60 protein-coding genes (2 of these 60 cut by a window edge) are annotated in these 57,671 nt (G+C 43.0%); 20 read left to right on the top strand and 40 right to left on the bottom strand.

The window, feature by feature from the left end; genetic code table 11:
* From FM019_RS13415 to serB, 16 genes are all read right to left on the bottom strand, one after another.
* On the bottom strand, positions 1 to 1,180 hold the 5' portion of the coding sequence (locus FM019_RS13415; protein WP_185969286.1) for an aspartyl protease family protein. 53 nt of this gene lie to the left of the window's left edge; the window shows 1,180 of its 1,233 coding nt (coding positions 1-1,180); its start codon is at positions 1,178 to 1,180; its stop codon lies off the left edge, out of view.
* Between the two features lie 133 nt (positions 1,181 to 1,313).
* Positions 1,314 to 2,597, bottom strand: coding sequence for a sensor histidine kinase (locus FM019_RS13410; RefSeq protein ID WP_143836446.1), 1,284 nt, complete (start codon positions 2,595 to 2,597; stop codon positions 1,314 to 1,316).
* A complete protein-coding gene (locus FM019_RS13405; protein WP_143836445.1) occupies positions 2,587 to 3,288 on the bottom strand; it encodes a response regulator transcription factor in 702 nt (233 codons plus the stop codon). The genes FM019_RS13410 and FM019_RS13405 overlap by 11 nt, the downstream gene beginning before the upstream one ends.
* A 67-nt stretch (positions 3,289 to 3,355) precedes the next feature.
* Positions 3,356 to 4,483, bottom strand: a complete 1,128-nt coding sequence (locus FM019_RS13400) for a type 1 glutamine amidotransferase domain-containing protein (RefSeq protein WP_143836444.1) — start codon at positions 4,481 to 4,483, stop codon at positions 3,356 to 3,358.
* 142 nt (positions 4,484 to 4,625) lie between these two features.
* A complete protein-coding gene (locus FM019_RS21135; RefSeq protein WP_409553375.1) occupies positions 4,626 to 4,982 on the bottom strand; it encodes an FtsX-like permease family protein in 357 nt (118 codons plus the stop codon).
* A 2,135-nt stretch (positions 4,983 to 7,117) separates the two neighbouring features.
* Entirely contained in the window at positions 7,118 to 7,804 is a 687-nt protein-coding gene (locus FM019_RS13390) for an ABC transporter ATP-binding protein (RefSeq protein ID WP_143836442.1), read from the bottom strand.
* Positions 7,805 to 7,938: 134 nt separating this feature from the next.
* A complete protein-coding gene (gene fdx / locus FM019_RS13385) occupies positions 7,939 to 8,277 on the bottom strand; it encodes an ISC system 2Fe-2S type ferredoxin (protein ID WP_143836441.1) in 339 nt (112 codons plus the stop codon).
* A gap of 19 nt (positions 8,278 to 8,296) precedes the next feature.
* Entirely contained in the window at positions 8,297 to 10,162 is a 1,866-nt protein-coding gene (hscA, locus tag FM019_RS13380) for a Fe-S protein assembly chaperone HscA (protein WP_143836440.1), read from the bottom strand.
* Between the two features lie 82 nt (positions 10,163 to 10,244).
* The gene (hscB, locus tag FM019_RS13375; protein ID WP_143836439.1) at positions 10,245 to 10,775 is read right to left on the bottom strand and encodes a co-chaperone HscB; all 531 of its coding nucleotides are present in this window, start codon (positions 10,773 to 10,775) and stop codon (positions 10,245 to 10,247) included.
* A gap of 53 nt (positions 10,776 to 10,828) precedes the next feature.
* Positions 10,829 to 11,152, bottom strand: coding sequence for an iron-sulfur cluster assembly protein IscA (gene iscA / locus FM019_RS13370; RefSeq protein WP_143836684.1), 324 nt, complete (start codon positions 11,150 to 11,152; stop codon positions 10,829 to 10,831).
* Between the two features lie 18 nt (positions 11,153 to 11,170).
* Positions 11,171 to 11,551, bottom strand: coding sequence for a Fe-S cluster assembly scaffold IscU (iscU, locus tag FM019_RS13365; protein ID WP_143836438.1), 381 nt, complete (start codon positions 11,549 to 11,551; stop codon positions 11,171 to 11,173).
* A gap of 93 nt (positions 11,552 to 11,644) precedes the next feature.
* The gene (locus tag FM019_RS13360; RefSeq protein ID WP_143836437.1) at positions 11,645 to 12,868 is read right to left on the bottom strand and encodes an IscS subfamily cysteine desulfurase; all 1,224 of its coding nucleotides are present in this window, start codon (positions 12,866 to 12,868) and stop codon (positions 11,645 to 11,647) included.
* 12 nt (positions 12,869 to 12,880) lie between these two features.
* The gene (gene iscR / locus FM019_RS13355) at positions 12,881 to 13,369 is read right to left on the bottom strand and encodes a Fe-S cluster assembly transcriptional regulator IscR (RefSeq protein ID WP_143836436.1); all 489 of its coding nucleotides are present in this window, start codon (positions 13,367 to 13,369) and stop codon (positions 12,881 to 12,883) included.
* Between the two features lie 101 nt (positions 13,370 to 13,470).
* Complete coding sequence (gene cysE, locus FM019_RS13350) at positions 13,471 to 14,280, bottom strand: serine O-acetyltransferase (RefSeq protein WP_143836435.1); 810 nt, start codon at positions 14,278 to 14,280, stop codon at positions 13,471 to 13,473.
* A gap of 2 nt (positions 14,281 to 14,282) precedes the next feature.
* On the bottom strand, positions 14,283 to 15,032 hold the full coding sequence (gene trmJ / locus FM019_RS13345; RefSeq protein WP_143836434.1) for a tRNA (cytosine(32)/uridine(32)-2'-O)-methyltransferase TrmJ: 750 nt from the start codon (positions 15,030 to 15,032) through the stop codon (positions 14,283 to 14,285).
* A 107-nt stretch (positions 15,033 to 15,139) separates the two neighbouring features.
* Positions 15,140 to 16,066, bottom strand: a complete 927-nt coding sequence (serB, locus tag FM019_RS13340; protein WP_260681626.1) for a phosphoserine phosphatase SerB — start codon at positions 16,064 to 16,066, stop codon at positions 15,140 to 15,142.
* 235 nt (positions 16,067 to 16,301) lie between these two features.
* Between serB and FM019_RS13335 the strand changes: the two genes are divergently transcribed.
* Positions 16,302 to 16,910, top strand: coding sequence for an AhpA/YtjB family protein (locus FM019_RS13335; RefSeq protein ID WP_143836433.1), 609 nt, complete (start codon positions 16,302 to 16,304; stop codon positions 16,908 to 16,910).
* Here the strand turns inward: FM019_RS13335 and FM019_RS13330 are convergent.
* The 10 genes from FM019_RS13330 to rpoE form a co-directional block, all read right to left on the bottom strand.
* Complete coding sequence (locus FM019_RS13330) at positions 16,889 to 17,656, bottom strand: TatD family hydrolase (RefSeq protein WP_143836432.1); 768 nt, start codon at positions 17,654 to 17,656, stop codon at positions 16,889 to 16,891. The genes FM019_RS13335 and FM019_RS13330 overlap by 22 nt on opposite strands.
* Positions 17,657 to 17,686: 30 nt before the next feature.
* Positions 17,687 to 18,349: a pyridoxamine 5'-phosphate oxidase gene (gene pdxH, locus FM019_RS13325; protein ID WP_143836431.1), complete on the bottom strand. Its 663-nt coding sequence runs from the start codon at positions 18,347 to 18,349 to the stop codon at positions 17,687 to 17,689.
* Between the two features lie 35 nt (positions 18,350 to 18,384).
* Positions 18,385 to 19,290 (bottom strand): GTPase Era, encoded by a 906-nt coding sequence (gene era, locus FM019_RS13320; protein WP_143836430.1) that lies wholly within the window; start codon positions 19,288 to 19,290, stop codon positions 18,385 to 18,387.
* Positions 19,283 to 19,963: a ribonuclease III gene (gene rnc, locus FM019_RS13315; protein ID WP_143836429.1), complete on the bottom strand. Its 681-nt coding sequence runs from the start codon at positions 19,961 to 19,963 to the stop codon at positions 19,283 to 19,285. Before rnc ends, era begins: the two co-directional genes overlap by 8 nt.
* Complete coding sequence (gene lepB, locus FM019_RS13310) at positions 19,964 to 20,866, bottom strand: signal peptidase I (protein WP_143836428.1); 903 nt, start codon at positions 20,864 to 20,866, stop codon at positions 19,964 to 19,966.
* Positions 20,867 to 22,663: a translation elongation factor 4 gene (gene lepA, locus FM019_RS13305; protein ID WP_143836427.1), complete on the bottom strand. Its 1,797-nt coding sequence runs from the start codon at positions 22,661 to 22,663 to the stop codon at positions 20,867 to 20,869. It abuts the gene before it with no gap.
* Between the two features lie 141 nt (positions 22,664 to 22,804).
* Entirely contained in the window at positions 22,805 to 23,284 is a 480-nt protein-coding gene (locus FM019_RS13300) for a SoxR reducing system RseC family protein (protein WP_143836426.1), read from the bottom strand.
* A gap of 12 nt (positions 23,285 to 23,296) precedes the next feature.
* Complete coding sequence (locus tag FM019_RS13295) at positions 23,297 to 24,298, bottom strand: MucB/RseB C-terminal domain-containing protein (RefSeq protein ID WP_260681625.1); 1,002 nt, start codon at positions 24,296 to 24,298, stop codon at positions 23,297 to 23,299.
* A complete protein-coding gene (locus FM019_RS13290) occupies positions 24,279 to 24,902 on the bottom strand; it encodes a sigma-E factor negative regulatory protein (protein ID WP_143836425.1) in 624 nt (207 codons plus the stop codon). Before FM019_RS13290 ends, FM019_RS13295 begins: the two co-directional genes overlap by 20 nt.
* 52 nt (positions 24,903 to 24,954) lie before the next feature.
* Positions 24,955 to 25,533, bottom strand: a complete 579-nt coding sequence (rpoE, locus tag FM019_RS13285; protein ID WP_143836424.1) for an RNA polymerase sigma factor RpoE — start codon at positions 25,531 to 25,533, stop codon at positions 24,955 to 24,957.
* A gap of 184 nt (positions 25,534 to 25,717) precedes the next feature.
* On the opposite strand from rpoE, the gene nadB reads away from it, so the two are divergent.
* Positions 25,718 to 27,313, top strand: a complete 1,596-nt coding sequence (gene nadB, locus FM019_RS13280; RefSeq protein WP_143836423.1) for an L-aspartate oxidase — start codon at positions 25,718 to 25,720, stop codon at positions 27,311 to 27,313.
* Here the strand turns inward: nadB and FM019_RS13275 are convergent.
* Genes FM019_RS13275 through FM019_RS13265 form a run of 3 tightly spaced genes read right to left on the bottom strand, consistent with a single transcriptional unit; the run spans position 27,310 to position 28,907 of the window.
* Positions 27,310 to 28,188, bottom strand: a complete 879-nt coding sequence (locus FM019_RS13275) for a MaoC/PaaZ C-terminal domain-containing protein (protein ID WP_143836422.1) — start codon at positions 28,186 to 28,188, stop codon at positions 27,310 to 27,312. The two genes, nadB and FM019_RS13275, sit on opposite strands and share 4 nt — an antisense overlap.
* 25 nt (positions 28,189 to 28,213) lie before the next feature.
* The gene (locus tag FM019_RS13270; RefSeq protein ID WP_313901697.1) at positions 28,214 to 28,651 is read right to left on the bottom strand and encodes a protein YgfX; all 438 of its coding nucleotides are present in this window, start codon (positions 28,649 to 28,651) and stop codon (positions 28,214 to 28,216) included.
* 4 nt (positions 28,652 to 28,655) lie between these two features.
* Entirely contained in the window at positions 28,656 to 28,907 is a 252-nt protein-coding gene (locus FM019_RS13265; RefSeq protein WP_143836420.1) for a succinate dehydrogenase assembly factor 2, read from the bottom strand.
* A 197-nt stretch (positions 28,908 to 29,104) separates the two neighbouring features.
* Between FM019_RS13265 and ygfZ the strand changes: the two genes are divergently transcribed.
* A complete protein-coding gene (ygfZ, locus tag FM019_RS13260; RefSeq protein ID WP_143836419.1) occupies positions 29,105 to 30,061 on the top strand; it encodes a tRNA-modifying protein YgfZ in 957 nt (318 codons plus the stop codon).
* A 16-nt stretch (positions 30,062 to 30,077) separates the two neighbouring features.
* Positions 30,078 to 30,566, top strand: coding sequence for a peptidylprolyl isomerase (locus FM019_RS13255; protein ID WP_143836418.1), 489 nt, complete (start codon positions 30,078 to 30,080; stop codon positions 30,564 to 30,566).
* A 65-nt stretch (positions 30,567 to 30,631) separates the two neighbouring features.
* Here FM019_RS13255 and FM019_RS13250 read toward each other — a convergent pair whose 3' ends face one another.
* Both FM019_RS13250 and nadE read right to left on the bottom strand, forming a co-directional pair.
* Entirely contained in the window at positions 30,632 to 30,970 is a 339-nt protein-coding gene (locus FM019_RS13250; protein WP_143836417.1) for a P-II family nitrogen regulator, read from the bottom strand.
* A 49-nt stretch (positions 30,971 to 31,019) separates the two neighbouring features.
* Positions 31,020 to 31,850 carry an ammonia-dependent NAD(+) synthetase gene (gene nadE, locus FM019_RS13245; RefSeq protein WP_143836416.1) on the bottom strand — a complete coding sequence of 277 codons (831 nt, stop codon included), beginning with the start codon at positions 31,848 to 31,850 and terminating at the stop codon, positions 31,020 to 31,022.
* Between the two features lie 211 nt (positions 31,851 to 32,061).
* On the opposite strand from nadE, the gene FM019_RS13240 reads away from it, so the two are divergent.
* Entirely contained in the window at positions 32,062 to 32,622 is a 561-nt protein-coding gene (locus FM019_RS13240) for a GspH/FimT family pseudopilin (RefSeq protein ID WP_143836415.1), read from the top strand.
* Between the two features lie 23 nt (positions 32,623 to 32,645).
* Here FM019_RS13240 and FM019_RS13235 read toward each other — a convergent pair whose 3' ends face one another.
* Positions 32,646 to 32,906, bottom strand: a complete 261-nt coding sequence (locus FM019_RS13235) for a DUF3081 domain-containing protein (RefSeq protein WP_143836414.1) — start codon at positions 32,904 to 32,906, stop codon at positions 32,646 to 32,648.
* A 75-nt stretch (positions 32,907 to 32,981) separates the two neighbouring features.
* Positions 32,982 to 33,596, bottom strand: a complete 615-nt coding sequence (locus tag FM019_RS13230; protein ID WP_143836413.1) for an outer membrane beta-barrel protein — start codon at positions 33,594 to 33,596, stop codon at positions 32,982 to 32,984.
* Positions 33,597 to 33,786: 190 nt separating this feature from the next.
* On the opposite strand from FM019_RS13230, the gene FM019_RS13225 reads away from it, so the two are divergent.
* The 5 genes from FM019_RS13225 to FM019_RS13205 are packed head-to-tail and all read left to right on the top strand — an operon-like array spanning position 33,787 to position 38,879.
* Positions 33,787 to 34,221: a hypothetical protein gene (locus tag FM019_RS13225; RefSeq protein ID WP_143836412.1), complete on the top strand. Its 435-nt coding sequence runs from the start codon at positions 33,787 to 33,789 to the stop codon at positions 34,219 to 34,221.
* Between the two features lie 11 nt (positions 34,222 to 34,232).
* Positions 34,233 to 35,351 (top strand): S-(hydroxymethyl)glutathione dehydrogenase/class III alcohol dehydrogenase, encoded by a 1,119-nt coding sequence (locus tag FM019_RS13220; RefSeq protein ID WP_143836411.1) that lies wholly within the window; start codon positions 34,233 to 34,235, stop codon positions 35,349 to 35,351.
* On the top strand, positions 35,351 to 36,202 hold the full coding sequence (gene fghA, locus FM019_RS13215) for an S-formylglutathione hydrolase (protein ID WP_143836410.1): 852 nt from the start codon (positions 35,351 to 35,353) through the stop codon (positions 36,200 to 36,202). The genes FM019_RS13220 and fghA overlap by 1 nt, the downstream gene beginning before the upstream one ends.
* A 15-nt stretch (positions 36,203 to 36,217) precedes the next feature.
* Positions 36,218 to 37,549 carry a sodium-dependent transporter gene (locus FM019_RS13210; protein ID WP_143836409.1) on the top strand — a complete coding sequence of 444 codons (1,332 nt, stop codon included), beginning with the start codon at positions 36,218 to 36,220 and terminating at the stop codon, positions 37,547 to 37,549.
* 4 nt (positions 37,550 to 37,553) lie between these two features.
* Positions 37,554 to 38,879: a chondroitinase-B domain-containing protein gene (locus FM019_RS13205; protein WP_143836408.1), complete on the top strand. Its 1,326-nt coding sequence runs from the start codon at positions 37,554 to 37,556 to the stop codon at positions 38,877 to 38,879.
* A gap of 24 nt (positions 38,880 to 38,903) precedes the next feature.
* Here the strand turns inward: FM019_RS13205 and FM019_RS13200 are convergent, their stop codons facing one another.
* On the bottom strand, positions 38,904 to 39,737 hold the full coding sequence (locus FM019_RS13200) for a hydrolase 1, exosortase A system-associated (protein WP_143836407.1): 834 nt from the start codon (positions 39,735 to 39,737) through the stop codon (positions 38,904 to 38,906).
* Positions 39,731 to 40,609 carry an alpha/beta fold hydrolase gene (locus FM019_RS13195; RefSeq protein ID WP_143836406.1) on the bottom strand — a complete coding sequence of 293 codons (879 nt, stop codon included), beginning with the start codon at positions 40,607 to 40,609 and terminating at the stop codon, positions 39,731 to 39,733. Before FM019_RS13195 ends, FM019_RS13200 begins: the two co-directional genes overlap by 7 nt.
* Positions 40,610 to 40,808: 199 nt before the next feature.
* On the opposite strand from FM019_RS13195, the gene FM019_RS13190 reads away from it, so the two are divergent.
* From FM019_RS13190 to FM019_RS13150, 9 genes are all read left to right on the top strand, one after another.
* The gene (locus tag FM019_RS13190) at positions 40,809 to 41,984 is read left to right on the top strand and encodes a DegT/DnrJ/EryC1/StrS family aminotransferase (protein ID WP_143836405.1); all 1,176 of its coding nucleotides are present in this window, start codon (positions 40,809 to 40,811) and stop codon (positions 41,982 to 41,984) included.
* Between the two features lie 14 nt (positions 41,985 to 41,998).
* Positions 41,999 to 43,018 carry a GNAT family N-acetyltransferase gene (locus tag FM019_RS13185; RefSeq protein WP_143836404.1) on the top strand — a complete coding sequence of 340 codons (1,020 nt, stop codon included), beginning with the start codon at positions 41,999 to 42,001 and terminating at the stop codon, positions 43,016 to 43,018.
* A 10-nt stretch (positions 43,019 to 43,028) separates the two neighbouring features.
* Positions 43,029 to 43,982, top strand: coding sequence for a glycosyltransferase family 2 protein (locus FM019_RS13180; RefSeq protein WP_143836403.1), 954 nt, complete (start codon positions 43,029 to 43,031; stop codon positions 43,980 to 43,982).
* Positions 43,983 to 44,040: 58 nt separating this feature from the next.
* A complete protein-coding gene (locus tag FM019_RS13175; RefSeq protein ID WP_143836402.1) occupies positions 44,041 to 45,012 on the top strand; it encodes a glycosyltransferase family 2 protein in 972 nt (323 codons plus the stop codon).
* Between the two features lie 92 nt (positions 45,013 to 45,104).
* The gene (locus tag FM019_RS13170; protein WP_260681624.1) at positions 45,105 to 46,307 is read left to right on the top strand and encodes a glycosyltransferase; all 1,203 of its coding nucleotides are present in this window, start codon (positions 45,105 to 45,107) and stop codon (positions 46,305 to 46,307) included.
* Complete coding sequence (locus tag FM019_RS13165; protein WP_143836400.1) at positions 46,297 to 47,259, top strand: glycosyltransferase; 963 nt, start codon at positions 46,297 to 46,299, stop codon at positions 47,257 to 47,259. The genes FM019_RS13170 and FM019_RS13165 overlap by 11 nt, the downstream gene beginning before the upstream one ends.
* Positions 47,260 to 47,274: 15 nt before the next feature.
* Positions 47,275 to 48,378, top strand: coding sequence for a glycosyltransferase (locus FM019_RS13160; protein ID WP_143836399.1), 1,104 nt, complete (start codon positions 47,275 to 47,277; stop codon positions 48,376 to 48,378).
* Positions 48,379 to 49,281, top strand: coding sequence for a sulfotransferase domain-containing protein (locus FM019_RS13155; RefSeq protein WP_143836398.1), 903 nt, complete (start codon positions 48,379 to 48,381; stop codon positions 49,279 to 49,281).
* A complete protein-coding gene (locus FM019_RS13150; RefSeq protein WP_143836397.1) occupies positions 49,272 to 50,465 on the top strand; it encodes a glycosyltransferase in 1,194 nt (397 codons plus the stop codon). Before FM019_RS13155 ends, FM019_RS13150 begins: the two co-directional genes overlap by 10 nt.
* A 5-nt stretch (positions 50,466 to 50,470) precedes the next feature.
* Here FM019_RS13150 and FM019_RS13145 read toward each other — a convergent pair whose 3' ends face one another.
* Positions 50,471 to 51,907 carry an oligosaccharide flippase family protein gene (locus tag FM019_RS13145; protein WP_143836396.1) on the bottom strand — a complete coding sequence of 479 codons (1,437 nt, stop codon included), beginning with the start codon at positions 51,905 to 51,907 and terminating at the stop codon, positions 50,471 to 50,473.
* Positions 51,908 to 52,186: 279 nt separating this feature from the next.
* On the opposite strand from FM019_RS13145, the gene FM019_RS13140 reads away from it, so the two are divergent.
* Positions 52,187 to 53,770 (top strand): ArnT family glycosyltransferase, encoded by a 1,584-nt coding sequence (locus FM019_RS13140; RefSeq protein WP_143836395.1) that lies wholly within the window; start codon positions 52,187 to 52,189, stop codon positions 53,768 to 53,770.
* 22 nt (positions 53,771 to 53,792) lie between these two features.
* Here FM019_RS13140 and FM019_RS13135 read toward each other — a convergent pair whose 3' ends face one another.
* From FM019_RS13135 to FM019_RS13120, 4 genes are all read right to left on the bottom strand, one after another.
* On the bottom strand, positions 53,793 to 54,611 hold the full coding sequence (locus tag FM019_RS13135) for a hypothetical protein (RefSeq protein ID WP_143836394.1): 819 nt from the start codon (positions 54,609 to 54,611) through the stop codon (positions 53,793 to 53,795).
* Between the two features lie 97 nt (positions 54,612 to 54,708).
* Positions 54,709 to 55,641 carry a polysaccharide deacetylase family protein gene (locus tag FM019_RS13130; RefSeq protein ID WP_143836681.1) on the bottom strand — a complete coding sequence of 311 codons (933 nt, stop codon included), beginning with the start codon at positions 55,639 to 55,641 and terminating at the stop codon, positions 54,709 to 54,711.
* Positions 55,631 to 57,367: an asparagine synthetase B family protein gene (locus tag FM019_RS13125; RefSeq protein WP_260681623.1), complete on the bottom strand. Its 1,737-nt coding sequence runs from the start codon at positions 57,365 to 57,367 to the stop codon at positions 55,631 to 55,633. Before FM019_RS13125 ends, FM019_RS13130 begins: the two co-directional genes overlap by 11 nt.
* Before the next feature lie 41 nt (positions 57,368 to 57,408).
* Positions 57,409 to 57,671, bottom strand: the end of a protein-coding gene (locus tag FM019_RS13120) for an oligosaccharide flippase family protein (RefSeq protein WP_185969284.1). 1,198 nt of this gene lie beyond the right edge of the window; 263 of the gene's 1,461 nt are visible here — the last part of the coding sequence; its start codon lies beyond the right edge, outside the window — the gene reads right to left on this strand; the stop codon is at positions 57,409 to 57,411.

The raw sequence follows: 57,671 nt of genomic DNA, 5'->3' as shown, positions 1-57,671 counted from the left end.
AAGCCAAGCAAATTTCATAGCTTGCTGGTGTATTACTCATTGTCAGCCATTGATCCTTGCTAATATTTTTGGCTTCTACACCGTTGACTTGAGCGATGATATCTCCCGCTTTCAGCCCTGCATGCTTGGCAGGTAAATCGGGCATAACGTAGCGCACGATGTAATTTCCAGACAGTAATTTTCTCACCTCTAGCCCCATCAAGTTATAACGAGATTGAAACTCATGTCCTTCATACGGGGTGAGATAGAGTGTTTCAGTTTGGTAGTCCACGGTAGTCACAAATTGATTAAAAATACCGTTTCCTATCACCCACATCTCGTCTTCATCATCATGCTCAATGATATTCGTGCGCACCTTATTTAATTTGATGTCACCAAGGGTAATACTAGGTAGGGTGATTCTCTGATGTTCAGCTTTTCCACTTAAGCCAAAATCGGCTGCAGTCACTTGGGTGGGTAACTCAACATCGTTAGATTCTGGATAGGCGGAGCTAAGCTTAAAGTAGTGTCTGCTGCCATTATCAATAATGACGTCATGATCAATGACATGTCCATTCCCAAAATCAAACTTTGCCTCAACACTGATTTTACTCATGAAGGTATCAAAAGGTAGTGCTTGAGTACTTTTTTTAGGTGCGAATGGCACATTAGCAACGATAACTTGCTTAGCTTGGTAATCGAAAGTCCAAATAAAATGACGCATCAAATCATGGCCAACAACGCCGTCGTAAATCAGTTCATCAGGGCTAGCAAAATATGGGGTTTCACTCATCTGTATAAATGCCCCTTGAAACTGCTCGACTTTTAAATCACCGAATGAAAACGAACGCATGCTGATTTGATGTCCTAAAGATTTGTCCTCATCACCCCACCCGGCTAAACCCAGTTCGTAACCTTTTTGTAGCCCTAACGATTTGACTTTGGGCGTGTCATATAAAATGGTAAAGGATGCGCCAGTGTCGACTAAAAATTTGAACCCTTCTACCCCATTAATGCTGCCATAAATAAAGACTTTTTCGCCTATGTAATCGGTTTTGATCGGAAAATGATCACCGGTTGCGCTCCAGGTCGGCACAACATCATCGTTTGCACTTCTTAGTTTAAGAACATTGATTACATTGCACCCACCGATAACCAGTAAAAAGAAGAAGATGCCAAAAACTCTTAATAACCCTGCCACGTTGAATACTCCATTCGCATAAATTTGGTTAATTGCTTTAGCGAAAAGAATACAAAAATGCATGTGAAATGAATGTGAAATCGTTGAGGGGTAAAGGTATTTGAGGTTAACTAATTTAAATGGCTGTGGTTAATCAACCAAATAACACTTGCACAGTTGTACCTTGATGACTAGATACAGTTAAATGCCAGTTTTGGTGTTCACATAACCGTTTGACGATAGATAATCCAAAGCCATAACCTGTACTTTGGCTACCTTTAACTGCCGGTTCGGTAACATTTGCCGATACTTGGCCTTCAATCCCCGGCCCGGTATCTTCGATGGTAAGTGTGTTACCAGTAAAATTCACTGTAACTACCCCTGAGTTTGTATATTGAAAAGCATTGCTAAGCAGATTATCCAATAGCACTTTCACCATGCCTTTTTGTGAAAAAACCTCGGCATCACAATTGTCACTCACCTCGACATCTACGTCTTTGCCCTCTAATAAATACCCGTGATCCAGAATTGATTGCTCAATTATTGGCAGTAATTTAACAGATGATTTTCCTACCGATGTATGCTCTTCACGGGCTAAAGTCAACAAGGTTGTAACCGTTTGTTCCATCTGTATCGTAGCATCAGTAATTCGATTAATGATCTCACTTGATTCGGCATCGCCAATGTTTTTCTGACGATACACTTCAGCTGCATTTTTAATGACGGCAACAGGTGTGCGTAGCTCATGGCTCACGTCTCGAGTGAAACATTTTTCACGTTCCAGGGCCTGACTGAGTTGCTGCATGGTATTTTCAAGTCTTGTCGCTAAAATGCCAATCTCATTGTTGGGATATTGATCGGCAAACTTTTCAGGTATTTTTTCTGGTGCTACGCCGTCGACCAGGTCAGCCAGTTTTTTCAAAGGTAGTGCGGTTTTTCTGCCCAACATCCATGCGATAAAAAACGCGATAAGGGTCAATATCGAACCGCCAACAATGAGCAATGTTATTACGCCTTCTCTGATTGGCCTGACAAGTAACTTCTGGCTCACCTCAGCTAACAAATAGATAGAATTGTCTTTATCCACCGGGTAGAGATGGTAGTGACGGCCATTTGCGCCATAAAATTCGGTTCGTTGTGGCTCTTCGATTAATTTTTGGCGCACATCATCAGGTAAGGTTTCCAAAGAAAAATGCAACGTCATATTCTCACCTTGGACTTGTGGCCATTGAGAAGTCTGTTGATATTGTTGCAGTAAATAATTAGCCTCCTGACGGATATCCCGGACAATAAATTCATCTTCCAATATGTACATGAGAAGAAAACTGAGTAGCCCGTAAATCGCCGACAAAACCAGAGTAAAAATACAAAATTGCGCAACGATACGCCGGCTTAAACTATGGAATCTAGCAGGTTGTTTAATAGGCTTATTGCTCATCTTTAATATCCAAGGTAAACCCAACGCCATGAACCGTTTTCAAAATTGGATAGTCAAAAGGCTTGTCTAAAACATTACGCAGTTGATAAATGTGAGAACGCATTGCATCCGATTCTGTTGGTTCATCTCCCCACAATTTTTGCGACAGCTGGGATCGACTGACTACCTGCGGATAAGATTCAGCAAGAATAGTGAGAATTTTCAGACCCATGGTGTGCAAATCCAGAAGTTGTCCTTTGCGTTTCACTTGCCTCGTTTTTCTATCAATGCTCAATGGTCCTAGGGTCAATGTTGTGTTGGTTTGCAATAAATGACGGCGGGACAAGGCTAAACACCGCACTTCAAGTTCTTGCAATGAAAACGGTTTGGTCAGGTAATCGTCGGTGCCAACATTAAAACCATCCACCTTATCCTCTATACTATCGCGCGCAGTGAGCATGAGAATAGGTATATGTCGCGCAGACTTTTCTCTTAATTGTCGGCAAATTTCCAACCCGTCCATAGACGGCAGGTTTAAATCGAGAATAATCAAATCGTAATCCTGATTTAACGCCAGTTCCAACCCCAACCTACCGTTGTTAGCAAAATCAAACACATGGCCTTTTTCTTCCATGTAATCAGCAATGTTTTGACAGATGCTTAGTTGATCTTCAACCAAAAGTACGTTGAGTGATATGGTTAGATTAGTCATTGTTTGCTTCCTATCAATTGAGCACCTCGCATTGGAAAGAGACACTCAATGAAGTTTTGTTATCTCATCATAATGACATTGTTTTCAACATGTCCACTGCTGGAGCATAATCAGGTTTTCTCGCCAGTAGTTGTTCGAGTGTTGATCTAGCCTCATGTTCTTGTCCGAGCTTTTGCTGAGTTTTCGCAATCTGCATGTCTAACACTGGGTTTTTGAGTTCATCTTGAGCTACTAACATTAATGTCAGTGCATTTTCATATTCGACATTCGAATCAGCGAGCTTCAAATAATAGAAGCCATACATGCCAACAAGTGCAATATGGTATTGCTGTCGGTTGCTTGCCAGTTCATTTGCCGCCGTTTTGTCACCCGCCAACAATCTGGCAACAACAGCCAAAGTCTTATCGTCAGTATCTGGTTTTGTGGCAACAGGCGTAAGCCCTAATTTTTTCACTAGCTCGGTAGCAACATCGACCGTTGACGTTGGATTTTGCCCGGTAATAAGACGCTCATCCACCGCAACATGACTCAACATAATTTCGCTAGATTGAAATTTTCCTCCACGCTCAATAAGTTTATCTTCAAGCATGAAATCAAATTGATTCAACCACTTTTTGCCAAACAAGGTTTCTTCATCATTGGTGAAACCATTGACCATCTTATTCGCAACGAGATAACTACCATCATTTAACTTCACATCAACCAGAGCTGCAGGACCATGACAGACCGCTGCGACTGTTCCTTGTTGATGATAAATGTCTGCAATAATCGATTTCAACGCTTCATCTTTGGGCAAATCAAACATGGCGCCTTTGCCACCTACAATGAAAATGCCGTCATAGTCATTTGGATCCAGTGCGCTAGTGGCTAGTGTATCGCTTAATTTTGCCATTATTTCGCTATTGGCCAACACTTTAGCATTGTAGGGTTTGCTGGGATCATATTTATCTGCTTCCGCCATTCCGCCTGCCGGACTAGCAACATCTACCGCTATTCCATTGGCATTGAATACGAGGTAGGCTTTGGCGAACTCGTCAAATTCGTAACCTGGCTTTTCCTCACCTTGCTGTTGTCCATAACTACTTACGATCATTACAACTTTTTTAGTCTGTTCTGTTGCATTCACTAGCGCCGTAAGACATAGCAACAAGGCGACCGTGAGCAACTTGGATAGTTTTACTTTCAACATATTCATTGGGTTTCCTCCTAAATGTTGCACACAGATTAAAATCAAGACTGTGAAAAGAATGTGAAATGAATAAAGACTGTCAAAAATATATTTAACCCCAATTCTAAGCCCATCGACGTATGGGCTTATCATTAATTTTGTATTGGGTTCAGGTACCGGATAGCAATTGCCTGACCGAACTTTTTAAGCTATTTCGACTGGCATAAACACCTAATGTTGTAGTTAAACTTAATATGATCAAAAGCGTTAAAAACAGCCAAACAAAATCAGGTTTATACGTCAACGAAAATTGTGACTGATAGATCAATAGCCCCGCAATGTATGTCCCTAAAATTGCCCCTACAGCAGTTATGCTTGCGGTAACAAACCATTCTATCAGGTTGAGTTTTAAGCAGGTTGAACGAGAAAATCCAAAGCTCATGATCACACTGTTCTTTTTCTTTTCATTAGACTCCAGAGAATTGATGGAGGCTAAAATCACTACCGCAGCCAACAACACTATCATCAATGAGAAACCACTAATCACGTTAGTGATCATGGCCAATAATTTATCAAAGCGCTGAGTGAGTTCTTTCAATGACACCATCAGAAGCGTTGGGAATTTTTGCCATAAGGGTGCCAATACTGACCATTGCTCATCCATTAACTCCATACTTGCCATACTAAAATGCGGTGATTGAATATGATCAAGCGCACTGGGCGGCATCTGCACCCAAAAGGTAATTGAACCAGCACCTGGTTTATAGTTATGGCTTGCGACAATTTCAAAATCATAGCTTTGTTGATTGATGTAAAAAGTCAGCCAATCACCAAGCTCTAAGCCAAGGTCTGTCATCACTTCCTGTTCAATAGAAATTTGTTGCCAGTTTTGCTCATCAGACTGCCACCATTGTCCACTGGCCACAACGTTGTTTTGCGGTACTGTTTGACTCCAGTGCAACCGTATCGCTTGACTGAAAGTGGCCATACTGTCACTGGGTTTTTGACTAAATCGTGCAAGTGATTGTTCATTAACTGCTGTCAGCTTGGCATACATATAGGGTTTTATTTGACGCAAGGATATGTCCTGTTCACTGGCCCAATCCTCGATAAATTCCATTTGCACTTGTGTGGCTTTAGAAATAAACACATTACCGTCATGTTGACGCTGATAGGACGTCATTGTTTGACCGAGGTCTTTAAGCAGCATAAGTGTAAATAGTAGTAAAAATGCACACAGCCCAATACCCATTATTTGCGTGCTTTTACTTACCAGACGCTGTTTCATCATAAATAACGCAAAAGGAACAAGCCCTGACACTCGCTGAGTCAACATCTCACCTATTGTTAAGCTGCTCCAACTAAGGAAGATCATCAAAGCGATGGTAACTGCGATGACGGTCACCATCATTAAAGTTAACAACCCGTTATCTGAATAGATAAGTGTTACACCGAGCAATACGAGAATGCTGCTAATTTTGCTCACCCAATGACTCAACCCTCTATAATCGCCAACAAAGAGTCTAGCAACCGAGCTTTTGTGAACAGCCAACCAAACCGGCATGTGAAAAACAGCAAAGATGGCGACAACGGCAGCAATGGGCTTTACGACTGAATAAAAATTCCAGTGCCATTGCAAATCGCTAAACGTATTACTTAAAAAGTGCATAATCAGCCAGTGACAGCCTGCTGACACGAATACAACAACCGGCAGCAAAAAAACGATGCTAATACACCATTTTAATAAGGATACACGCAACCCTGCGGCCTTTGACGCCCCCAAACTCATGCACACAGCTGAAAAAAACTGGTCCTTTTTCATATGAACCTGGGTTAGCTGCTCGATTGCAATGGCAGCCATAAAAAATAAAATAATCGAAGCAAGTCCCATGAAATTTTCGGTTCTTTGCCAAAATAGCGCTAACGGATGTTGACCTTGTTTATGACGTATGACAGCCGCTGGCAAATGTTCCTTTTGCCAATCAATCAGCTGATTGGTTTGCTCGGAGTTTGCGGCAATTAAATATCGATAATGAATAAGTTCGGGGGCAAAGCCTAATGCCGCCATATCTTCGGTATGGATCATGGCTCGCATCGCTACCGTATGCCCTTCCATTAATCTGTCTGGTTCATGTTGCAATATTCTCGATACGGCAAAGCGTTGCTCTGCGATAGTCAAATAGTCACCAATGGTTAACGACAAGCTAGCAAGTAATCTGGCATCCAACCAAATATGGCCAGATTGAGGTCCCGAAGAATTTGACTGTCCAACGCCATCTAACGTTGACGACGTTATTAATTCGCCTTGCAGTGGGTATCGACTATCTACAGCTTTAATCTGAGCTTGTTGCCATTTTCCGTCATGAGTCAGCGTCGTTTTGACTTGTTGGGTCACCACAACCTTATCTGCAATGTCCAAAATTTCACTATGTTGTTCCGTGGTGAGTGATTGTTGCTGACTGAGCACCACATCAGCTCCCAGCAGGCCGTTTAAATTCATCTGTAGATAATTTTGAATACTATCGCTGGATTGGCTTAGGGTGATGATAAATAGCAGAAGTATGCCTTGTACCCAACGCAAAAGACGTTGGTGAGATTGCGAATATTCTTGCCTGTAAAAGTGCCAGGCCAGTGCTGTATTGGCGCGTATCGAGGTGCTCTTTAGCATGCTATCACCTCTAAATTGTTTGTACTGGCTAGTTTAAATTGCCCGTCAGACAAGGTAAAAATATGCTTCGCTTTGCTGGCTAACTTGTCGCTATGGGTAACAATAACCAAACCAGCATTGTTTTCCTCGCAACAAGAGAACAATATATCAGTGACTTCCCGTGCACTTTTCTGATCCAAATTTCCTGTAGGTTCATCTGCGAAGATAAACTTTGGGTTAAATACCAAAGCTCTAGCTATTGCGACTCGCTGCTGTTCTCCACCACTTAATTCCGAGGGCTTGTGATGCTGTCTTTGCTGTAAACCAACCTTCTCTAGCCAGATTTTTGCCTTCGGCAAGGCATCCTTGTCCCCTCTTAATTTTAACGGCAATGCAACGTTGTTCAGTGCCGTCAGCTCCGGCAATAAATGGAACTGCTGAAAGATAAAACCAATTTCAGAGCGCAATTCATCAAGTGTTTTCTGTTGATTATTGTTGCGGTATATACCTTGTCCTGTTGCAGCTTGTTCTAACCCAGACATCAACATGAGTAAACTTGATTTACCTGCACCAGAGGGCCCGGTTATCGCATAAGACTCGCCTTGAGAAATCGACACATTGAGGTTTTTAAACAAAGTAATTTTTGAATCGTTTAAAAAAAACGATTGGCTGACGTCATTCAGTATAATTTGACTAGGCATGGGCGTTACTCTTGTTAGTGTATATGCCCAAGGTAACGATTAAACTGTGAAATGGATGTGAAACAAAACGTTTAATGAAAAAAGGGCAAGTCCGTTTACACTGACTCGCCCCTTCTAATCAAAATTTGGTTGGCCTAGTGATTCTCTGACACCATGTTTACTGTGTATTTAGGAATTTCGACAACCAAGTCTTCGTCGTTGATTATGGCCTGGCAGCCTAATCTGGAATCAGGCTCTAAGCCCCAGGCTTTATCCAACATATCTTCTTCCAGATCATCTACCTCACCGAGCGAATCAAGGCCCTCGCGGATCAGTACGTGGCATGTTGTGCAGGCACAGACTTTTTCGCACGCATGCTCAATACCAATGCCATTTTTCAGTGCCACATCAAGGACTGAAGTGCCTTTTTCGCCTTCAAGTACTGCGCCGTCTGGACACAGTTCTTCATGGGGTAAAAAGATTATTTGTGGCATACGAAGCTCCTGTTAACTCTTATAGTTCGTCAACTGAGTGACCAGCCAACGCTTGATTAATTGATTTGTCCATACGTCTCGCGGCAAAGGCTTGACTTATGTTGTCGACTTTTTCGATCGCTTGTTTAATTGCTTCAATGTCATTGCTTTGGCCGATGGTGATCATGCTTTGCATTGCTTCGTTTATGGCGGCAAACTCGACGTCTGAAAGCAATGCTTTGCCGTCTTTATCCAATGCACTTTTGAGAGACTCTGCGACACGAGCAACTTCAACCTGTTGCTCTTTAAGCATGCGTGCTTGCATATCTTCTTTGGCATGTTCCATTGAAGATTTGAGCATGTCAGCCACTTGCGATTCCTCTAATCCGTATGAGGGTTTCACTTGAATTTCTGCTTTCACTCCAGTCGACTTTTCCATAGCAGTAACACTTAACAAACCGTCAGCGTCGACTTGGAAGGTTACCCGAATATGCGCCGCGCCAGCCGTCATAGGCGGAATGCCGGTCAAATTAAATTTGGCCAGCGATCGACAATCAGCAACAAGTTCACGTTCGCCTTGCAGCACATGAACCATCATGGCGGTTTGACCATCTTTGAAAGTCGTGAATTCCTGTGCTTTTGCTACAGGAATGGTGGTATTACGTGGAATGATTTTTTCGGTCAATCCACCCATCGTCTCGATACCCAGGGAGAGTGGCAAAACATCCAACAGCAGCATCTCATTGTCTGGCTTATTGCCAGCTAATATATCGGCTTGAATTGCCGCACCAATGGCGACGACTTTGTCTGGGTCAATTGAAGTTAAAGGTGTTTTACCGAAAAACTGTCCCACTTCATGCCTGACACTGGGCACCCGCGTTGAACCACCGACCATCACTACCTGCAAAATTTCGTCTAATTCCACCTGCGCATCTTTTACGGCGCGTTTGCATGATCGTAAGGTCTTTTTAATCAGTGGCTGTATTAACGCTTCAAATTTCATGCAACTGATGACGACCACATGGCTGTTGCCTTCATCATCGATAAACTGCACATCAACACCAGAATCGTTGGAAAGAGCCTCTTTGGCAGCTTTGGCATCGTCTAAGATTCTGCGCCTCAATTGAGGTGATAATTCTTCGGGCAATTTGGCTTGCTGACAAATGAAATCAAATAGCAGGTGGTCAAAATCATCGCCGCCTAGCGCCGTGTCACCACCTGTTGCCAGTACTTCGAAGACGCCTTTTGAGAGTCTGAGTAACGAAATATCAAATGTCCCCCCACCCAGATCATAAATGGCAATGACGCCTTCTTGTCCTGAATCAAGTCCATAGGCAATTGCCGCTGCCGTAGGTTCGTTTAACAAGCGCAAAACATGTAACCCTGCCAACTGAGCAGCATCTTTAGTACCCTGGCGTTGCGCATCATCAAAATAGGCAGGTACGGTAATGACCGCCCCGGTTAATTCATCACCAAGGGTCTGCTCAGATCGTTGTTTTAAGGCGTTCAGAATTTCCGCAGACACACTTACTGGGTTCACGGTGTTTCCGGCTACTTGAATAGTGACATTGTTCTCGTTGTTGCCAAACTCATAAGGCAAATTAGGGTAAGTCGCTTTAATATCGTTTAGATTGCGGCCTAACAAGCGTTTTACCGACGAAACAGTGTTAGCGGGATCCTTGCTGGCATTGAGTTTTGCCTGCTCACCTATGACTTTTTTCACCGCTGAATAATGTACCACCGAGGGTAATAAATGGTTGCCTTCACTATCAGCCAAGGTTTCAGTTTTACCACTTCGGACTGTGGCAACAAGAGAGTTTGTAGTACCCAGATCAATGCCTACCGCCAATTTTCTTTCGTGTGGGGCGGGTGCTTGACCAGGTTCAGCAATTTGCAAAAGGGCCATAAACGATATCTACTTATACTGTGTTAGACAAAAATGGTGTGTAAGGCTAGCAGTCCTATTCCAATACGTATATGTATTTGTATTAGAAGTCATCAAACCACTCTTCTTCTTTGCGCGCTATTTCAGATAGAAGCTTGTGCATAAATTTTAATTTGCGTATTTCCGCAGCGGCCTTTTGATTAGATTGCTCGTCACTGCTGACCAGCAAATCTTCGAGAATTTTATATTGTTCGGCAGTTTGCGTTTGCAGCTCTTGCTCCAGGTCTTCCAAAACAGCCATAGGCTCTTTGGCATATTGAGCATCTTCAAGTTGCTCTCGCCACTCCATTTGTTGCATTAAGAACGCAGGATCTTGAAGTGTTTTGGTTTCATGTTGCAATGACAAACCACGTAATTCCAGCATATGTTCAGCACGAGAAAGAGGATGCTTTAAAACATTGTATCCATCATTCACTTGGGAGCTTTTTTGCACGGAAAGCAGCTTTTGTTGCTGACTTGCCGTTGAAAACTTGTCTGGATGAGTCACCTGCGCTAACGATTTATAGACGTTAGCGAGATGATTTTTATCGAGTTTAAATTGTTCTGGTAATCCAAACAAAGTGAAAAAATTCATTGAATGTTGGTCTATGTTAGTGAGTTCTGAAAGAAGTGCCAGGCGTGGTTGAGTTAAACGTTAAAACTCTCACCACACCCGCATTCACCATTTGCATTTGGATTATTGAACAAAAAGCCTTCATTCAACCCTTCTTTAGCAAAATCTAATTCGGTACCGTCTAGGTAAACCAAACTTTTGCCGTCGATAATAATCTTGACGCCATTGTCTTCGAAAACTTCGTCGTCAGGGTTCAAGTCATCAACAAACTCCAGCACATAGGCCAAGCCTGAACAACCCGTTGTTTTAACCCCTAAACGCAGTCCGAGGCCTTTGCCTCTATTTTCCAGAAAGCTTCTGGCCCGCTGAGCGGCTGCGTCTGATATTTTAATGCCCAACACTTGTACCTCTTACTACTAAGCGTTTTTAGATTTGTAATCATCAACTGCCGCTTTGATGGCGTCTTCAGCCAAAATAGAGCAGTGGATTTTAACTGGCGGAAGCGCTAGCTCTTCTGCAATGTCAGTGTTTTTGATGGTAACGGCTTCATCTAAAGTTTTGCCTTTTACCCATTCAGTCACGAGTGAGCTAGAGGCAATCGCAGAGCCACAACCATAAGTCTTAAACTTGGCATCTTCAATCACGCCGTTTTCACCTACTTTAAGTTGCAGTTTCATTACGTCACCACATGCAGGAGCTCCAACCATGCCTGTTGCGATAGTCGGATCGTTCTTATCAAAACCACCCACGTTGCGGGGATTTTCATAATGGTCAATTACTTTTTCACTGTAAGCCATGTTACTTACCTCAATATTTGCGATTGCTCGCGTTTAAACCAAATTCTGTTCTTGAATTACTCACAGTCAAACTGCGACTATTTTAGTTCTGTGTTAGTGGTGTACCCACTCGACTTTTTCTAAGTCAACGCCGTCTTTAAACATATCCCACAATGGAGACATCTCGCGCAACTTAGTGATCGCATTTTTTACTACATCAATGACATAATCTATTTCTTCTTCGGTGGTAAAACGGCCGATAGTAAAGCGAATCGAACTGTGGGCTAATTCATCGTTCAGGCCCAGTGCGCGCAAAACATAAGATGGCTCTAGGCTGGCTGACGTACAAGCTGAACCAGAAGATACTGCCATGTCCTTAAGTGCCATGATCAAGGATTCACCTTCAACATAAGCAAAACTAACATTAAGATTTGCCGCAACGCGTTGCTCTAGATCACCGTTTAAATAAACTTCTTCAATGTCTTTTACACCGTTCCACAAACGATCCCGTAGTTTTAAGATACGTGCATTTTCATCTGCCATTTCTTCTTTGGCGATTCTAAACGCTTCACCCATGCCAACGATTTGGTGGGTAGCAAGTGTACCTGAACGCATTCCACGCTCGTGACCTCCACCGTGCATTTGCGCTTCAAGACGTACCCGTGGTTTGCGGCGCACATACAATGCTCCAATACCTTTAGGTCCGTAGGTTTTGTGACCGGAAAATGACATTAAATCAACTTTCAGGTTTTGCAGATCGATATTGACTTTGCCAGTACTTTGGGCAGCATCAACATGGAATAACACTTTGTTTTCTCGACATATTTCACCAATGGCTTCAATGTCTTGGATCACGCCAATTTCATTGTTAACGTGCATAATAGACACTAGCACTGTGTCAGCTCTTAGGGTCTTTTTGAACTCTTCTAAGTCCAATAACCCGTTCGCTTTGGGAGTCATGTAGGTTACTTCAAAACCTTCTCGCTCAAGCTGTCGACATGCGTCCAGTACAGCTTTATGTTCGGTTTTCAAAGTGATTATGTGCTTGCCTTTTTTAGCATAAAAATGCGCAGCGCCCTTTATTGCCAGGTTGTTTGACTCAGTTGCACCTGAAGTAAAAACGATTTCTCTTGGGTCTGCATTCACCAAATCAGCAATTTGATTACGTGCGATATCGACAGCTTCTTCTGCTACCCAGCCAAATTTGTGTGAGCGCGATGCCGGATTACCAAAATTGCCCTCAAGCGACAAGCATTCCATCATCTTTTGTGCAACACGTGGGTCAACCGGCGTTGTCGAAGAGTAATCTAAGTAAATGGGTAAGTTGATATTGCTCATTGCTTGCTCCGCTTAAAGCTGCATACTGATTTCAATTTCGTTTGCAACGATATTGTTAAGTTGTTTGGTTCTATCTTGTCTTCCTGCAACGGCTTTTACGTCTTGCTTAGCCATAAGTTCACCCAAGGTGATACCATTGAGAAATAAACTAATTCGCTCGCTGAGGTCTTGCCACAAACTGTGTGTTAAGCAGCGTTCGCCGCCTTGGCAATCTGAATGTCCTTGACATCGTGTCGCATCGACAGATTCGTCAACAGCACGAATTACCTCGCCAACAGCAATTTCATCAGCTTGTCGGCCCAGTTTATAACCGCCGCCTGGCCCTCGGACACTTTGCACAAGTTCTTCTTTACGCAAACGGGAGAATAGCTGTTCAAGATAGGATAATGAAATTTCTTGACGTTCAGAGATGTCTGCCAATGACACAGGCCCTCTGCGTGAATGAAGCGCCACATCCAACATGGCTGTCACCGCATATCGACCTTTAGATGTTAGTTTCATAGCTCGCACCCTCTTTCAAGATGGGCGAGATTTTCACATACCTGACTAAATTAGTCAAGTATTTAACCAAGTAAAACAGTCAAGTATTAGGAGCTATTGCGCTATATTGAGGGGTCAAAGGCGTCCCGGGCTTTTTGTATATCTTCTGCCATGCCACTATCCTGAAAATTTTCCAGGTTAATTGCGGGTAAAGATTTACCGCACACTTCACCACCCATGGCATTGATCGCCTTGCACATTTCCTCAACTTTCGTATCAATTAAATGCACATGATCAAGCATTACACCAATGGCGTTTGCCACCGGGTCTGGGTTGTCAGGCGCAACGGCGTAGGCATCAAACCCATATTTGCGCGCGATTTTATCACGTTGTTGATGTTTGTCGTGATCTTTTTCTGCTTTTTGCATTACAATTCGGCCAGGTATTCCAATCACAGTCGCATTTTCAGGAACGTCCTTAACCACCACCGAATTAGAGCCAACTTTTGCACCTTTATGCATGGTGATTGGTCCAAGCACTTTAGCACCAGCACCAACAACCACATTGTCTTCCAAAGTGGGGTGACGTTTACCTCCATTCCAACTGGTCCCCCCCAATGTCACGCCGTGATATAGGGTAACATCATCTCCAATCTGTGCGGTTTCACCAATGACCACACCCATACCATGATCGATAAAAAAGCGTCGTCCTAGTGTGGCACCCGGATGAATTTCAATACCTGTCAACCAGCGAGAAAAGGTAGATAGCGTACGTGCCAACCATTTCCAATTGCCCACCCATAATTTGTGCGCTAATCGATGGAACCAGATGGCGTGCAATCCTGGGTAGTTTGTTAACACTTCAAAAGTTGTTCTTGCCGCGGGATCACGATGAAAAACACTTTGAATATCTTCTTTTATTCTTTCAAACACAATTAACCTTTGTTATCTATCGATTTATTTACCGACGCCAATATACCTCTAAGAATATTAAGTTCCTGGGTTTCGGGTCGAGCGCGGTTAAATAAACGACGAAGTTTGGTCATTACCATACCCGGATGCTGAGGGATGATGAAATTCGTTTTTGAAAGGGTTTGTTCCAAATGACTATAAAAACGTTCGAGGTCGTCAGACAATGGATATTCACGAGTTTCTTCAGGGATACGCGTTGAATTTAAATAGGCCATGCGCACTTCATAACAAAGGGTTTGCACTGCAGCGGCCAAATTTAGAGAACTATATTCAGGATTTGCAGGGATACAAACGTGAAAGTGGCATTGTTGCAGTTCTTCATTGCTCAATCCGTTGTTCTCTCTGCCAAAAACGAGGGCTACTGGAAAATTCGCCACTTCAGCTACGAGTTTTTCACCACACTCTCTGGGTTCGAGCATAGGCCAAGGTAAGGTGCGTGAACGCGCACTAGTACCCACAACAAGTCCGCAATCTGCCACCGCTTCTTCAAGAGAAGATACGATTTTTGCATTTGCCAGCACATCGCCAGCCCCGGCAGCCAAAGCACTGGCTTTGCCGTCTGGCTCATCGACAGGATCGACTAACACAAGCTTACTCAAGCCCATTGTTTTCATCGCTCTAGCCGTCGAACCAATATTACCAGTATGAGACGTATTAACTAAAACGATCCTCACGTCACTTAGTAGTGAAGATGGGTCAATTTGTTCTGTCATGATGTTTCACTTCGCAATGGGTTAATGTAAATACGAAAAACAATGCTATTTTGGATTAGCACAACGGATGTTGGGTTTTGCATTATTATAGATGCATTTGTTAAGAATTATTTGCGACGCAAAAAAGCCAATAGCGAATCTGCCCCACTAAACCTTAACGCAGCAGCTGCCTGTTGACGCACTATGGGTTTAGCATGGTAAGCAACACCTAACGCCGCTTGCCCCATCATCACCAAGTCGTTTGCACCATCACCCAATGCGATAGTTTGGCTATCCTTAAGATTAAAATCTTTAGACAATTTTTTTAAGGTGTCGGCCTTTGCTTGCGCGCCAATGATCTCTCCCAATACCTGGCCAGTTAATTTGCCATCTGCTATCTCTAATGTATTGGATATTGCATAATCCAGTGATAAACGCTCTTTTAAATAATTGGCAAAATAGGTAAATCCGCCCGATGCAATGGCGAGTTTCCAATTGGCATGTCTTAGGGTATCAAGTAAAGCACTGATGCCGGGGTTAATTGGCAAACGTTCTAGCACTTCATAAAGTACCTTCTCATCAGCCCCTTTTAAACAAGCCACTCGGCTACGCAGACTTTCAGCAAAATCTAACTTACCCTGCATGGCAAGTTCCGTGACCTCAGAAACCTGTTCGCCAACTCCGGCTATCTTGGCAATTTCATCAATACACTCGATACCAATGACGGTGCTATCCATATCCATTAGAAGCAAGCCTGGTTCCGCTAGTGTGGGACGATTTTCCAACACCGCAATCTCAATTTGCAAAGCTGTGGCCACCTGCTCAAGTTTTTGCTGGAGCTGCTCAGTATTTAAGACATTTACACTCGTCTCTACGGCGAACCCTTTTTGCATTTCCAGACCAGGACGAAATACATCGAATGACATCCATTCCGTCAACACCTGTTGCACCTTGAACAACTTTTCTAAATTTAACCCTTCAGCAAATACAATTAAGTCGTGCTGTGCGTTGCCTTTAGATGTTTCTAACTGCAACTGCATTGAACCAGGTAACACAAAGTTTACGCCCTTGTGGCAAAGGTTAGTCAGATATTGAGCGCTTACCCATTGGCAAGTTTGAACGTCGGTAGTCAACAAAACGAAAAAATACTCTGTGCAAATTTGTGAATGCGCGATTCTACCGAAATCGTCAAAGACTGCAAAACTCTAGAAGGCATAAGTCATAATTTGATAACTGCCATGACATTTTTATACTTGGCAAAAACGTCCTTTTCCCCTATTGTCTTCTCCCATGGAACTGACAAAGCTACACCCTGCTGCTGCCGCAAATAAGCGCCACAGCAATTATTCAATTTTCAAACGAGTTGCCAACCTGACTTTGGTAGTGGTTGCAGCGGCAATATGTGTCAATCTGTGGCTGTTAAATACAGGTCAAGCGAATGATTGGCGCAACAAACAATCAACTCAATTAGGGCGAAGTATCGCCAGTTATGCCGCTACGGTGATTGCCAACGACGTCGAGCAAAGAAATTTTAAAGCAATAAGCGCGCACCTCAAACTCATAGCAAACGACCCACATATTTTTGGTGTTTCTGTATACAGTGAAAAAGGTGTGATAATCGAAAGCAACGAACAAAATAAGTCTGTTCTGGCCAACTTTATATTGAATGATCAAGCTCCCCTAGTATTCGTTGAAGAAATTCAGGGTGAAAACGGCATCATCGGCTATTTGCGGTTGCTGCTCGATACTAGCCAAGTGATGCTTTACCACGATGATTATCAAACTCAGCTTTACAAACAACTTCTTGCACTAATGATGCTAGCTGGACTTGCAGGATTACTGGTCGCACGCGCGTACTACAAAATACGATTTCGCCACTATGTTAAACCAAACAATTGAACACTATTGGCGCGGGTTTGCTTGATCACTTCACCAATTCCTATCTCTTTTAACTCGGCTAGCTGCTGAGCAATTTCCCCAAGGAATTCTGGGCTGTTTCGTTGACCTTGACGACCATTGAGGGGCATATCTGGCGCGTCAGTCTCCAAAACCAACACCTCAAGGGGGATCTGTTTAAAGGTTTCGCGGGTCTTTTGCGCCCGAGAGTAGGTTATGGTACCCCCAACACCGAGCATAAAACCCATATCGATATAGGCTTTGGCCTCTTGCACACTTCCCGAGAAGGCATGCACGACACCACCTTGACTAAAGCGCTTTTGTTTAAGTAAACGTAGTGTTTCATTGTGGGACTTGCGATGATGCAAGATGACAGGAATCTGATATTTATCTGCCAATTCCAATTGCGCTATAAAAAAATCTTGTTGCTTTTGATGTCCCGCTTCTGGTAAGTGGAAATCCAAGCCAATTTCTCCCAGTGCCACGACCTGTTTTTTGTACAGCATTAACATTTCATCTAACTTGGTTAAATCGGAAATGTTAGCGGAATCAACAAAATAGGGATGGATACCTAGCGCAAAAAACAACGAATCATCACTAGCACACAAGTCTACTTGCGCTTGCCAGCGACTGACTTGGGTGCCAGGAATAATAATTTTGTCTATGCCGATTTGTTTGCAGCGCGACAGTACTTGGTCTCGATCCGGATCGAACTGCTCAAAATCCAAATGGCAATGACTATCAATCATCCCAATTCCAACTGCTTTTCGTGCGGATAATTAAGGCATTAGACGTTGAATTTGCCACGTCTGGTCTTCTCCCAAATAGGGCTCAGCTAAGTTTCTGGTATAACTAAATCGATTGTGCAGCCGGTGCTCTCCGCCCTGCCAGAATTCAATTTCATGAGGCACTATACGATAGCCGCCCCAAAACTTCGGTATAGGAACTTCTCCTGAAGAGAATTTTTGTTTCACTTCTTCAAATTTGCTTAATAACATTTGTCGAGTGGAAATCGGTTGGCTCTGTTTAGATGCCCATGCAGCTATTTGGCTTTCCTTGGGGCGGGATAAAAAATACTTGGCTACTTCACTAGTGCTAAGTTGTGTCGCCACTCCGCATACTTTGACTTGTCTCTCTAAAAAGTGCCAGGGAAAATGCAGGGATATTTTGCTATTTCTATCTAATTCCTGAGCTTTGCGGCTGGACAAATTGGTGTAAAAAACGAATCCCTTAGCGTCCACATCCTTAAGAAGTACGATACGTTGAGATGGTTGGCCGTCGGGAGAAACCGTTGCTATGGTCATCGCAGTTGGATCGGGAATGCCTGCGTCAATCGTTTGCTTTAACCAGCTTTGAAATTGTTCTATAGGATTGGCACAGAGATCTTCGCGATGTAACTCACCCATTTTGTAGTTACGTCTAATATCTTGAAGATTTTGCATACTTGATAATTCCTCCAACTGATGAACAACCAGCCCTAATATTCGTCTCCGTAACCCAAGCTGCGCAAGGCTCGTTCGTCATCAGCCCAACCTGATTTAACTTTCACCCAAAGCTCAAGGAACACCTTGTTATCAAACAGGTTCTCCATGTCTTTGCGGGCTTCAGCACCAATGGTTTTCAGCCTTTGACCGCCTTTTCCAATTACCATACGTTTTTGCGTGTCTCGTTCAACGAGGATCAGGCCATTTATTCGATAGACACCGTTTTCAGCCATCAAAAACTGTTCAATCTCAACGGTCACAGAATAGGGTAATTCATCGCCAGTAAAACGCATTAGCTTCTCACGAATAATTTCTGCGGCAAGAAAACGACTAGAGCGATCTGTCACATAGTCTTCTGGAAAATAAAATTCACTTGGCGGCAAGCTTTCATGCACCATAGAGCGGAGATCTTCAACATTCCTGCCAAGTTTGGCAGATATAGGCATGATTTTTTCAAAGTCGTGTTGTTCTTGCAGCCATTGTAGGTGCGACATTAACTCGGTTTTGTCTTTGACATTGTCTGACTTATTGACAAGCAGCCAGCAGGGTAATTTTGCCTGCACCACTTTATTTAGCACCATTTGATCATCTTCTGTCCATTTAGTGCCTTCAACCAGGAACAGTACTAAGCCAACTTCAGCAAGCGAACTGGATGCGGCACGATTCATCAATCGATTAATCGCACGCTTCTCTTCTACGTGCAAGCCCGGCGTATCAACAAACACCGCCTGGCGATCGCCCTCGGTGTCGATACCCATGATACGGTGACGCGTGGTTTGGGGTTTGCGGGAGGTAATACTGACTTTTTGGCCTAATAACTTGTTCAATAATGTCGATTTACCAACATTAGGCCGACCAACAATTGCGACCATTCCGCAGCGGGTATTGGGTTCATCCATTTAATTTCTCCAATGCGGCTTGCGCGGCTTGTTGCTCAGCTTTGCGACGAGAGCTACCACGTCCCTCTATCGCATGTGACAAGCCTTCAATCTCACACATGACCACGAATACCTGATCATGATCTTTGCCGAGAATCTTTTCTACCCGATAATGCGGTAACGGGCGTTTCCGACCTTGCAAATACTCTTGTAATTGAGTTTTGTTGTCTTTAGGGTGCGCCGACGGGTCGAGCTGTTTTATTCTACTGTCAAACCATTTGAGGATCAGTGTTTTACAGGTATCGAGTCCTGCTTCAAGGTAGATTGCACCGATTATCGCCTCGACAGCATCAGCAAGAATTGAACTTCGGCGATAGCCACCGCTTTTCAACTCACCACCGCCAAGCAATAGCAAGTCACCCAATTCAAATTCTAGAGCAATTTCCGCCAACGTCTCCCCTTTCACCAAGGTTGAGCGCATTCGCGTTAATTTACCCTCAGGCTGTTTTGGGAATCGATGATACATAGCCTCAGCTATCACCATTCCTAACACTGCGTCACCTAAAAACTCCAGCCTTTCATTGTGGTCTTTATTGTGACTTCTGTGGGTTAACGCCAGTTGCAGGTTGTTTGCATCTTTAAAGGTATAGCTCAATGCGTTAAAGAGGCGTTGATAGTCATTCTTTTTTGCCATCTAATCGATGCCACCAACTCGTTCAAAGCGGACACCTGTTGGGATCCATCTGGGCAAGAAGCTGTCTGAGGCGCGATCGAATTCAAAGCTGATCCAAATCGCCACGGCCTTGCCGACAAGATGGTGATCCGACACAAAGCCCCAGAATCGGCCATCTTCGCTGTTGTCACGATTATCACCCATAACAAAATAATGCCCCTCAGGTACAACCCATTCACCGATTTTTGTATTCACTTGTTCGTGATAACGACGAATGTCATCTAATTTGCGTGGGTTAATTAAAATATCATGCGAGGTCTCACCCAATTGCTCAGAAAACTGATTAATGGGTGTGGGTCGACCCTGATATTCGAACTTACCCAAAAAATCACGCTCAACTTTGTATTCTTTTGCACACTCTTTTTCTGTTGGGCAAGCAGGTTTAATAAAAAGTTCTTTGCCAGAATAACTTACCGTATCACCAGGCAATCCAACGACACGTTTGATGTAATCAAGTTTTGGGTTGTCAGGATATTTGAAAACAACGACATCCCCTCTTTCTGGCTCTCCTGTGTCAAAAAACTTATGTCTTGCGACGGGATCTTTCAGTCCATAGGCAAATTTTTCCACCAATATAAAATCACCCACCAACAGTGTTGGCATCATTGACCCGGAAGGGATTTGGAAAGGCTCGTATAAAAAAGAACGCAATACCAATACAAATGCAATGATTGGGAAAATCTGCTGTGCGGTGTCTACAACGTAGGGAATAGGCAACTCAGTGCCTTCTGGTAAAGCTTTGCCATTATTTGCTTGAGCAAACTTTTCGCGGCGTTTGGGCGCAAACACCTTGGCATCTATTAACCATATCAATCCAGACGCGACAGTGAGGATTACCAAAAATATTGAGAAATAGTTCGCCATTTATTTACCTACCTTAAGTACGGCTAAGAAGGCATCTTGAGGCAATTCGACATTACCTACTTGCTTCATCCGTTTTTTACCTTCTTTTTGTTTTTGCAATAGCTTTTTCTTACGGCTCACGTCGCCACCATAACATTTGGCAATAACATTTTTCCGCAACTGCTTAACCGTGCTGCGCGCCACCACGTGATTTCCGATAGCTGCCTGAATAGCAATGTCAAACATCTGCCGTGGAATTAACTCACGAAGCTTTTCAACTAACTCACGTCCTCTTCCTTGCGAATTGTCCTTGTGCGTTATCACAGCCAGCGCATCAACACGTTCACCATTGATCAGAATATCTAAGCGCACCATATCGGCCGCTTTAAATTTAATAAAATTGTAATCAAGCGAGGCAAAGCCACGACTAGTGGATTTCAATCGGTCAAAAAAGTCCATAACCACTTCAGCCATAGGCAATTCATAGGTGATTGCAACCTGTTTACCGTGATATGTCATGTTGGTTTGAACGCCACGTTTTTCAACACACAGTGTAATAACATTTCCTAAGTAATCTTGCGGCACCAGAATGTGCGCTTCGACAATAGGCTCTCTAATATGTTGAATGTCATTCACTGCAGGAAGTTTCGAAGGGTTATCAACCTTAAGAATTTCACCTTTGGTGGTTTCTACTTCATAAACTACGGTAGGCGCTGTGGTGATAAGATCCAGATCATACTCACGTTCTAGACGTTCCTGGATAATTTCCATGTGCAACATGCCTAGAAAGCCAATTCTGAAACCAAATCCTAATGCCGATGAACTCTCAGGCTCATAAAACAATGAAGCGTCGTTGAGTGTAAGTTTAGCCAAGGCATCGCGAAAATCTTCATACTCATCAGAACTGACTGGAAACAAACCTGCATAGACTTGTGGTTTAATTTTTTTGAATCCTGGCAGTGCTTGTTCAGCGGGGTCCTTAGCCAAGGTGATGGTGTCGCCGACTGGCGCGCCATGGATATCTTTGATCCCGGCAATGATATATCCCACTTCGCCCGTATTGAGCTGCCCCGTTTTTGTTTGTTTGGGGGTAAAAATACCGACATCATCAACCTGATGAATAGCCCCATTAGACATGATTTTGATTTTGTCTTTCGCAGTCAATCTACCTTGCATAACGCGTACTAGGGACACAACACCTTGGTAGTTGTCAAACCAGGAATCAACGATCAAGGCTTTCAAAGGAGCATCGGTTTCACCTTCTGGAGGCGGCACTTTATTAACAATTTCTTCCAACACTTCTTTAATACCAATGCCCGTTTTTGCTGAACAACGCACAGCTTCAACCGCATCGATACCAACGATGTCTTCGATTTCCTCTGCAACCCTATCAGGTTCAGCTTGTGGCAAATCGATTTTATTCAAAATTGGCACAACTTCCATTTCAAGATCAATCGCGGTGTAACAATTGGCTAGTGTTTGGGCTTCAACCCCCTGCCCTGCATCAACTACCAACAGAGCACCTTCACAGGCAGCCAAAGAGCGGGACACTTCATAGGTAAAATCAACGTGTCCAGGCGTATCAATAAAGTTTAATTGGTAGGTTTCACCGTCATTAGCCTGGTAATTTAAGGTCACACTTTGTGCTTTGATCGTGATCCCACGTTCGCGCTCAATGTCCATAGAATCAAGCACTTGCTCGGACATTTCTCGTTGCGTGAGGCCACCACAAAATTGAATAAGGCGATCAGATAATGTCGACTTACCGTGGTCGATGTGAGCAATGATACTAAAATTGCGAATGTGCTTATGCTGCATAGTGTTCTAAAGATTACCTACTACTAACGCCAAGCAACCTATTTAGACGCTCGACAATGATTGAATTAAATTTGGCGGGGATTTTACAGTGTTATTGCACACATTGCGATATTGTTCTGTCGGACATTGCGGGGAATTGCTTTATAGCGCCTGTTTGACAGAAATTACATCTGTTTCTGGTGGCAAAATCGCTAATAGTTTAGGTTGTAATCGATGATCATCACTGTTCTTTGCTTTAGCCCTTATCCAAGCAAAGGTGAAAGCGGTAACAACAAAAGAAACGGCAATTACCCACAATTCGTGTTCTAAGCCCCAGGCGGGAAACAGATTTTGAGCGGAAACCGCAGTAGCAATCAACATGATAAGCGGGAGTAAATATACCAAGGCAGATGCCCCAAGTAGATGATTTTCCTCTATGCCGAGCTTGACACGCTGGCCCACTTTTGCCGCTTGTTTACATCGTAATATCAGTTTATCTTTTTTCGGTGCGAACGCTTTTGCTACGACTCCTGTTCCACAGTTGTCTTGAGCCTGACAACTTCCGCACGTTGTTTTGATCTGGGTTTCTACCCAAATATGATCTTTATCAACTGCGGTAATCACACCAATTTCTTCAATCATGGCTCAACATTCTCATTGAACCAGCGTAATAGAAGATGCCAATGCGTTAGCGGTGGAGGCGGGAATTTTTCCAATTACGGTCACTAAAACGGAGCCTTGAACTCGAGAGTAATAAATATCTGACCCAAATCGCGCAACAATGTCGCTTTCCGACGCAGTTGCCGTTGCACGTTGAAGGTACACAGAAACATCGACAAGACCATCGCTTATCATTATATATTCTAACGGCCCTCCATTCTCAGGAAGTTGACGCACACTATGTTTAACTTGTTCCATACCGACTGGCACAAAACCAAGTTGCCAATTCTGTTTATTTTCCTTACTGTCAGGCAGCTGAACTACTTCTGGCAAAGCGTTGGTATCAATTCGCTCAAAAAATGCTGATGGCGTATCAGTCACATCCAAGGTAGTGATTTGAATTTGCTCAATTTTTTGGCCTTTAATGTCCATCATATTGATTTTTAAAGGTAAACCTGTTTTGTGATCCAACCACAAGTTATACCCGAAGCGACTCTTGTCTTTACTAACCATTCTAATTTGTTGCGCAGCGCGCCCAGAAATCCGTCCCTTGCCCACAACGACGAACTCGTAGGCATCGAGTAAAGACATGGGTTCATTTAGCAACACGTGAGGGAGTGGGCCAAGAATGTAGCCAGACGCTAACGTGTATGCGGGGCGATGGGATTCAAAATAGCTGACATTATTGCCAATGCGAACCACCTCTCTGCCCGGCCCGTTTTGTTGATCCAGATGCTCCATTTCAATGCCGTCTTCACTGACGCCATGACGCCACAAATATGGCTGTGGATCGCTGCCAGGCTTGGAGATTATAAAAGACGCTTCGTAATTCAACGACCGTTTGGCTTCAGCCATTTTGGTAAGCCACTTTTGCGCGTTAGGGTCTTGAACAAGACCAATCTGAGCTGAAGAGTAAAAAGATAAAAGCAGGAAAAAGCACAGCACAGCATATTTCAGCTGTGCCTTTTTATTGAATTTAATTTGGAAGATTCTCACGTTCTTCGCTTACTTCTGGTTGGCTGTCCACTGATTGGTTTTCAGCGTCACCATCAGAAACAGGCAGATAGCGCTGGCTATCTTTAAGCATTACCTGTTCCATGTGGTCGTTAATAAATGCACTGATGCGGCGTTGTTGTTCTCGAACGCTCACATTAGGCATCGCACGAGTTTGCTCAAGACTAACTGGAGACAACCCACCTTGGATACCAGGATAAGACGCTGGGGCAGGATTGAAGATTTGTTGTTCAGGTTGTTGATTCATCTGCTGAACACCAATCACTACTGCAACAGCAACCGAGGCAGCAATGGCTAACTGGCCACTTGAGCGCACCAATGGGATAACGTTACTAACAACAGGTAAATCACGCCATGTGCGCTTGGGAGCTAAAATTGCAGGCTCCGATTGTAAGGCTTCAGCAACCGCCGCACTGACGTCAAAGTCAGCTGACTGAGGCATTTCTTTGCGCAAGGTTTGACGAATCAAATGATATCGTTGCCACTTTTCAGCAAGCTCCGAATCGTTTGACAAATGACTGACTATTTTGTCGTCTTGCGATTCACCGTCAACAAATGCTGACAAGTTTTCATGCTTATGCGTCATATAGGGTTCCTGAGTTAACGCTTCATTTTTCAACATTTTCAATAAAATGTCATTATCTTTGTAAGAGCGGGTTCAACACTTTGTCGATTGCTTCCCGTGCTCTAAAAATTCTTGAACGAACTGTCCCTACTGGACAATCCATTACATTGGCAATATCTTCATAACTTAACCCTTCTAATTCTCTCAGGGTGATTGCCATTCTCAAATCTTCTGGTAGTTTGTCCAACGCGTCGAACAATACTTTTTCCAGTTCTTCTGACATCAGACTGCGTTCAGGCGAGTTTTGTTCCTTTAACGCGTCACTTCCGTCGTAATAATCTGCTTCATCAGCGTCAACATCACTTGCCGGTGGTTTTCGTCCTTGCGACACCAGATAGTTTTTGGCGCTATTAACAGCGATTCGGTACAACCATGTATAAAACGCACTTTCACCTCTAAAGTTAGGCAGCGCTCGGTAAGCTTTGATAAATGCTTCCTGAGTCACGTCCGCAACATCCCCTGAGTTTTTCACGTACCGTGATACCAGGTGGGCAACTTTGTGCTGATATTTAGTGACCAACAATCCAAATGCGTTTTTGTCACCACGTTGTACTTTTTCAACAATTTGTTGATCAGTAATCTGCTCGCTCATTCGAGCCTTCTCTCCTTTTAAAAATACTACTACGGCTCATGCAAGCACCTAAATAGACTATGGGTTCGAACAAAAGTTCGATTTTTTTTGCATTATTACAAATTTTCCCGCGAAACGCTTATTTCCACAAGCTGCCAATTCCATTAATATGCGTTTTTCCCCAGTAAACAGGTTATTGTACTCTATGAGTTCAAGTGTTGAACATCGTTGTGATGCATTAATTATTGGCAGCGGCGCTGCAGGGTTAACCTTGGCATTAAAGCTCGCTGACAAGTTCAATGTCATTGTGCTGAGTAAAAGTACCCTAAGTGAGGGTGCAACGCGCTATGCACAGGGAGGCATCGCTGCAGTGTTCGATGAAGAGGACTCTATTGACTCCCACGTTCAGGACACCCTACGAGCAGGTGCTGGACTTTGTGACCCCTCCGCCGTGGAATATACCGCTAGCCAAGCTAAACGATGTATGGAGTGGCTTATTAAATTTGGCGTTCCATTTGATCAGGAAACCGACGAACAAGGCAATACACGCTACCACCTCACTCGCGAAGGCGGGCACAGCCACCGAAGAATACTGCATGCTGCGGACGCAACTGGCTTCGCTGTACAGAACACGCTTCAGCAAGCCGTGCAAAGTCATCCCAACATTCATTTGTTCGAACGTTACAATGCTATCGACTTGCTCCGCCATGAAAAAGAACCCACTCAATGCGTAGGGGCTTATGTGTGGAATCGTAAACAAGAGCATGTTGAAGTTATCAGGAGCCGCTTTACGGCATTGGCCACCGGTGGGGCAAGTAAAGTTTATCAGTACACCTCAAACCCCGACGTTTCCAGTGGTGACGGGATCGCGATGGCCTGGCGTGCAGGATGTTCAGTCGCAAACATGGAATTTAATCAATTTCACCCTACGTGTTTATTCCATCCAGAAGCGAAAAACTTTTTAATCACCGAAGCGTTGCGCGGAGAAGGTGCATTTTTATGTCATCAAGATGGCACGCCGTTTATGCATAAATTTGATGACAGAGGTGACCTTGCTCCTCGGGATATCGTTGCTCGCGCTATCGATTATGAGATGAAACGCCTTGGTGCAGACTGCATGTATCTCGACATCAGCCACAAGTCCGCAGATTTCATTGTAAAACACTTTCCCACGATATATCGCAAATGCCGTTCACTTGGCATAGATATCACTCGCCAACCTATACCTGTGGTCCCTGCCGCTCACTATAGTTGTGGTGGTGTGATGACCGACTTTAACGGCAAAACCGACCTCGAAAATCTCTACGCTATTGGCGAGGTGGCTTATACGGGTCTACACGGCGCCAATCGTATGGCGAGCAATTCGTTGTTAGAATGTGTGGTTTTTGCCCAAGCTGCGGCGGCGCATATACTTCAAAACAGCGATCGCCCAGAGTTTCATCAAGACATACCCGCTTGGGATGAAAGCCAGGTGAGTGACTCTGATGAAGAAGTCGTGATCCAACACAACTGGCATGAACTTCGGTTATTTATGTGGGATTATGTTGGCATCGTGCGCACTACAAAGCGACTTGAGCGAGCTATGCGCCGCATAGAGCTGCTGCAACAGGAAATCCATGACTACTATGCAAATTTTCGAGTCAGTAACAATTTACTAGAGTTGCGTAACCTAGTCACAGTGGCTGAACTAATCGTGCGTTGTGCTCTGCAGCGAAAAGAAAGTCGTGGTTTGCATTATAACTTGGATTATCCGCAAACAAACGATAATCCTCAGATCACAGTTTTAAAAGGTGAGGTCTAACGGCTTTTACCAATTGCTTGTATTTTTCCAATCAGATGTTCGCTTTGATGGTTGTTGCAGACCAGTTTAAATGCTGGCGAGTCAATAGTTCCTTGTTTGACTATCAACCTGACCGAAAAAGGTAAAAACAGCGGTCGGTTAAAGCTTACGTGGCAATGAACTGGAACTGCAAACAGGTTTTGGAATTGAGACAAAGATCGGGCTTTGCTCCACATCCCATGAGCGATAGCCGATTTAAACCCAAAAAGTCTAGCGCTCCAATCGGACAAATGAATGGGGTTAAAGTCACCGGAAACTCGTGCATAGCTGCGTATAGTCTTGTGATCACATGAAAACCGCTCTTTTTCTAGCCAATTATTAGCCAATTCATCGCCATCGACAGGTTCCGTTTTTTTACTACGCTTTAATCGCTTATCGATGGCTAAAAATTCGCTAACCGAAGACCATAACACCTCGTTGTTAACCGAATACTGACTGTTAATCTGCGCGGTAATGCCTTTGCTATGACGTTTGAAATCTCCAAAATACGAGCCAAGTACACCTTTGTCCGAAGGCTCTATTGGCCGCAGTTGTTTAATAGAATTATGCAAGTGAACGATGCCCAATAAGGCAAAAGGAAACGCTTCATTCAACATTAGTCGCATGTGTTGTTTGAAACTCATCATATGTAAATAACACGGATGCAGGGCGTTACTTTGCGCCGATTTCCACTCTGTTAAGTGATGGAAGGCGCTGACATGAGCCAGATTGAAATGGCTGATTCGGTCTTCTGCCCTTGTCTCGCACCTTGGTAACAAAGCGGAATCAAAAACCCAGGGTTTGTTGCGCTTTAGCGCCGCTCTCAATAAGAAAAAGTTGGGACCAGATAAATTCATCTATTCAGTCTATCAATTTATTTAATTAGGAATGGGAACGCAAACGAATAATACAACGATATAGGCGTCTGAAGTCAGCTTCATTGAGTTGATCTCTGCACAGCCAAAAACGTTCTACTCGCTTATTGGTGATGGTGTCGTGAATCTCTACAAACATAAACGGGCCAAATGCAAGACTTGTTGGGGAGATGCAGCCGCGGTGCCCTTGGGTGTGTAAAAGACGCTCCCAATTTCCTTGATCATCAAGCAAAACGATATCGGCTTTTTCAGCTGTAAGTAATTTGTAACCGCATATAAACCGATAAAAGCCAACTATAATCAAGGTTGCGAGCCCAAACGTTAATGTCACTTGGACAAAAAATTGAAAGGCAAAAGCCTCTGGACGCCAACTCCACAATGACATTATAAGCAACGAATAAAATCCCAATCGCGTCAATGGAAAAAGTTGGCTCGCGCCGATCACAATTCTATACTTTAACACGACCCAGAATATAGCTGATCATCTTAGCAAGTTCTTCATCATCACATTTCTGATGACCCATAAACCATGCGTAAAGATCTGGATCATCGCACGTAAGAAGACGCTCAAAAGTGAGCTGTTGAGCCTCATCTAAATCACCAAATGCTTGCTCTACAAATGGCATAAAAAGTACATCTAACTCAAGCATTCCCCGTCTGCATGCCCACTTTAGACGAGAAACTCTTTTTTTATCAAACATTACTACTCCAATATGCATTGCCTGAGGCAAATGACAGATTAAGCAAAAACCGTTGCAGGTTAACGACATTCATCAAGACGAACTTTTTGATTTGTTATGTCAATACCCATCGAATAAAGCCAATGTTAACTTGTTTAAATTGGTTTTGACCTTATTATGCCTTTTATCAGTCATAGGTTAACAAGGTTATTGCAAATATGCAGTCCAGTTTTACGGCAACGAGCAATCTTAGTTGTGTTTTAAGCCAGATCGGGATCATTTCACTTTCGGGGGATGATGCCAATAGCTACTTGCAAGGCAAAGTGACTAATGATGTCGATGCGCTTCATGAAGACATCGCCCAACTCGGCTGTCATTGCGATTTTAAAGGTAAAACCTGGAATATTTTCACGGCAGTGAAACATAGTGATAAAATTCTATTGATAAGCCATAAAGAAGGTGTTCCCCAATCACTGGCTGAATTGCAAAAATATGGTGTTTTTTCGAAGGTAACCTTTGCCGATGAGTCAGATGCATTTGCAGCGCTGGGAATGGCAGGACCGGAATGTGCAGAGATTCTAAGTCAACACATCGGTACTCTTCCCTCAGATCATTTTGCGGTGAAACATTTTGATAATGGTTTGGTTATTTGTTTAACGTCGCCAGTGCAACGCTACTTAGTGCTGGGAGATCCAGCGTTTATAGAGACTATCCACAACCATATGGTTGAATTTTCTCAGCCGGAAACGCTGTGGGAAAAGCTCGATATACAAGCAGGAATTGCTAATATTCAATCTGCAACCGTTGCTGAATTTGTTCCACAAATGATGAACATGCAACACCTTGGCGCGATAAGTTTCACCAAAGGATGTTACATGGGTCAAGAAGTTGTTGCTCGAACCAAGTATTTGGGCAAAAACAAGCGAGCGGCATTTATTTTGACGACAGATTCTCCCGTGACAGCGCAAGCAGGTGATGTGCTGGAGAAACAGGTTGGTGAAAATTGGCGGCGAGGAGGCACAGTATTGCGCCATGCAACCTTGGACGACAACACTTGGGTGTTGGCAGTATTGCCAAATGACACCGAAGATTCCGACAAATTTAGATTAAAGTCACACCCGCAACACCCATTCGCAGTGCACGCTCTGCCCTACTCCACAATTGAAGACCAATAAGGTCAAAGGTCAAACTATGCTTATAAGCCAAAACGCTATTGTTACAATGCATTTCACCGTCAGCACTCAAGATGGAACGCAAATAGATTCATCCAGAGAAGACAATCAACCTATGGTTTTCATGCAAGGCAGCCAATACCTTATTAAAGGTTTGGAAGATGCCCTTGAAGGTAAACAAGTCGGGGATAAATTTGAATTAACGATTCCCCCCGAATTGGCTTATGGTGAACGCAATGACGCATTGGTACAGATGGTTCCCAAATCGATGTTTGAAGGTATGGACATCGAAGTGGGTATGACGTTCCGAGCCACTACGGATGAAGGTGAACAATCGGTAATGATCATTGACGAAACAGACGATGAGGTTGTGGTGGACGGTAACCACCCCTTGTCTGGTGTACATTTGAATTTCGACGTTGAAGTGCTTGAAGTTAGAGAAGCCACAGAAGACGAACTTGCCCATGGTCATCCACATGTTGATGGCGGCTGTGGTCACCAACACTAATGCGTTTAACAACAAAATCCGCTTGTAGAGATATTTCCAGCGGATTTTGTTGCCATTACATGAAGCTACACCGCGTCTTCGTTTTCTTCTCCTGTGCGGATACGAATCACTCTTTCAACGTCGGTGACAAAAATTTTACCATCGCCAATTTTGCCAGTTTGAGCAGTCGACATAATGGCTTCAATGGCCCGCTCTACATGCTCTTCGGGTACAACAAGCTCAATTTTCATTTTAGGCAAGAAATCAACCTGATATTCCGCGCCTCGATACAACTCCGTATGGCCTTTTTGACGACCAAAGCCTTTAACTTCAGTAACCGTCATACCTGAAACACCCACTTCAGATAGGGCTTCTCTCACGTCATCCATTTTGAACGGTTTAACAATTGCTTCTACTTTTTTCATTAATTCAGTCCAGCCTTATTCATTGCCATGATTGATTTGTTATTTAAATTTAATCGTAAATCGTTGGGATTGGAACACGTTTGTGCTGAGTACGTTCATAAATCGAGATTAATTTCTCCTCGACATTGGCCGCGACAGGTTTCCCCTCTAGAAAATCATCAATTTGATCATAGGTCATGCCAAGCGCTTGCTCGTCAGCTTTTTGTGGCGCTAAAGTTTCCAGATCGGCTGTCGGCGCTTTGTTAACAATGTTTTCAGGAGCCCCTAAAAAGCGAGCAAGTTGTCGCACTTGGCGCTTGTTTAATCCAAAAAGTGGGGCCAAATCACAAGCACCATCACCATACTTAGTGTAAAAGCCTGTAATATTTTCAGCGGAATGGTCTGTACCTAATACCAATCCGTCCAGCATACCGGCAATTTCATATTGAATAACCATTCGCGTGCGAGCTTTAACGTTTCCTTTGACAAAGTCCTGCTTGCCCTCATCCTTTGGGAGTATTCCTATGGAAGCCAAAGAGTCACAAGTTTGCTGGTGGATGGCATCTGCACCGGGTTGCACGTTTACGGACAATGCATGTGTGGGTCGAATAAATTGAATACTTGATTGGGCATCCTGTTCGTCTGCTTGCACATTGTAAGGCAAACGCACCGCGACAAACTGGTAGGACGCTTTACCTTCATCGTTCAACTCATTGACTGCCAACTGGCATAATCGTCCGAGCGTACAGGAATCGACTCCACCGCTTATCCCCAATACCAACGTCTTTAAACCCGAATTAAGCAAGTGTTGTTTAATAAATGCCACTCTTCTATTCAATTCAAACTGCACGTCAATTTCTGATAAAACTTTCATTTCGGCGAGTATTGCTTGTCTTTGCATTGTCAATCCTATTGCTATGTCGTGACGTCGGTGATAAAAAATTAGTACGGAAAGGTATGTTAAGTGGTTTAAAGATACTTTGGATACCGTGTTACCCATTTGTATACGCAAGAAATCACTTATATAAGCTATGGTATAACCTGAGAGAGAAAGAGTGAATACTCTTCAGTGGGCTTTAGCACAATTTTCTGGGAATTAATCGCACACCATTATGATCAAGTCAAATTATCAATATCAACGTGGCGTTACGCTAGTCGAACTAATGATTGGATTAGTGATCGTTGGAGTGGTTTTGACATTTGGGCTTCCGGCGGCTCAAGGTATCATCAATAAAAACCGGATAGTCTCAGAAATCAATGAAATAAGTGGTGTGATACAATTTGCTCGAGCCACTGCCGTCGATGAACAGATATTAACAATAGTTTGTCCCACAGCAAATTTTTCAACGTGTTCAACAGATTGGAGCCAAGTGAAGATGGTGTTTGCCGATGAAGATGGCAATGGTTCTCGAGGTAATGACGAAGAGATTCTTGTCGCAACCTCTTTAATATCGTCTAACAATTACGCCAATGGTCCCAATCAATCGATTCAATTTTTACCTAATGGCTCGGCAAATGTGCTTTCTACAATATTGTTATGCCACAGTAGTAAAGACGCGGCCTATGCTCGGGAGCTAACGGTAACGCCACAAGGAAGAGTAAAAATTAGTCAAGATGCTAATAAAGATGGCGTACATGAAAACATTTCAGGCAACGCTCTGAGCTGTCCGTAAGCGATTCAGAAACCCGTTAGTGATTAAAAGTCCATTTTTTCAATTAATTTAAGTCGCCGTTCGAATTGCTCAAGATGGTCCGCTTTTTCGTAATCGAAATGATATTGATTATGGAAGCCAAATCGTAATGTCACCTGATTGTCTTCAAGATAAAGCGTGTAGCCATCGTGGTCGGTATAGGCTTTAATATTTTCAAGCATATGACCACCTTCGACAACCTCGCCGTGCTCTTTGATTTTCTCAAATACTGATAAAATAAACCGACTGTCCAGTTCGTTTTTCATACTTTGCCCTCCAAACCATTCGAATTACATTGACACCCCGACGTAATGAACACACAAGCATTGGCGTAAAAACCCCTAAAAATTGTAACGTAATCCAATATAACCAGCGTTGTGCTTAAGACCATTTTCTCCGGTAATATGTTCCACTTCTGTGCGCAACATGACATTGACACCAAGATAAAAATCAAATCCAATGCCAATCACTCCGCCAAATACTCCTTCATCGTACTCGCACACAGCCATTTGCGCGTCTCCATCAACGGAAAACATGCGTGTATCGCCAAAATCACATTGCCCTGTATCGCTAAGGTGCTGGCCTTCGACATCTATATTCATAACGCCTAATCGATAAAATAACTCGCCTGTTCGACTACCGGCTTTGCCCAATACTGCCGCATAAATTGCATTGGCTTTTAAACCAAACTCAGTTTCCTCTAACCCCAAGGAGGTGGTAGGCAATGTATCGACCAAGCTTTGATTTGCGAGTTGCTGATAGCCGAATTCGGCATACCATTGGCGATCAAATTGATAACCTATGCCAAATTTATAGGCACCGTGATCCACATCATTGGTTTCAAAGTCCGTTTTGCCGTACCCACCAGCCACTACACCGTATAAATCTCCGTCACTGTATGCGTTTTGCGAAAAAACCCCTGTAAGGGTAAAAAGTATCGCGATGCCAATTCTCATCTATGTTCCTTCAAGCTTAACTGTCTATTCATTAATTTTAACTCAAATTATTGATGTTGTTATTATTTTTTCCTTCCTAATGACAAAATCTTTTGTATTTTTTTGCAGGGCCTGTTTTCAACATCAAGAAAATTAAAGTAAGCTGTTGATCTAAAATGATCTCGGCACAAATGAGTAATCGTCTAACCCAATGAACTTGGTAAATCCGCAACAATTGATTAATTATGTCATCCTCGGCTTCTCGTTATTTTTAATTGGTTGTGCCTCCAACAGCGATAATCAATTGCAAATTCGTCACTCATTTGAAGTGATTGATTCGCCCGCTGAAAAACAAAAGTTTGATTTTGTCATGACTTGGTTCGTCCCACCTGCAGTGCTGTTTGGTAATGAGAAAAACAGTATTCTTGCTAATATGGGTCTAAAAACCCGTCCACAAACGAACCCATCGTTGTCCATCGACAACGAAACTCGACTAAGATTGGAAGAGATTGCAATTAAGCGCTTAGAAAACGAATTGGTAGATCACGAAATGTGTCAAAAAGGCTATAAAATCAGTCTTACTAACTGGCTGGATCGTTCTATTCGTTTTATCGGTCACTGTCTTGCTACCCAACAAAAAATTTGAGGAATAACACTATGCAAACGATCAAAACACGTGCGGCTGTCGCTTGGCAGGCAGGACAGCCTTTAAGTATTGAGGAAGTTGATCTTATGCCGCCTCAAAAAGGCGAAGTACTTGTGCGCATTGTCGCAACGGGGGTCTGCCATACCGATGCTTATACTTTGTCAGGTGACGATCCAGAAGGCTTGTTCCCTGCCATCTTGGGCCATGAAGGTGCAGGAATTGTTGAAGCAGTCGGTGAAGGTGTCAGCCTGGTAGAAGTGGGCGATCATGTCATTCCCCTTTACACACCAGAATGCGGTCAATGCAAATTTTGTTTATCGGGTAAAACTAATCTATGTCAGGCCATCCGCGCTACACAAGGCCAAGGATTGATGCCCGATGGTAGCACGCGTTTTTCTAAAGACGGCAAACCTATTTATCATTACATGGGCACCTCAACGTTTGCAGAGCACACCGTAGTACCCGAAATTGCATTAGCAAAAATTCCCAAAGATGCGCCGTTGGAAAAAGTTTGCTTGTTGGGATGCGGTGTCACAACTGGAATGGGTGCAGTGACGAATGCCGCCAATGTGCAACCTGGCGATACTGTCGCGGTATTTGGACTAGGCGGTATCGGTTTGTCTGTGTTAATTGGCGCTAAAATGGCTAACGCTGGCAGAATCATTGCTATCGATATCAATGAGGATAAATTTGACATTGCCGAGCAACTTGGCGCAACGGATGTAGTTAATCCCAAGAACTACGATAAACCTATCCAAGATGTCATTGTGGAAATGACTGACGGTGGTGTGGATTACTCATTTGAATGCATCGGCAATGTCAATGTTATGCGCTCCGCTTTGGAATGTTGTCACAAGGGTTGGGGGGAATCCGTGATTATTGGTGTAGCTGGCGCAGGTCAAGAAATCTCTACCCGCCCGTTCCAACTGGTGACAGGTCGCGTTTGGCGGGGGACAGCCTTTGGTGGTGTCAAAGGCCGTAGCCAATTACCTGATTATGTGCAGCGCTACATGGATGGGGAATTTGAACTCGACACATTTATTACCCACACAATGAGTTTGGAAGATATTAATCAGGCATTTGATTTAATGCACGAAGGTAAGTCCATCCGTTCAGTGGTGCACTACTGATGAATGGGATTGAACGAGTTTCTTCAACCACCTGCTTTGGTGGCCAACAGCAACGATTTAAACACGCATCATCTGTTCTAAATTGCGACATGTTTTTCAGTGTTTTTGTACCACCCCAGGTATCGCAAGGGGAGAGGCTTCCGGTGCTTTATTGGTTGAGCGGATTAACCTGTACGGATGAAAATTTTGTTACCAAGGCCGGTGCTCAGCGCACCGCAGCAGAGCTTGGTATCATTATTGTCGCACCAGATACCAGCCCTAGAGGCAAAGATGTCGCCGATGATGAAAATTATGATCTCGGCCAAGGTGCTGGCTTTTATCTAAATGCCACCCAACCACCTTGGAATAAACACTACAAAATGTATGACTACATTGTTGAAGAGTTACCGGCATTAATTCAAGCCAATTTCCACGTCAAACCCAAATCAGCCATTGCTGGACATTCAATGGGTGGGCATGGCGCATTGGTCATTGGTCTGTCACATATGCAGCAATTCACCTCTATTTCTGCGTTCGCCCCCATCGTTAACCCAAGTAACTGTCCATGGGGAATCAAAGCATTTAACACCTATTTAGGCGACAATCAAAGCAATTGGGAACAATACGATGCATGCAAAATGTTAAAACAACAAGGCAGTTTTTTGCAGATCCCGATTAAAATTGATCAAGGGCTTGAGGATGACTTCTTGCAAAATCAGCGGTTAACCCGGCCATTTGAAGAGCAAGCCAAGAAAATCAATTACCCTGCGCAAATAAGTTATTTCCCTGGTTACGACCATAGCTATTTTTTCATCGCCAGCTATATCGATGCGCATCTAAGATTTCATCACCAATACCTTACAAAACAATAATGAGTTAATTGTAGTTTGTCCGCAGTCAATAAAGGCCGACCACATTTTGCCAGTCGAATAGGCTTCATCTTCGCCGCAGCAGGTTCTGCTGTTGGCTTAGGCAATATATGGGGATTTCCAACGCAAGTTGCGAATCATGGCGGCGGTGCTTTCATCATCATCTACCTGTTAGTGATGATATTGCTGGCTGTTCCTGCCCTTTACGCGGAGCTTTCGATTGGTTTTATTGCCCGAGCTAATCCAGTAGAAGCATTGCGTGATGCGTGTCGCAAGCATCCTACTCAGAAACCTCTGTTTGGCAGCGTTTTAGGATTCGTTAGCCTCACCGCAGCAATCTTTATGTTGGGTTTTTACAGTATCCTAGCCGGTTGGATGTTGGCGCACAGTTTAGGCAGTGTTTTTTCTGCGATAGGTTGGGAAAAAGGCGTTGAATTTGTCACCCAAAACACAGTGCAACGAAACCTTAGTTTTTGTTTGCTTGTCACTTCTTTAACGGCAGGTATTATTTTCGCAGGTGTTAAACGGGGTATTGAAGCCTGGTCAAAGAGACTTATGCCGCTACTTTTATTACTGCTTGGTAGCCTGATAATTTACGTGCTCTTTTTACCAGGCGCCCAGCAAGGTTTGGCGCTGTTTTTACGTCCTGACTTTGATGCTTTTTTACAACCCAAGTTATATCTGGCAGCGATGGGACAGGCCTTTTTCTCGTTATCCGTAGGCGTTGGAGGAATGATGATTTATGGCTCCTACTTACGTCGTGATGAAAACCTTGGACGATTAACAATGACTGTCGCGGGTCTGGATACCTTAGTGGCATTCATGGCCGGTTTACTCATAATTCCAGCGTTATTCGCCGCGCAAAGTATCGGCGAAACCATCATGAGCAATGGCGAGCTAATTGGTCGCAGCCAGCTAATTTTTGATGTGTTGCCCAGGCTTTTCGACAGCTTGGGGTGGTTCGGTAATGTTGTTGGATTTATCTTCTTTACCTTATTGAGTATTGCTTCGATTACTAGCACGATTTCAAGCACCGAAGTTCCCGTCAGCTACCTCATTGAATCAAAAAAACAATCCCGTAACGCTGCTGTTTTGCTAGTGAGCATTACGGTGCTGGCATTAAGCACGCTCATCGTTTTCAACTTTGAACTCTTGTTCCGAGCGATTATTGCATTACTCACCCACTACACTTTGCCACTAATGGGGCTGATGTATTTTGTGGTTATTGGCTGGATCCGCCCATGGCCAAGTGATTTAAACAATGAAGGAATATTCAAAACCCTGTTAAGACTGCATATAAAATATATTTGCCCTATTTTAATGTTGTGTGTGTTTGTGAGTGTGATGTGAGGGCATGAAAAACAAAATTAAGACTCTACTAAAATTTATTTCGGTAAGTATGCTATTTCTGCTCATTGGTTTGGCGATTTTCAGCACCACGAATACATACAAAGAGCTGAAAAGCCGAGCAACACTTTATGTAACCCTGAATAAAGATCAAAACTGGGGGATACGGAAAGCAATTCTGGATCTTGCCTACGCTGTGCTTTCCACAACGCAAAACGATGAACACTTCGAATTTGACAAAAATAACGCTGAAGCAGGTGCCAAAGCTTCTAAAAGTGATTTATCAGATTATTTGATTCAAGCTAAAAAAATAATAAAAGTAGATGATGCCAAATCCATCGTTTCGGCGATACAAAACGCAAAAGCCGGACAAGTAATTCTGATACTGCCTGGTGAATACAAAATTCGCATGGACACCTTGTACGTGAAAGGGGTTGGCACGCGTCAAAGTCCTATTGTCTTGGCGGCAAGTCAATTTGGCCAGGTTACACTTCATTTTAATTCCTGGGAGGGGATTTTACTCGACAAGCCCTTTTGGGTAATTAAAAACCTGATATTTAAAGGACCGTGTGAGGATCATAAACGTTGCCAACATGCGATTCATATGACAGGCAATGCGGACAATACAGTGATAGACAATAATGCGTTCATTAACTATAGCGCTGCACTGAAATCAAATGGCCGCTACCCTAAAGGTAAAGCGCAATTTCCAGACAATGTGGTGTTTTCGAATAACGATGTTTATAACACCGAGTTGCGCAAAAGCAATTCACCGGCTTCACCGATTGATGTGGTGGGGGGAGACAATTGGCTGCTAGAAGGGAATTTCATTGCCGATTTCTCGCGCAAGGTTAGAGGACGCATGAGCATTGTCTACGGTGCATTTTTAAAAGGCGGTGGTAGCAATGGAACGATTCGAAACAACGTCATTAATTGCGCATGGAATTTACCCTACCAATCTAGCTTAGATATTCGTTTGGGATTGTCCCTGGGTGACGGAGGCACTGGAAAAAAATGGTGTCAGGTTAAAGACTGTAAGTACGAGCATTCAGGCGGAGTCATTTCAAACAATCTAATAATGAATTGTAAAAATGACGTGTCGATATACCTCAACAAAGCAGAAAATACTAAGATTTATCATAATGTGATCCTTAACTCTCTGGGGGTCGACGCAAGATTTCCGGCCACACAGCTGTCCATTCAACGAAACATAATCCAGGGTAGAGTCAAAGCCAGAGACGGCGCTTTTGTAAGCGAATCCAATAACACCTTTGTCTCGGATTTAGATGATGTCGATATGCTAAAAGCTGCCGAACTGTTAGCCCGGCCTTAAATTGAGAATCAATTGACTTCGATTTTAACCACGAGAAGCAAGCTGCTTAACGAAATTAGCAGTAATTGTCTCCACTTCTTGTTTGTATTTTTTTGTCGAAAATGTGTGATCCGCTTGCTCTATTTTGTGCAACTGAGCGTTTTTGGATTGCAGAACTCGCCACGACTTTTTGCCCAAAGTCTGCTCTTCAAATTCTTTGGCGGTCAAATCTACTCCACTGAGGATCAAGCAAATTTCTCCACTAAACTGTGCCAAACCTTTTTGCATTCTGGATTGGTAACTTTGTTGACTGGTTTGTTCTGACGCAACGCTGTCTTTAACAAAGCCTTTGGCATCACCTACAGATTCTGCAACTTTAACCTTGCCACTGAATAATTTTTTCCAAAATTCAGCGGAGGTAAGTCTTTGTAAATAATAATATTTCAACATCGTTTTTCCCATAGCTGCATCACTTCGCAACCATGGATTAAGTAAAACCAAACCCGCAACACGATCATCTGATGGAACATACATCATCGCTGCCGAAGCCGCGTCGCACAGTCCCCAAATCACAACTTTTTCGGCTTTGGTTTTTTCAATCAGCGTGTTTGTCGCAGCCAAAATGTCCTCATCGATACTTTCAAAAGATTTTTTGTCGCCACTACTGTCCCCCATCCCTGTATAGTCAAAGCGCAACGAAGGAATACCTTGCTGTGCCAAATAACGAGACAACTGAATAAATTGTCGATGGCTCCCCACTCGATATTGTGGGCCACCCACTACCAACAGCACTGCAACCTTACTTGGCACCTCTACACCATGCAAAATTCCCAACAGCTGTGCGTTTTCGCAGTCAAATGTGATGGCTTGCTCTAACATTGCAGCTCTCCCTTTTGCTCTTCAAGCACAGGTCTTTGTTGCAATGCATCAAGCATAGGCTGATGTAAAAAACGCTGTTCAAAGATTTCAGGGATCTGCCAGAATGCGCTGCCTTCGAAACAGCTCACGTTCAAAACCGATCCTCCCCAGCCGTCAATCAATTTTTGAATAACAGGGGTAATTTTATTAGCTGACAATTCCAGCCAAGCGACGGTAAAATCAGGGGCTAACCCCTCAGGGTTTTCTGTGGGGATATGTAAACTATCAATTGAACCTAATAACTCAGCACAAATTTCGTAACCCGCAACTTCTGTCGTATTTCCAGCTAAAATGTGCTCTCGCCATTTCACGTTTTGTTGTCCCTGCATCATACTCGCGGCTTGTTTTAAGCGCAGAAATTGTGTCATAAATTGTTTGCCTTTTAACACAGGTTTCCACCAGACAAGCTGTTTTACGGGCATCACTTGATGAATATCCTGCAGTTTTTGGCATGCGAGTAAAGCACCAAAGCGCATTCCCCATAAAGTGAGATGTTGTTCTCCTTTTTGCTTGAGCCAATGCACGGTATCCAAAATATTTTGCTGCCATATGTCAGCGTTCGCCTCCAGTATTTCACCTTCGCTATCACCGCAACCAAAATAGTCCAGACAATAAACGTTGAAGCCCTGCTCACTTAGAAATTGTGCTTGCTTAGCCACTACCGCTCTGCAGAGATTCATTTCTTCAAAAATTGAAGGCAAAAACAGCACCGCTTGCTTGGCAGGTTGTTCGTTGGCGGAATACTGAGTTACGAATAGTTTTCCCGCATCACTTGGAACAAAATGTCCTTGGATCACAATTAACTTCTCTATCAACATAGTTAAATTGGCCAAAGGATACCTTAACTGTTGGCTTTTTTGCAGTGAATTAGTGCATCCAACGTTTGGCGCTTGCTAAAACCAAATGATTATATTCTGTGCGCTTCAATCGTTAATACATGGCATTTTTATGCTGTTTGACATAGCATATGCATCTTGATTTTATTAACAATATTCGTGCAACCTTGGTTGCTTGCAAAAAGTACGGTGTAACATGGCAGTTAATTTTTTACCCCCCATTGCTAACGCAAGCCAATTTCCTCAACCAAGTGTTTCTGCAACACCAGATTTTCACTTAAAAGACGTGGTGCTATTTAACCGATCCCCTTACCATCTGGAGAACGCAGTTTTTACTCGCAATGGTCGAGGAGCTATAGGCATCGCGGGCAAAGCTCTTAAAAAGACCGCAGATAACATCATATTGATCCCTGCCTATCATTGCCCTGCCTTGGTAGAACCCTTCATATGGCTCGGCTACCAAATCCATTTTTATCCAGTAATGGAAAATTTGCAGGTAGACAAGGCGATGCTCAATAGCATGCTCGATGAGTTAAACCCTACCCATGTAGTTGTCGTGCGTTACTTTGGGTTTAACCAGAATGTCGATGAGATGATCGCGATGTTGCGCGGCCGCCCGGTCGAAATCATTGAGGACTGCGCACACTCACTGTTCCGATTTTTGCATCACTTCGATCCGAAAATGGCCAGTGACATTGAAGTTAGCGCCAGTATTTGTAGTATCAACAAAATTTTACCCACCGTTGATGGTGGCGCGCTTTACCTTCCAAACAAACCAGCAGGTACTTTGCAACAAACAAGTTGGGCCGACGAATTAAAAGCCTTCGCTTACCTGTTGGGAATTCCTCAAGCTCTGGACAAATTTCGCTCCCGTTCGAAGGCTGTAAACAGCGACCAAACAGCAAATATAGGCACAACAAAAGACGCCAGCCCGTCAATAAAGCCCTCGATTGAACAAGAGGATAAAGCGCTGCGCTACTTTCAGCCAGTGGATGTGGAATCGGCCAGTTATCGTCATACCCATTACATTTTGGGCAAAAGTCAAATTGAAACGATCAGAGAAAAGCGCAGAAAGAATTTTGAATACCTGATCTCTAAAATTGATAATCCAGTTGTGGGGCATCCACTTTATACTAGCCTGGACCAATTTGACGTACCTTACGTGTTACCTTTTCTACTTAATGATGACAAACACTTTTTTACTTTGCGTAAAAACGGAATTCAAATTCTGCGCTGGGAAGAAACGGCAGTAAGCGAGTGCAAAAACAGTATGCACTATCGTTCTCACCTGATTCAAATCCCTTGCCACCATCAGCTCACCAAAGAGCAAATGGATTTTGTCATTGACACAATTAATAGTATTCAGTCCTAAGGAAAAGAAAAGAAATGAATTGGTTTCATGTTCCCTACAGCGCTTTTCCAGAGCACAAAGCAAAATGGCAAGCGCTCAATCAAAAAACAATGAATCTGGCATTTTTTGAGGCAGAATTTGTTGACGCCTTGTTAGCCTACTTTTTTGATGGTGACGAGTGTTTTGTGTACGCGTTAAAAGGCAGTGAGATGGCATTTGCCGGCTTTTTTAAACCCAAAGGTAAAGGTCAATGGATGACATGCATGCCCTCCCAAAGCCCATTAGGCCTAATGTTGCATGCAGAACCTATTGATGAGGACATGTTAAAGGCAATTTGTGAAACCTTACCTGGCAAAGTGGCCATGCTTGACCTATTGCAACTAGACAGCAAATTTAGCGCATTCACACCAGCAGACTTGGTTGAAAAACAAGCCTATATCACCACAGGCAACCGCCCTATCCCGGAAGATTTTGACGCCTATTTTAAATCCCTCGGAAAAAACATGCGGCAAAATTATAACAAAGTCATAAACCGCGCGGCCAGAGCTGAAGATACGCTTTCAACACAAAAAGTCAGCGCTCCAGATGAAGTCAGAATGGCCATTCTAAAATATGGCGAAATAGAAAGCATGGGGTGGAAAGCGCAGGAAGGCACCGCCATTTCTCCTGACAATACGCAAGGTAAGTTCTATCAGCAGGCACTTATTGGGTTAGCTGAAAAAGGCAAAGCGTGTTGTTGGTATTATCTTATCAACGAAGAAGTGGTATCTGTCGATCTATGTATTCAACAGGATGATACCTTGATCATATTAAAAACCACTTACAACGAGGCCTTTAATAAACAATCGCCTGCGTTAATGCTAAAGATCGAAATGTTGAAATATTATAGTGCTAACCTTGAGACAGAAGGGATAAGGAATATCGAGTTTTATGGGAAGGCAATGGAATGGCACAAACGCCTGGATTCCGAATTACGGGAAATTGAACATGCAACCTATTTCCCCAGTAAATTAATAAAGGGTGCAGTTAAGTTGTTAAAGCGAGTTAAAAAATAACGAGTTTGCCATGAAAAATTTAGTGACAGTGATAATCCCATTTTTTCAGCGAAGCCAAGGCTTACTGAAAAACGCACTGTTAAGTGTGGGGCAGCAAACAATTTTTTCTCAGATCGACAAAATTATTGTTGTCGATGATGGGTCTCCTGTGCCAGCTAAAGCAGAGATCGCGGCTCTTGATGACCAGCCAAATTTGCAAGAAAAAATCCAGTTAATTGAAAAACAAAATGGCGGGGTGGCGTCAGCGCGCAACGCTGGGATTGATAAGGTTGGCGCATCTGTATCCTATGTGGCATTACTCGATCCTGACGATGTATGGCTTCCTGAGCACCTGGAGCTTGCGATTGCAGCACTCTCTACTGGTACAGATTTCCATTTTTGCAACTTCACTCACATAGGACAGACGGTTGGCGCATTTGAGCGGGCAGGCTACATTAGCCCCGCTGATCACCCTGCCCTTGACGGTGAGTATAATCATCAGTATCAAGGCGACATTGTACGCCAAATTACGACAGCCAATGTCATTGGGGCTTCGTCGGTAATTTATGATTTTCAGAAACACAAAAATAGTCGATTCAAAACCGATTTTCGTTTTGCTGGCGAAGATTATTTGATGTGGTTGGATATTACTAGCAATAGTGATGGCATTAGCTTTACAAGCAAAATTACTACTCACTGCGGCGAAGGGATCAACTTGTTTTCAGGCGCACAATGGGGAACCGAGCATCTTTGTAAACGGCTCTTTGACGAAATCAATTATCGCTATTATTTGATGAATAACATCACGATGACGAAGGCCAACCGTGAACGAGTCAAAGAAATGCTTTATGACAATCGAACAGCCTATATTGGAAACTTACAATCCATGCTAAAAAGACTTAAACTCTCGGCTATTGGATTATTTTTTAAACACTTTTTTGGTAATAAGCCCTTTCGGGACACTCTTTTAAAGAAAGTTGCCTAAATATTAACGCGAAGATTCTAAATTGTGACTCAGCACAACAAGTAATAGGAAGACACTTTTGAAGCTAATAGTACAGATCCCCTGCTATAACGAAGAGCACACGTTACCTGCAACGTTTAATGACATTCCCAAAGAAATAGAGGGTGTCGATGAAGTAGAAATTATGATTATCGACGATGGTTCCAAAGACAAAACTATCGACGTTGCAAAAAAGCTGGGGGTCCATCACATTGTTGTGAATAAAAATAACCGTGGACTGGCTCGTACATTCCGTAAAGGTGTTGATGAATGCCTGAAACGTGGTGCTGATATCATTGTTAATACCGATGGCGACAATCAATACGCAGGGTGGGATATACCTAAACTCATACAACCGATCCTTGATGGCAAAGCAGACGTGGTAGTTGGTGATCGGAAAACCGGTGAAATCGCTCATTTTTCACCGCTTAAGAAATTGTTGCAGCGAGTTGGTAGTTATGTGGTCAGACAGCTCTCTGGAGTGAGTGTTCCAGATGCCGTTAGCGGTTTTCGAGCATACAGCAGAGAAGCGGCATTGCAGCTCAACATCGTATCCCCGTTTAGTTATACCATCGAGGCGCTGATTCAATCTGGCAAAAAACACATGGCTGTGACATCTGTCCCTGTTGAGACCAATGATAAGACACGTGAATCACGCCTGTTTACCAGTATTCCGAAATTCATCGAACGGCAGCTGACAACGATTGTTCGTATGTACACCATGTATCAACCGTTGCGAGTGTTTTTCCTGTTGGGTGCATTCCTAACAATGTTAGGGCTGATCCCTATCACGCGATTCATCTATTTTTATATCACTGGTGATGGCGATGGCCATATCCAATCGCTAATTTTAGGCGGTACCCTAACGATTCTTGGTTTTGTCACCTTCATCATCGCTTTTTTAGCGGATTTGATAAACTTTAACCGCCTGCTCATTGAACAAACTCTGGAAAAAGTCAGGCGCTTAGAGTTGGAAATGTTAGAACATAAAGAAAAAGATAACGACAATTAGTAGCAAGTCATATCGCTTAGGGAAAAACGTATTAAATGACGCGTAAAGTTTTAATTTGTGCCTCAACCTTTCCCCGTTTTAAAGGGGACGGAATGGTTGACTTTGTGTGGCAACAAGCCCGCTATTTGCAAAAACACTATCCCAACCTAGAAGTGCATGTGTTAGTTCCCCATGATCCTGGCGCAGCGCATTATGAAGAGTGGGAAAATGTACATATTCATCGCTATCGATATTTTGCGCCGGCGGAGATGCAATCTTTGGTGTACCCTGCAATTTGGCCGAATATCAAAGAACAGCCATTGAGACTTTTTCAGGTTCCTTTTTTGCTACTCAATTGCTACTTGGCAACTCGCAAATTAGTTAAACAGCACCGCTTTGATCTGATTTATTCTCACTGGTTTACGCCCCAAGGAATGATGTGTAACCGCGTAGCCCGTGAATTTAATATTCCTCATACGCTTACCTCTCATGCAGCCGATATTATCATCCTTAAAAAAATACCCTTTTTAGGAAATTATTTAGTGCGAAAAATTTTGCCTTCGTTTAAGGCCATCTCTTTTGCTGGCAGCAGAGGTATGAAACAGGCACTGGACTTTTTTGATGAACCCATGCGCAACACGCTCGTCCGTAAGTGCAAAGTCTTACCCATGGGTGTCGACTTGCAATTACCTGTGTCTCACGCCGACAAGGCGAAGCAAAGCGTTTCTTCAGACATTTTGAAGTTGTTGTTTGTCGGTCGTCTTGCAGAAAAAAAGGGGGTCACCTTCTTACTCAACGCAATGGCAAAGATTAAAGCCCAAGGAATCTCGATTCACCTAGACCTGCTGGGTGATGGCCCTCTGATTGACGATATTCGTCAAGAAGTTAGCGCGCTTAATTTAAGTGCAGAGGTTAACTTTCAGGGGTTTGTGAACGGCGAGGAAAAATTTAAATTTATACAAAATACCGATTTGTTTGTACTACCATCAATCATTACTGCTGACGGGGATGCCGAAGGTTTACCCGTTAGTTTGCTGGAAGCCATGTCCGCCGGCGCTTTATGTTGCGCTTCAGATGAATCCGGCGCACCAGATATTATTGAAGACGGTAAAACCGCAATAATGTTCAAAGCAAAAAGCAGTGATGCGCTGGCTGCAGTATTTAATCAAGTAGCAAATATGACCACAGAACAACGCAGCGCTATTGCCAACCAGGCAAAAGTAGCAGGCGACGCTTATTTGTGGGACAACATGATCCATCAACATGCGGAATATTTAATTTTGCCGTATATCGCAGAGTCAGTTCATGCCAAATGAGAAGCGTTGCGATGCAATAATTGACGTTGTTATGGCTTGTTATCGCGAGCCGATTCCGTGGCTGAGCAATGCCATTGATTCAATACTAACCCAGTCAGAAACGCGATTTAAATTTGTTATTGTGTTAGATGACCCAGACAATTTGGAGATTAAAAACTGCTTATCTTCCTTTCAGGCCCAAGATGACCGAATTGAAGTCATAATCAATGAACAAAACTTGGGATTGGCCGCTTCGCTCAATCGCGCAATCCAGGCATCCTCCTCTCCTTTTATCGCCAGAATGGATGCTGATGATATTTCTTTGCCAGAACGTTTAAAAATTCAATTGGATTACTTAAACGCTAATCCTGAATACGCGTTGATAGGCAGTGCCATAGAAAATATCGATGAAAACCAAACCGTCTTGGGTATCAAGACCTTTGAATCCAAGCCTGCACTGTTGAAAAAAATGATCCCTTTTTGCTCAGTTGCATGCCATCCGACCTGGATGTTTAGAAGACAAGATTATGATGATGTGCAGGGGTACCGTAATCTCTCCACTGCGCAAGATTATGACTTTTTGTATCGATTAATAGACGCTAATAAGCGCATTACCAATCTTCCACAACCGCTAGTCAAATATCGTATCCATAACAGCAGCATAACCAGCGGAATGAGCTTAAAACGTTATAAGATTAGGCGATATATCCATGATATGCACCAAGATAGAGTTCGATATGGCAAAGATGAATTTAGTGAAGAAATTCTACAGTCCTATGTGGCCCAAGCAAAAGCAAGTAAGACAATTAGCAAACTCTTGACTAAATTACGACAAGCTGAAGAAAAACAAAGCCCTCTGAAGATTTTTTATATGGGTTTGTTAACGGTTTTATCTGCCGATGTTCGACAACGTGTGATTGACCATATCCAACTTAAGTGGCTGATGGCTCGTCACCCAACTGTGGACAAATGATAAGTTTTGAATGCAATGAATAATAAAACGTCTGTATGTTTTGTCAGTAGCACTTTGTCCAAAGGTGGGGCTGAACGTGCACTAAGTAACCTGCTGTGCAACATGGATAGAAGCCAACTAGATATTTCGGTACTGTTGCTCAATGGAATTGTGACCTATCCGGTGCCAGAAGATGTGACCATTGTCGACCTACGTAAACGTTCGGCCATGTACCTTCCACTTTGCTTTATGTTACTGATTAAGCACCTGGTGCGCATTAAACCCGACATTTTAATCAGTGTATGGTCTTTTCCGAGTCTATTGACCGGAATAGCACTCAAGCTATCGAGATTGAAAACCAATTGGGTTGTCAGAGTGGCGAACAACCCTGCGGATCAGGAAGACGATTGGCGCAAAAAGGTTTTTTATCATCTGTATCAGCGAGCCAAACGTTACATCGTGCTTTGTGACGACCTCGAAGAAAACTTTTTAGCCTACTACCCATTCTCTAAAGGTAAAACGAGAATGATTAGAAATGGATTTGATTTAGAGGCGTTAGAAACTAAAGCCGATGAAGCGATCGAAGATACATGGATTAAACAAAAAGACTATTTGGTTTCAGTCGGTTCCCTTACGGATCAAAAACGTTACGACATTCTGTTGAACGCGATGGCGATGGTGTCGCCAGAAAAAAGACTTCCCTTGGTTGTCTTAGGCGATGGACCACTTAGACAATCGCTGGAAAAACAGACGAATGAATTACAACTCACAGAGTGGGTTATATTTAAAGGGTTTGTTACCAACCCCTATCCTTATGTAAAGCATGCCAAAATTTTTGTGCTGAATAGTGACTACGAAGGTCTTTGCAATGCTGCAATTGAAGCCCAGTGTTTAGGGGTACCCGCGGTGATCACCGACTGCCCAACGGGTAATCGTGAAATTGTGGTTAACGGCGTAACGGGGTATTTGGTCGACATGGCAGATCCGAATAAGATGGCAGAAGGAATAGAAAAAGTCTTAAACCTAAATGCGGACGATTTTCAAAATATGAAAAATGCGGCATCTAGTTTGGTTGGCACAAAATACCGAATTGAAAATTCAGCAAAACAACTCAACGAACTTATCTCGGAGTTTGGATAAATGAACACACCGCAGCGTTATCCTAATTTATTTATTGTCGGCGCACCAAAGTCTGGTACAACTGCAATGGCTAGGCATCTCAATGCGCACCCAGACATCTATACACCGTTACAAAAAGAGTTTACCTACTTTGGAAAAGACCTAGTTCGCTATGCTGAATTGATCACTGAAGCGGCTTATTTAAACTGGTTTGAGGATTGGCAAGACCAGCCCTATGCATTAGATGCTTCTCCCTTCTATTTGTATTCGTTTTCGGCGGCAGAAGAATTTAAAGCTGTGTCACCCAAAGCAAAGATCGTAATTATGTTAAGAAATCCCGTTGATGTCGCTTATTCCATGTATTTTGAAGCCAAGTATGCCTCAAGAGAAGATGTCGATACCTTTGAAGAAGCTTGGGAACTGGAGAAAAACAGAGTCAGCGGCGAAAAAATTCCCAAAAATGCCAGGTTGGAATTCACTACTAGGTACCAGAGTATCGGTATGTATAGCAAACATGTAGAGCATTATATCAATGAATTTGGTAGAGAAAATGTGCACATAATTTTGTTTGAGGATTTCAAGAGAAGTAACCAAGATTGTTATAAATCTTTACTGGATTTTTTAGGGCTTGAGCATAAGCTACCAGAAGACTTCAAAATTCATAATCCAAGTAAGATTGCTCGAAGCCCAATGATCACTCATTTTGCATCAGCGCCACCAAAGTGGATGGGGAAAGTTGGCGGACTCTTTTTGTCTAAATCGATGCGCTGGAAGATTAGAAATTTTATAAAACAGAAGAACACTAAAGTTGTCGAAAAACCGCAGATCAGTCCAAAAATGCGCGAAACGCTCCAAGACCACTATGACGAAGACATTTGCAACTTAGAAAGTCTATTAAGCGTTAACTTAGACTCATGGAAATAGAACATAAAATGCATCAGAAATTGCTCTATGATTTGGCAGCTACGCACCCGGGAAAATTAGGTTCTTTGCACGGGGGAGGCATATATGCTGAAGCGGTATTTGAGAGACTCATGGCGCTAGGACTAGGTGAGAAACTTGAAGTGTTCTACTACGCGCATAAAGAGCTTCCAGATAACATTTTAGAGTTGTGCCAAAAACACGCTATTACGCAACATAAAATCGGCACTGCAAATGATATTCAGGAGCTAATCGATTCAAAATCTTACCATTCTCTCTATTCCGCAATGCCTTATGAATTGTACAAAGATACCGACACGAAAAATGTCAGATTTATCTATACAATTCACGGACTTAGAGAGATAGAGATTCCTTACTCAAGCCAACAGTGGCGCTACAGCATGCACTGGAAAAGAATTGTCGAGTGGTTGTGGGCCAGTTTGTTTACAGAGCATTTTCTTGCTTCAACCAAAAACCGCTTTGAGACGCTTTTGGGCAAGGAAAACAGTGAAGTCATTACCATTTCACAGCATAGCAAATACTCAATTCTCAACCAGTTCGGACATTTGATTAAAGACTGTGATTTGAGAGTGTTATACTCTCCTTTGCTGCAGGAAAGAACTGACAAGGTAGTAACTAACGAAAATTCAAGTGACTCGGAAAGTTTTTTTCTGATCATTAACGGAAATAGGTGGATAAAAAATTCTTATCGCGCTTTGTGCGCATTAGAATCTTTTTATAAAAAAAATCCAAACTGTGAGATAAAGACATTGGTTTTGGGCCTAGCAAAACCGCCCAAAAGGTTTCGCCATCACCCGCTTTTTGAATTCAAAGGCTATGTCAGCAGAGAAGAGCTTGAATCTGCATTTGTTGATGCCTTTGCCTTTATCTATCCAACGCTCAATGAAGGCTTCGGGTATCCTCCTTTAGAAGCAATGAGAAAGCGTACTCCTGTCCTAGCATCAGCAGTTTCGGCAGTACCAGAAGTATGTGGAGATGCAGTTTTATACTTCAACCCTTATGATGTGAATGAGATTGAAATTAGAATTGCCGAAATATACTTCGACGATAAAAAGCGAAATTTGCTTGTTCAAAAAGGTGCACAAAAAGTAAAAGATATGGATCTTCAGCAGGCAGAAATGCTAGACCAACTTTGCACAATAATTATCAACCCAAAAGAAAAATAAGCCAATTACCTTTTGACTACTCTCTCTAAGATCAGTTTTCTGACTTGCGCATCCACAAGTAACCACCAAGACAATATCAGCATCACACTTATGGATATGAAAAGAGCGGCAAACGTTACGACGTGATCGTTTAAAATGTCATTCAAGGTGAAGGTTAACAGTGTAATCAAGGCTGGCCAAATGACACTTGGCAAAGCGCGTAAAACTTTCTTTTTGACCAAATATAATGCACTAGCCAAAGCCGCAGTGCCAAATCCAGCAATCACAGTATATGCGGCCCCCTCGACAAATTGTGCGTCAAGCCAATAAAACATGCCGACAATTAGGGTACTGGCGCCTAAAACATTAATAAGTAAAATAGATTTGTTATGCTCCAAAGCAGCCTGAGATGAATTCAACATATTGTGGATAATAGCCGGTATTAATGCCCAGACTAGAATAGCCATCACATTTCCAGCTAGCCTAAACTTTTCAGTAAATAACCAAACAATTATTGGCTCCGCGAGCTGCGAGGCCAACAACGCACAGCTACAGCCAAACACTACGCCAATGACTATGGAGTAATGAGAATAAGACTGTAGTTTAGAGAAAGAACTCTTAGCATTTCTGCTTAGTGCAGGCAAAGCAGCCGCCCTAATGGATGAAAATATTGAAAGGAGTACCACAAACAGTTGAATAGCCAACGAAAAATTACCAATTTGTGAGAGCGTGATCCCTTCCTGCTTGAGCAGGACCACGGGGCCTTGAAATAAAAATTGCCCTAACGCCACAGCTATCCCTAACGGTAATAACTTAACCACGAGGGCCAGCATAATCCTCGGACGCCACGTCAGATTGACCTTGACTAAATACTTATTGACCCAGAAAACAGCAATCCCCCCCTGACATATCATCCCTAGTGCGTGTACTGAGGCAACCAATAGTACGTTCTCCGTGGCAAATGCAACTAGCAGCCCCAAGGTAACCTCTGCGGGCTTAAAAATTCGCTCGAGCTTAAATACGTATATAGTTTGCTCATAGGCTTGAAACATTTGAGTAGACCACAACAACATTGCTCTACCTATGAGAGCAACTGTGTAGATAGCAATAATGATGCTAATGGCTTGAGTATCAGCATTTACAAGACCTACGAATAAACAGACGCTTGCCACTAATGTAACAGCAATAAATCGAATGCTGGCGACCAAGGGAACGGTTCTAAATTCGGCTTTTTGGGCGTTTTTACCCACTTTTTGGGACAAATAAATACCAAGTCCCAGGCCTGTCATGGGTAAAAACATCATATACCAAGCATTGCCAAATGCCAGTAACCCATACATCTCTGCACCAAGCAAACGAGCTATCACAAAAATATAAATGAACCTCAATCCTTGTGACATTAGCAGTGTCATATAGAGGTAAGCTGAATTCTTTAATATTCGACGTATTCCAGCGGAATTCAACGTTAGCGCTCCATCAACAGATTGTAGGTATTTGAGAAACAATGAATTTAATAAAATGTAGACGGTAAACGTCAATTCAGCTTAGTGTAAGTGAATTCACTAGTATGATGCAATTTACTGTGCACGAAAGAACCAATGAGATTTCTTTTAATATCGTGTAAATTACGCTTAAACAGCACGTTAGAGGTTTTTTGAAAACTCACCAATGTACGGATGCAGAATGTACCAATTTTCACTCACTTACAATTACTCGGGTAATCTTAAGGAAAAAGTTAAGTCATGAAGGTTAGCGTAAGTAAAATGCAAGGGATCATCCTGCTTTTGTTAAGTCTGGTGTTGATTGTGATCACTCCTCAATTTTGGATCCAATACCCAGATTCTGGATACTATTTGGGCACTGCGAGTCAAATCATTTCTTCTATGCAATATTGGTTCAACGGCCAACCTAACCTTCAGTATTATCCCGGAACATCCCTTGTAGTCGCTATCCCGCTATTATTTGCCGGAGAAAACTTCTATATTTTGCAAGGGTTTATGGGGGCAATATCACTGATAGGAATAATAGTGATTGCCCGTTATTTTGCGTTTGAGCGTTATGGTATAAGTGGATTATTGGCTCCATTCTTCGTGTTGTGCAGTAGCTTATTTGTGATCCATTTTTATGCGTTGATTTCCGATACACTTTTCTTAACCGTAACCATGTTGGCTTTGCTATGTTGGCGAAAATACGAACAGACGACACAACTAAAGTTTTTACTACTTTGCTGCGTGTTAGTGTCATTTTCGTCACTAGTGAGATTACAGGGGCTGTTTTTTTGTGCAGCATTAGGGCTTACCTTGTTAATACATGCCTATCAACATCATCGCGAAACCTTATTAAAATCTTCTGTAAAGCTTGCCATGCTTGGAGGATTAGTGTGTTTGCCGTTTTTGCTGTGGACAATCCGCAATTACCTGGCTCACTCCCCTGACACCTTCAATATGGCAAACGGTTATTTTTTTGGTTTAAAAGGCCTGAGCATATACGCAAAAGGATTACCTGGTAACGCCTCTGCAGAGCATATTCAGGCTGCTTGGCAATTCCCCCTGGAACGCACAAGTCTATTTGTAGGCGGATTGTTTGAATCATGGTATGGCGGCTTGAGTTCACTGAATCGTCATGGGATTACGCTAATCATGTTGGTTTTAATTGGCTTTGGTCTGGTGCCTTGGGCAAAACGTGCCAATAAACTTGAACTGTTATACGTTGGTTTATCCATGGCGTTTATTAGCAAAGACATTTTGCTGAATAAAAATTTGCATATTGTTTATCGGTATTGGCTACCCATGATGCCGTTTATCATTGTGATGATGGGACTGGGACTGAAAACTGTCACTTCGTTCGGTTTTTTAGGGCCACTCAAACGGCCAGCTCAAATATCCGCGACACTGTTTGCCTGTTTATTACTTATTGTTGCTTTTCCGAATCTACTTAAGATGTATTATCAAGATGATAAATTAGAACAAGAGCAACTGGCGATAGAAAAATTAGCCCAGTTTACGAGAGAAAACATTCCTGACGATGCAATTGTTGCAACCGTAGATTGGGGCGTGCTACCACATGTCATTCAGCGCCGTTCTATCCCCTTGTTAAATGACCCAGATAGTCAACAAAGTATCGCCAGAATGCTCAAGTATCACACCGAGTATTTGGTCACCTATAACAAGTTTGGCCGTATGAGCACGCCTGCTGAATCCATGGTTAAGCGATATCCAAAGGCGTTTGATGAAGTGTTTGATGGGTCGAATGACAATGCCAAGATTGGCTTAAAAGCATATAAAGTCAATATTGGCGTATTGAGAGGTTATTTGACGTCTCACTGACACCTTTGCTCCTAAGTAGCCGTTAACTTAATACCGATTTGTAGGCAAACTTTTCAATGATAAATCGCTCTCGCTCTTGAATGATTTCATCGGTTTCCTGGTCATAAAAGCGTGCAATATTTCGGTCGTGCTCGGAGGCATTGGTTTTTTTGCTGCTAAAAATTCGATCTTTGTGCTCAGGAGTTAAGGCAAACCCGGTGGCTTCCAAAGCAGCGATAAAATCTTCTTCTAGGTTTTCATTGCGAATAAAATGACTGATAAAACAATGTTCATCATTAAACTGCTTTAGTTGTGAGTAATCATTAAGTTGTTCAAAGGGTCGGTCGTCGGACTTAATGCTGCAAAACAAATTAAAGTATCTATAGGTAAGCAGCCCTGCAAAATTGTGCATGGGGGCCAACGCATAGTGCTCGCCAAAATCAAAGCTTCGATTAGGGTCGTGCAACAACTTCAACCACATTCTAAAGCAGCTGGGGTCATTAACATCGCGATAGGCTTCTTTCCATTTGTCAGGGTTTTTACTGAACTTGGCAAACACCGACAATAAAAAATATTGATATCCGTATTTAAGAGAAACCCCTTCAAGATTCCAATTGGATTTAGTGACGTGCATAAAGAGTCCGCCCTTTTCTTCACATCCAAAAGCCCATAAAGACACATACCATTCCCAAGGATTTCGAACCGAACCGAGAAAATGGCGTTTGGGTGAAAATAACTCTTTGTAAGCTTTGTTGTGTTTACCTTCAAGCCTCCCACCTACAATTTCACTCAACAATTTGTCAATATGAGTACAGGCGGTTTTATGGAGTTCAACAAAGACGATTGAATCAGAAATGAACATGATGCTTTTCCCTTAATTTGCTTTGCTGCTCAACTGCCCCTTGAGGTTTTATGTCGCAGACTGTTTTAAATAATAACAAAGCGAGCATTCACCTAACTCAACTAAATCGCGATTTTACTAACCTAGCATGAAACTTCGTAGGAGTTCGATCCCAAGGAGTAAAACGTTTCAACTTTAATAAGTCGTCGCCGTGGGCACAAGTTCCCCAATCTGTTACAACCGCGGTTTCATAGCCCGCCTTTTTAACCAGATTCACCGTTTCATCAGTCAAGTCTTTGCCATAGGCACCATTTGGATAAGCAAAATGCTTTACAGGTTTATCTGTCCAGGCTTCAAGTTGTGATTTACTTTCATTGATTTCATGCTGTTGTTGTTCAGCACTAAGCACTTTTAGAATCGGATGGTTGACCGTATGAGCACCGATTTCTATATTTAACTGCGACAATTGCTTGATTTGTTCTGGATTCATCATGACAGGTTCAGGAGCGGCTAATTCATTTTCATCATACAAGGCCTGAACCGCGACCAACCGTTCCTCTATTGGCAGATATTTGAGTCGCATCAGTTGCTTTTGCGCAAGGTCACGGCGCTGCGCCCAATCACCCAATTCAGTGCGAGTTCCCTCAAGCATCAAGGTCTGTGTTGTGATGTCAGAAAAAAGATGCATAACTCGGTCATTCCACATGCTTTGCCCCTGGCTAAACCCAGTGGCAACATAAACCGTAGCGGGTACCTTGTACTTAGCTAAAATAGGTTGAGCGACGGTTAAGTTGTTCAAGTAACCATCATCAAAGGTCACACAAACGGCACGTTCGGGCACTGAGTTGGTCTCTAAGGCCTGTTTGGCCTCTGACAAGCTAATAGGAGTAAAATGCTCGGCTAGCAGCTTCATTTGCCAGTCAAACTGCTCAGCAGTCACCTCATAGGGCCTTAACGGATCAAACTCGGCCAGCACTTGATGATAGATCAAAATGCTGAGTTTATTGCCGGTTAATAGCCGGTTCAAACCACCTAAAATACTATGCAACAAAATCACTGGCCTCTTTTTGCAGCCATAATTCCAGCACCACCATGATCCAGATAAGCTCGCCGAAATATCCGGTATGCACGCTGTTGTGGGCTTCAAGAGCTTGCTCAACAAGACTTTCTTTGACGATATTGCGTTTCTTAAAGCTATTCAGAGTTTCAAATGTCAGGGTCTTAAGCGTTTCGTTTTCTTTCATCCATGCGCCAAAGGGTAAGCCAAATCCGTGTTTACTTTTGGTCAGCGTTTCATCGGCGAGGAAGCCTTTACAGGCTTTTTTATAAAAATCTCGTAATTCTGAGCCAGGCAATTTAACCTCAGCAGGAATGGTGCAACTGAAATCAATTAACGACTTGTCTAGCAGTGGATAACGGACTTCTACATCTGCCAATTCACACATCTTACTGACTTTGACTAAATCGTTGTCCGCTAGGGTGAATTTCCAGTCAAGATATAACATGGCATCAACGGGATCATCACTCTTACACTCGTTGTAGCGCTGCTGGAGTTGTTGTAAAGGGAGGTTCGTATCAACCTCTTTTAGCAAATCTGCCGAATAAATCGCTTCAACCCCAAGCTGATTGACAAAATTATAGGTTTGCAGTCGACCCGGCAATGTTACCCGAGCTTGCGCAAGATAACTGGCAACCTTTTTAAGTCCAGGTATTTTTCTGGTCAGACTATTATTGAAGAGCACATTTATGGTTTCGCCCAAAAATTTAGGCATCTTAAAATACAGCTCAAAAACTTTTTGTTTGGCATAGCGTTCATTACCTGCAAAAAGTTCATCTCCGCCATCACCCGCCAGTAAAACGTTGACGCCATCTTCCTTGGCAAATTTTGCACAGAAATAGGCCGCCATCGCCGATGAATTTCCAAAGGGTTCTTCGAAATATTGGGCAACTTTCACAAACTCTTGTGCGGCGGCATCAGGTTTCAAATACAAAACCTTGTGATCAGTATCAAAATGCTTCGCAGTGATCATCGCGTATTCTGTTTCGTCATAACCCGCTACTTCAAAGCCGATTGAAAAGGTTTTTGCTTGCTTTGACTCTACTTTTGCCAACATGCCTGAAACAGTTGAGCTGTCCAACCCTCCGCTCAAAAAGGCCCCTACTTCACCTTGAGCATGTTTTTTAACCGCTTTTTCAACTGTGTTCAAACAGTCTTGGTAAGCTTTGTTGTGATCAGAGAGTGTGTTGGCAAATTCTGGGCTGTAGGCCACCGTTTTGTGTGCCTCTCCCGTTTTAGAGAACGACACCATGGCGCCCGCTTCAACCTTAAAAACGTTCTGATAAATGGTCGTCGGTGCTGGGATACAGTGAAAATACAAATAGTTGTACAATGCCTGTTTACTAACCGTTAATTCAACCTCGGGTAAACTTTTTATCGCACGCAATTCATCGCTGACGTACAGGGATTGTTTTTGCGCAAAATAGTAACAGGGTTTTGTTGCCAGCTGGTCGGTAATGATAACAGGCGTGGTATCTGGCTTGGCGATAACTAAAGTGAATTGACCTGATAGTCTTGAGTAAAAATCAGACAATGAAGATGATTCTAAATAAGTAGAAAGCACCTGTTGTGCGTCAGCGTTTTTCTCGTCCAATAAGGCATAACCATAAAGAACAAGATGATTATCATCGTCGCTGTGCATGACAGCACTTGAGGAAAGATGAACGTTGAGTTCGAGATCACTGCTCGATACTATTTTATGCCACTTACCTTCTTGCACGCTTAGTGTTCCTCTTGTTTGATTTTGGACAATTCAGTTGTCTAATTTATTTTTGCTAATATTTTGTTCAAAATTGCGCTTTCTAATGTGTCCTGAGGCTTGCCTCTCAACACAAACAAGAGCAGCACAACACTCGCATAACTTGCTCCACCTAGTGCTACTTTAAGCACTAACACGGCAATTGTCAGCCAATTTTCTGGAAATGCTACCCAATGCAGCACGCCATACATTGCAGCGCCGCCAGCTAAGGCAGGAAGCCAGCTTACGAGGATTTTGATTAGTGACAATTCTAGTGACCGGCTAA

Origin of the sequence: Aliiglaciecola sp. M165, assembly GCF_007197995.1 — a bacterium.
Lineage (GTDB): Bacteria > Pseudomonadota > Gammaproteobacteria > Enterobacterales > Alteromonadaceae > Aliiglaciecola.
Note: the sequence above shows the minus strand (reverse complement) of the source record. Positions and strands in the feature narration are given on the sequence as shown.

Bases quoted from the DNA above. Each gene is read 5' to 3' on its own strand.
- FM019_RS13410 (WP_143836446.1), bottom strand. From the start codon at position 2,597: ATGAGCAATAAGCCTATTAAACAACCTGCTAGATTCCATAGTTTAAGC.
- FM019_RS13405 (WP_143836445.1), bottom strand. From the start codon at position 3,288: ATGACTAATCTAACCATATCACTCAACGTACTTTTGGTTGAAGATCAA.
- FM019_RS13400 (WP_143836444.1), bottom strand. From the start codon at position 4,483: ATGAATATGTTGAAAGTAAAACTATCCAAGTTGCTCACGGTCGCCTTG.
- FM019_RS21135 (WP_409553375.1), bottom strand. From the start codon at position 4,982: ATGATAGTGTTGTTGGCTGCGGTAGTGATTTTAGCCTCCATCAATTCT.
- FM019_RS13390 (WP_143836442.1), bottom strand. From the start codon at position 7,804: ATGCCTAGTCAAATTATACTGAATGACGTCAGCCAATCGTTTTTTTTA.
- fdx (WP_143836441.1), bottom strand. From the start codon at position 8,277: ATGCCACAAATAATCTTTTTACCCCATGAAGAACTGTGTCCAGACGGC.
- hscA (WP_143836440.1), bottom strand. From the start codon at position 10,162: ATGGCCCTTTTGCAAATTGCTGAACCTGGTCAAGCACCCGCCCCACAC.
- hscB (WP_143836439.1), bottom strand. From the start codon at position 10,775: ATGAATTTTTTCACTTTGTTTGGATTACCAGAACAATTTAAACTCGAT.
- iscU (WP_143836438.1), bottom strand. From the start codon at position 11,551: ATGGCTTACAGTGAAAAAGTAATTGACCATTATGAAAATCCCCGCAAC.
- FM019_RS13360 (WP_143836437.1), bottom strand. From the start codon at position 12,868: ATGAGCAATATCAACTTACCCATTTACTTAGATTACTCTTCGACAACG.
- iscR (WP_143836436.1), bottom strand. From the start codon at position 13,369: ATGAAACTAACATCTAAAGGTCGATATGCGGTGACAGCCATGTTGGAT.
- trmJ (WP_143836434.1), bottom strand. From the start codon at position 15,032: ATGACAGAACAAATTGACCCATCTTCACTACTAAGTGACGTGAGGATC.
- FM019_RS13335 (WP_143836433.1), top strand. From the start codon at position 16,302: ATGGAACTGACAAAGCTACACCCTGCTGCTGCCGCAAATAAGCGCCAC.
- FM019_RS13330 (WP_143836432.1), bottom strand. From the start codon at position 17,656: ATGATTGATAGTCATTGCCATTTGGATTTTGAGCAGTTCGATCCGGAT.
- pdxH (WP_143836431.1), bottom strand. From the start codon at position 18,349: ATGCAAAATCTTCAAGATATTAGACGTAACTACAAAATGGGTGAGTTA.
- era (WP_143836430.1), bottom strand. From the start codon at position 19,290: ATGGATGAACCCAATACCCGCTGCGGAATGGTCGCAATTGTTGGTCGG.
- rnc (WP_143836429.1), bottom strand. From the start codon at position 19,963: ATGGCAAAAAAGAATGACTATCAACGCCTCTTTAACGCATTGAGCTAT.
- lepB (WP_143836428.1), bottom strand. From the start codon at position 20,866: ATGGCGAACTATTTCTCAATATTTTTGGTAATCCTCACTGTCGCGTCT.
- lepA (WP_143836427.1), bottom strand. From the start codon at position 22,663: ATGCAGCATAAGCACATTCGCAATTTTAGTATCATTGCTCACATCGAC.
- FM019_RS13300 (WP_143836426.1), bottom strand. From the start codon at position 23,284: ATGATTGAAGAAATTGGTGTGATTACCGCAGTTGATAAAGATCATATT.
- FM019_RS13290 (WP_143836425.1), bottom strand. From the start codon at position 24,902: ATGACGCATAAGCATGAAAACTTGTCAGCATTTGTTGACGGTGAATCG.
- rpoE (WP_143836424.1), bottom strand. From the start codon at position 25,533: ATGAGCGAGCAGATTACTGATCAACAAATTGTTGAAAAAGTACAACGT.
- nadB (WP_143836423.1), top strand. From the start codon at position 25,718: ATGAGTTCAAGTGTTGAACATCGTTGTGATGCATTAATTATTGGCAGC.
- FM019_RS13275 (WP_143836422.1), bottom strand. From the start codon at position 28,188: ATGAATTTATCTGGTCCCAACTTTTTCTTATTGAGAGCGGCGCTAAAG.
- FM019_RS13265 (WP_143836420.1), bottom strand. From the start codon at position 28,907: ATGTTTGATAAAAAAAGAGTTTCTCGTCTAAAGTGGGCATGCAGACGG.
- ygfZ (WP_143836419.1), top strand. From the start codon at position 29,105: ATGCAGTCCAGTTTTACGGCAACGAGCAATCTTAGTTGTGTTTTAAGC.
- FM019_RS13255 (WP_143836418.1), top strand. From the start codon at position 30,078: ATGCTTATAAGCCAAAACGCTATTGTTACAATGCATTTCACCGTCAGC.
- FM019_RS13250 (WP_143836417.1), bottom strand. From the start codon at position 30,970: ATGAAAAAAGTAGAAGCAATTGTTAAACCGTTCAAAATGGATGACGTG.
- nadE (WP_143836416.1), bottom strand. From the start codon at position 31,850: ATGCAAAGACAAGCAATACTCGCCGAAATGAAAGTTTTATCAGAAATT.
- FM019_RS13240 (WP_143836415.1), top strand. From the start codon at position 32,062: ATGATCAAGTCAAATTATCAATATCAACGTGGCGTTACGCTAGTCGAA.
- FM019_RS13235 (WP_143836414.1), bottom strand. From the start codon at position 32,906: ATGAAAAACGAACTGGACAGTCGGTTTATTTTATCAGTATTTGAGAAA.
- FM019_RS13230 (WP_143836413.1), bottom strand. From the start codon at position 33,596: ATGAGAATTGGCATCGCGATACTTTTTACCCTTACAGGGGTTTTTTCG.
- FM019_RS13225 (WP_143836412.1), top strand. From the start codon at position 33,787: ATGAACTTGGTAAATCCGCAACAATTGATTAATTATGTCATCCTCGGC.
- FM019_RS13220 (WP_143836411.1), top strand. From the start codon at position 34,233: ATGCAAACGATCAAAACACGTGCGGCTGTCGCTTGGCAGGCAGGACAG.
- fghA (WP_143836410.1), top strand. From the start codon at position 35,351: ATGAATGGGATTGAACGAGTTTCTTCAACCACCTGCTTTGGTGGCCAA.
- FM019_RS13205 (WP_143836408.1), top strand. From the start codon at position 37,554: ATGAAAAACAAAATTAAGACTCTACTAAAATTTATTTCGGTAAGTATG.
- FM019_RS13200 (WP_143836407.1), bottom strand. From the start codon at position 39,737: ATGTTAGAGCAAGCCATCACATTTGACTGCGAAAACGCACAGCTGTTG.
- FM019_RS13190 (WP_143836405.1), top strand. From the start codon at position 40,809: ATGGCAGTTAATTTTTTACCCCCCATTGCTAACGCAAGCCAATTTCCT.
- FM019_RS13185 (WP_143836404.1), top strand. From the start codon at position 41,999: ATGAATTGGTTTCATGTTCCCTACAGCGCTTTTCCAGAGCACAAAGCA.
- FM019_RS13180 (WP_143836403.1), top strand. From the start codon at position 43,029: ATGAAAAATTTAGTGACAGTGATAATCCCATTTTTTCAGCGAAGCCAA.
- FM019_RS13170 (WP_260681624.1), top strand. From the start codon at position 45,105: ATGGTTGACTTTGTGTGGCAACAAGCCCGCTATTTGCAAAAACACTAT.
- FM019_RS13165 (WP_143836400.1), top strand. From the start codon at position 46,297: ATGCCAAATGAGAAGCGTTGCGATGCAATAATTGACGTTGTTATGGCT.
- FM019_RS13160 (WP_143836399.1), top strand. From the start codon at position 47,275: ATGAATAATAAAACGTCTGTATGTTTTGTCAGTAGCACTTTGTCCAAA.
- FM019_RS13155 (WP_143836398.1), top strand. From the start codon at position 48,379: ATGAACACACCGCAGCGTTATCCTAATTTATTTATTGTCGGCGCACCA.
- FM019_RS13150 (WP_143836397.1), top strand. From the start codon at position 49,272: ATGGAAATAGAACATAAAATGCATCAGAAATTGCTCTATGATTTGGCA.
- FM019_RS13140 (WP_143836395.1), top strand. From the start codon at position 52,187: ATGAAGGTTAGCGTAAGTAAAATGCAAGGGATCATCCTGCTTTTGTTA.
- FM019_RS13135 (WP_143836394.1), bottom strand. From the start codon at position 54,611: ATGTTCATTTCTGATTCAATCGTCTTTGTTGAACTCCATAAAACCGCC.